The sequence below is a fragment of the Vicinamibacterales bacterium genome (assembly GCA_041659285.1).
Lineage (GTDB): Bacteria > Acidobacteriota > Vicinamibacteria > Vicinamibacterales > UBA2999 > 12-FULL-67-14b.
The window spans coordinates 1-57,671 of record JBAZYO010000010.1 but is presented as its reverse complement, the minus strand read 5'-3'; the positions used below and the strand labels follow the sequence as shown (position 1 = coordinate 57,671).

At 66.4% G+C, this 57,671-nt stretch carries 45 protein-coding genes (1 of these 45 running past the window's edge); 21 read left to right on the top strand and 24 right to left on the bottom strand.

Translation table 11 applies throughout. The features are described from left to right. From WC815_16470 to WC815_16460, 3 genes are all read right to left on the bottom strand, one after another. Positions 1-395, bottom strand: partial view of a DEAD/DEAH box helicase family protein gene (locus WC815_16470; GenBank protein ID MFA5910378.1) — the 5' portion only. 103 nt of this gene lie to the left of the window's left edge; only the first 395 of its 498 coding nucleotides appear in the window; the start codon lies at positions 393-395; its stop codon lies beyond the left edge, outside the window. Positions 396-434: 39 nt separating this feature from the next. Then, positions 435-2,417: a DUF2075 domain-containing protein gene (locus tag WC815_16465; GenBank protein ID MFA5910377.1), complete on the bottom strand. Its 1,983-nt coding sequence runs from the start codon at positions 2,415-2,417 to the stop codon at positions 435-437. A gap of 356 nt (positions 2,418-2,773) precedes the next feature. Further along, a complete protein-coding gene (locus tag WC815_16460) occupies positions 2,774-3,088 on the bottom strand; it encodes a DUF2730 family protein (protein MFA5910376.1) in 315 nt (104 codons plus the stop codon). 176 nt (positions 3,089-3,264) lie between these two features. Between WC815_16460 and WC815_16455 the strand changes: the two genes are divergently transcribed. From WC815_16455 to WC815_16445, 3 genes are read left to right on the top strand one after another with little or no spacing between them, the layout of a single operon-like run. Next, entirely contained in the window at positions 3,265-5,499 is a 2,235-nt protein-coding gene (locus tag WC815_16455; protein ID MFA5910375.1) for an AAA family ATPase, read from the top strand. Beyond that, positions 5,460-5,780, top strand: a complete 321-nt coding sequence (locus WC815_16450; protein ID MFA5910374.1) for a hypothetical protein — start codon at positions 5,460-5,462, stop codon at positions 5,778-5,780. Before WC815_16455 ends, WC815_16450 begins: the two co-directional genes overlap by 40 nt. After that, positions 5,780-6,151 carry a hypothetical protein gene (locus WC815_16445; GenBank protein MFA5910373.1) on the top strand — a complete coding sequence of 124 codons (372 nt, stop codon included), beginning with the start codon at positions 5,780-5,782 and terminating at the stop codon, positions 6,149-6,151. Before WC815_16450 ends, WC815_16445 begins: the two co-directional genes overlap by 1 nt. Here WC815_16445 and WC815_16440 read toward each other — a convergent pair. From WC815_16440 to WC815_16430, 3 genes are all read right to left on the bottom strand, one after another. Continuing rightward, a complete protein-coding gene (locus WC815_16440) occupies positions 6,148-6,384 on the bottom strand; it encodes a hypothetical protein (protein ID MFA5910372.1) in 237 nt (78 codons plus the stop codon). The genes WC815_16445 and WC815_16440 overlap by 4 nt on opposite strands. Before the next feature lie 141 nt (positions 6,385-6,525). Next, positions 6,526-6,873: a type II toxin-antitoxin system VapC family toxin gene (locus WC815_16435; protein MFA5910371.1), complete on the bottom strand. Its 348-nt coding sequence runs from the start codon at positions 6,871-6,873 to the stop codon at positions 6,526-6,528. After that, on the bottom strand, positions 6,870-7,148 hold the full coding sequence (locus WC815_16430; protein ID MFA5910370.1) for a type II toxin-antitoxin system VapB family antitoxin: 279 nt from the start codon (positions 7,146-7,148) through the stop codon (positions 6,870-6,872). Before WC815_16430 ends, WC815_16435 begins: the two co-directional genes overlap by 4 nt. A 389-nt stretch (positions 7,149-7,537) precedes the next feature. Between WC815_16430 and WC815_16425 the strand changes: the two genes are divergently transcribed. Next, positions 7,538-7,855, top strand: a complete 318-nt coding sequence (locus WC815_16425; GenBank protein ID MFA5910369.1) for a hypothetical protein — start codon at positions 7,538-7,540, stop codon at positions 7,853-7,855. 159 nt (positions 7,856-8,014) lie between these two features. Here WC815_16425 and WC815_16420 read toward each other — a convergent pair whose 3' ends face one another. Continuing rightward, entirely contained in the window at positions 8,015-8,476 is a 462-nt protein-coding gene (locus WC815_16420) for a hypothetical protein (protein MFA5910368.1), read from the bottom strand. A 98-nt stretch (positions 8,477-8,574) separates the two neighbouring features. Here WC815_16420 and WC815_16415 point away from each other — a divergent pair, with 98 nt between their 5' ends. Continuing rightward, positions 8,575-9,171 (top strand): hypothetical protein, encoded by a 597-nt coding sequence (locus WC815_16415; protein MFA5910367.1) that lies wholly within the window; start codon positions 8,575-8,577, stop codon positions 9,169-9,171. Here WC815_16415 and WC815_16410 read toward each other — a convergent pair. Continuing rightward, a complete protein-coding gene (locus WC815_16410; GenBank protein ID MFA5910366.1) occupies positions 9,122-10,225 on the bottom strand; it encodes a transcriptional regulator in 1,104 nt (367 codons plus the stop codon). The genes WC815_16415 and WC815_16410 overlap by 50 nt on opposite strands. A 216-nt stretch (positions 10,226-10,441) precedes the next feature. On the opposite strand from WC815_16410, the gene WC815_16405 reads away from it, so the two are divergent. Beyond that, positions 10,442-13,888, top strand: a complete 3,447-nt coding sequence (locus WC815_16405) for a TM0106 family RecB-like putative nuclease (protein ID MFA5910365.1) — start codon at positions 10,442-10,444, stop codon at positions 13,886-13,888. A 107-nt stretch (positions 13,889-13,995) separates the two neighbouring features. Here the strand turns inward: WC815_16405 and WC815_16400 are convergent, their stop codons facing one another. After that, positions 13,996-15,150 (bottom strand): hypothetical protein, encoded by a 1,155-nt coding sequence (locus WC815_16400; GenBank protein MFA5910364.1) that lies wholly within the window; start codon positions 15,148-15,150, stop codon positions 13,996-13,998. Positions 15,151-15,255: 105 nt separating this feature from the next. Between WC815_16400 and WC815_16395 the strand changes: the two genes are divergently transcribed. From WC815_16395 to WC815_16375, 5 genes are all read left to right on the top strand, one after another. Then, the gene (locus tag WC815_16395; GenBank protein MFA5910363.1) at positions 15,256-16,104 is read left to right on the top strand and encodes a hypothetical protein; all 849 of its coding nucleotides are present in this window, start codon (positions 15,256-15,258) and stop codon (positions 16,102-16,104) included. 66 nt (positions 16,105-16,170) lie between these two features. After that, positions 16,171-18,576 carry an ABC transporter permease gene (locus tag WC815_16390; GenBank protein MFA5910362.1) on the top strand — a complete coding sequence of 802 codons (2,406 nt, stop codon included), beginning with the start codon at positions 16,171-16,173 and terminating at the stop codon, positions 18,574-18,576. Positions 18,577-18,607: 31 nt separating this feature from the next. Further along, positions 18,608-18,991 carry a DoxX family protein gene (locus tag WC815_16385; GenBank protein MFA5910361.1) on the top strand — a complete coding sequence of 128 codons (384 nt, stop codon included), beginning with the start codon at positions 18,608-18,610 and terminating at the stop codon, positions 18,989-18,991. 104 nt (positions 18,992-19,095) lie between these two features. Further along, positions 19,096-22,335 carry a TonB-dependent receptor gene (locus WC815_16380; protein MFA5910360.1) on the top strand — a complete coding sequence of 1,080 codons (3,240 nt, stop codon included), beginning with the start codon at positions 19,096-19,098 and terminating at the stop codon, positions 22,333-22,335. Between the two features lie 57 nt (positions 22,336-22,392). Further along, the gene (locus WC815_16375) at positions 22,393-24,987 is read left to right on the top strand and encodes a PIG-L family deacetylase (GenBank protein MFA5910359.1); all 2,595 of its coding nucleotides are present in this window, start codon (positions 22,393-22,395) and stop codon (positions 24,985-24,987) included. Here the strand turns inward: WC815_16375 and WC815_16370 are convergent. The 9 genes from WC815_16370 to WC815_16330 all read right to left on the bottom strand — a co-directional run bounded on the left by WC815_16370 (position 24,964) and on the right by WC815_16330 (position 34,645). Next, positions 24,964-26,325, bottom strand: a complete 1,362-nt coding sequence (locus tag WC815_16370) for an amino acid permease (protein ID MFA5910358.1) — start codon at positions 26,323-26,325, stop codon at positions 24,964-24,966. The two genes, WC815_16375 and WC815_16370, sit on opposite strands and share 24 nt — an antisense overlap. 23 nt (positions 26,326-26,348) lie before the next feature. Continuing rightward, the gene (locus tag WC815_16365) at positions 26,349-27,665 is read right to left on the bottom strand and encodes a hypothetical protein (protein ID MFA5910357.1); all 1,317 of its coding nucleotides are present in this window, start codon (positions 27,663-27,665) and stop codon (positions 26,349-26,351) included. Beyond that, positions 27,662-28,540, bottom strand: coding sequence for a carbohydrate kinase family protein (locus WC815_16360; GenBank protein ID MFA5910356.1), 879 nt, complete (start codon positions 28,538-28,540; stop codon positions 27,662-27,664). Before WC815_16360 ends, WC815_16365 begins: the two co-directional genes overlap by 4 nt. Positions 28,541-28,560: 20 nt before the next feature. Then, positions 28,561-29,175, bottom strand: a complete 615-nt coding sequence (locus WC815_16355; GenBank protein MFA5910355.1) for a DUF2182 domain-containing protein — start codon at positions 29,173-29,175, stop codon at positions 28,561-28,563. A 45-nt stretch (positions 29,176-29,220) separates the two neighbouring features. Further along, positions 29,221-29,826 (bottom strand): DUF1326 domain-containing protein, encoded by a 606-nt coding sequence (locus WC815_16350; GenBank protein ID MFA5910354.1) that lies wholly within the window; start codon positions 29,824-29,826, stop codon positions 29,221-29,223. Positions 29,827-29,982: 156 nt separating this feature from the next. Next, entirely contained in the window at positions 29,983-30,495 is a 513-nt protein-coding gene (locus tag WC815_16345; GenBank protein MFA5910353.1) for a DinB family protein, read from the bottom strand. 83 nt (positions 30,496-30,578) lie between these two features. After that, a complete protein-coding gene (locus WC815_16340; GenBank protein ID MFA5910352.1) occupies positions 30,579-31,376 on the bottom strand; it encodes a hypothetical protein in 798 nt (265 codons plus the stop codon). Further along, positions 31,373-31,804 (bottom strand): ABA4-like family protein, encoded by a 432-nt coding sequence (locus tag WC815_16335; protein MFA5910351.1) that lies wholly within the window; start codon positions 31,802-31,804, stop codon positions 31,373-31,375. The genes WC815_16340 and WC815_16335 overlap by 4 nt, the downstream gene beginning before the upstream one ends. 51 nt (positions 31,805-31,855) lie before the next feature. After that, on the bottom strand, positions 31,856-34,645 hold the full coding sequence (locus WC815_16330) for a M14 metallopeptidase family protein (protein ID MFA5910350.1): 2,790 nt from the start codon (positions 34,643-34,645) through the stop codon (positions 31,856-31,858). 60 nt (positions 34,646-34,705) lie between these two features. Here WC815_16330 and WC815_16325 point away from each other — a divergent pair, with 60 nt between their 5' ends. From WC815_16325 to WC815_16290, 8 genes are all read left to right on the top strand, one after another. Further along, the gene (locus WC815_16325; GenBank protein ID MFA5910349.1) at positions 34,706-36,607 is read left to right on the top strand and encodes a prolyl oligopeptidase family serine peptidase; all 1,902 of its coding nucleotides are present in this window, start codon (positions 34,706-34,708) and stop codon (positions 36,605-36,607) included. A 71-nt stretch (positions 36,608-36,678) separates the two neighbouring features. Continuing rightward, positions 36,679-37,410: a sulfite exporter TauE/SafE family protein gene (locus WC815_16320; GenBank protein ID MFA5910348.1), complete on the top strand. Its 732-nt coding sequence runs from the start codon at positions 36,679-36,681 to the stop codon at positions 37,408-37,410. 19 nt (positions 37,411-37,429) lie between these two features. Then, positions 37,430-38,878 (top strand): MBL fold metallo-hydrolase, encoded by a 1,449-nt coding sequence (locus WC815_16315; protein MFA5910347.1) that lies wholly within the window; start codon positions 37,430-37,432, stop codon positions 38,876-38,878. Continuing rightward, a complete protein-coding gene (locus tag WC815_16310; GenBank protein ID MFA5910346.1) occupies positions 38,853-39,188 on the top strand; it encodes a metalloregulator ArsR/SmtB family transcription factor in 336 nt (111 codons plus the stop codon). Before WC815_16315 ends, WC815_16310 begins: the two co-directional genes overlap by 26 nt. A gap of 12 nt (positions 39,189-39,200) precedes the next feature. Next, entirely contained in the window at positions 39,201-39,866 is a 666-nt protein-coding gene (locus WC815_16305; GenBank protein MFA5910345.1) for a hypothetical protein, read from the top strand. An 88-nt stretch (positions 39,867-39,954) separates the two neighbouring features. Next, a complete protein-coding gene (locus WC815_16300) occupies positions 39,955-43,212 on the top strand; it encodes a TonB-dependent receptor (protein MFA5910344.1) in 3,258 nt (1,085 codons plus the stop codon). A 223-nt stretch (positions 43,213-43,435) separates the two neighbouring features. Beyond that, positions 43,436-44,314, top strand: coding sequence for a hypothetical protein (locus WC815_16295; GenBank protein ID MFA5910343.1), 879 nt, complete (start codon positions 43,436-43,438; stop codon positions 44,312-44,314). Positions 44,315-44,465: 151 nt separating this feature from the next. Beyond that, the gene (locus tag WC815_16290) at positions 44,466-44,918 is read left to right on the top strand and encodes an MOSC domain-containing protein (GenBank protein MFA5910342.1); all 453 of its coding nucleotides are present in this window, start codon (positions 44,466-44,468) and stop codon (positions 44,916-44,918) included. 26 nt (positions 44,919-44,944) lie between these two features. Here WC815_16290 and WC815_16285 read toward each other — a convergent pair whose 3' ends face one another. From WC815_16285 to WC815_16265, 5 genes are all read right to left on the bottom strand, one after another. Next, positions 44,945-46,000 carry a DUF4097 family beta strand repeat-containing protein gene (locus tag WC815_16285; GenBank protein MFA5910341.1) on the bottom strand — a complete coding sequence of 352 codons (1,056 nt, stop codon included), beginning with the start codon at positions 45,998-46,000 and terminating at the stop codon, positions 44,945-44,947. 117 nt (positions 46,001-46,117) lie between these two features. After that, entirely contained in the window at positions 46,118-46,966 is an 849-nt protein-coding gene (locus tag WC815_16280; GenBank protein MFA5910340.1) for a sulfurtransferase, read from the bottom strand. 9 nt (positions 46,967-46,975) lie between these two features. Next, positions 46,976-48,184 carry a TIGR00300 family protein gene (locus WC815_16275; protein MFA5910339.1) on the bottom strand — a complete coding sequence of 403 codons (1,209 nt, stop codon included), beginning with the start codon at positions 48,182-48,184 and terminating at the stop codon, positions 46,976-46,978. Positions 48,185-48,345: 161 nt separating this feature from the next. Further along, positions 48,346-49,227, bottom strand: coding sequence for a protease HtpX (gene htpX / locus WC815_16270; GenBank protein MFA5910338.1), 882 nt, complete (start codon positions 49,225-49,227; stop codon positions 48,346-48,348). A gap of 103 nt (positions 49,228-49,330) precedes the next feature. Then, positions 49,331-50,095 carry a PEGA domain-containing protein gene (locus WC815_16265; protein MFA5910337.1) on the bottom strand — a complete coding sequence of 255 codons (765 nt, stop codon included), beginning with the start codon at positions 50,093-50,095 and terminating at the stop codon, positions 49,331-49,333. Between the two features lie 276 nt (positions 50,096-50,371). Between WC815_16265 and WC815_16260 the strand changes: the two genes are divergently transcribed. After that, positions 50,372-51,613, top strand: coding sequence for a PQQ-binding-like beta-propeller repeat protein (locus tag WC815_16260; protein ID MFA5910336.1), 1,242 nt, complete (start codon positions 50,372-50,374; stop codon positions 51,611-51,613). Between the two features lie 67 nt (positions 51,614-51,680). After that, entirely contained in the window at positions 51,681-54,839 is a 3,159-nt protein-coding gene (locus WC815_16255; protein MFA5910335.1) for a protein kinase, read from the top strand. Here WC815_16255 and WC815_16250 read toward each other — a convergent pair. Next, on the bottom strand, positions 54,836-57,671 hold a 2,836-nt coding region (locus tag WC815_16250), incomplete at its 5' end, for an MBG domain-containing protein (GenBank protein MFA5910334.1). The genes WC815_16255 and WC815_16250 overlap by 4 nt on opposite strands.

The following is a 57,671-nucleotide window of genomic DNA, read 5'->3' as shown; positions in this document are numbered from 1 at the left end:
CTCTGCTTCAGGATCTCCTGCCGGTGCGCCACAAACAGCAGGCGTGGGTCGCCCATCTGCGCGCGCAGGCGCTTGAAGTCCAGGGCGGCGACGATGGTCTTGCCGGTGCCGGTGGCGGCGACCACGAGGTTCTTGAAGCGGTGGTGACGTTCGCGTTCGGCGGCGAGCTTCTCGGGAATTTCCGTCTGATGCGGCCACGGCGTGACGTCGAGAAAGCTGAGGAACCCATCATCCCGGAGGGCCGGGGCTTCAGCCCCGGCCAATGCGTGGTCCAGTCGCTTGGCGTGCTTGGCCGGCTCGTAGTCCTCGTATTCCGCGCTCTGCCAGTAGCTGTCAAACGTTTGCGTCGGACTTCTCGAGAATGTCCGACGAGGTGACCTCCGACAGGCGGACATTCCATTCTAGGCAGCAAGGTCTGCCTGCAGCGGATGTTCTCAGACTGCCGGGATGCCAAGGTCCTTGAAGTATTCGTATGTTCGCTGGTAATACTCCGGAGGCCGCGTCGCATCGCCCGCTTCGCCCGGCGGCACGAAGATCACCATCCCTTGCCGAGCGCGGGTAAGCAACACGCGATAGGCGTTCACGAGATATTTCTGTCGATCCAGATTCCTCACCGTGGTCCATCGGTTGCCCACGAATGAGTGATGGCTCCAGCCATGGTCGGTTAACCGCAGGTCCGCATCCCAAGTGACACAGGCCCAGTCGACTTCAAGGCCCTGAACTTGGAATTCCGTGGCAGCATCCTCGAGAAAATTGCTACCTCTCAGGTCGTCAGGCTCGCTCAAGAACCAGTGCACTGGGTCGACGTTCACGCGAATGTCGATCGCGTGGGGTTTGAGACGCTGAGCCCCAGACGATGCGACCAATCCCACACGTTCAGTGCCCCTCGCATGTTCACGAATCCAGCTCTTGGCTTTGAACAAGTCGCGAGTCACAGCCATGGGGAATCGACCTGCCATCTGCCGCAGGGTGGCCTGCGCATCCAGGGTGTCGAGGTCGAGCACGGCCTTCACGAATGACGACACGTTCTCAGCGCGAAAGGATCGCATCGACACTGCCAGATGCAAAGCCGGATCCTCCTTTATCTTCTCGCGGCGCCGAAGGTCCTCGATTGCACGAACTGTATCGGGTTCGCTCTCAGAGAGATGAGGAGAGGCGTACGCGGTCCAGCCTTGGAAAGACGTTTCCATCGCATCTAGCCATCCGGCGATGCCAGCCTCGCCCCGGTTGATCTCCTGCCCGCCGCCAACGAGGCAAATCACGACAGCCCAATCCTTGTGGCGATCGAGATACGAAACCAAGACCTGCGGCTCCGATTGATCAAAGTCAGCACGTTTCTTTCGCCGCAGCATGAAATTCGCAGTTTGCCTAAGGTCCCAGGCTCGCTGAGCTTCATCGAAGATCACCACATGGTCTACCGGAGCAGTCACGTCTCTCAGGCCAGCATCCCGAAAGTGGTGGACGTTCTGGATGAAGGCTTTGACTTTCTGACCGACCTCTCCCTTGCGAACTTGCTCACCCGCATGCCGCCTGCGTTGCAGTTCATCGCGCACAAGAGCTTCGCGCAGCACCGCCACCAGCGGGCCGTTACCTGAGAGGAACACAGCATGCACTGGTGTGTCTGCGCGATTCTGCGTGGCCACATTCAGGCCTACCAACGTCTTACCCGCACCGGGCACTCCTGTGACAAAGATTATGATCTTCTGCCCTTCCTTTCGCGCTGTGTCGATAAGGGCTTCGATGCGCTGCGAGGTAACGCTTAGGTTCTGTGCGCCAGCATCATGCCGGGCGATCGCATCCACGGAGTGGCGAGAATACAGCGCCCGAGCTGCCTCGATAATTGTTGGAGTGGGTCGATAGGGAGCATTCGCCCAGGCGCTCGCTTCAATGATTGGCCCATTGGCCTTCTTGAGACCCTCTGCAATGAGCTGCTTCAGTCCGTCGCCATTGCAGAATGCCGGCGGGAACACGCCGTCTGGTGAAGGCTCTGCAAAGATCCCTTCGGAGTGATCGGCCTCCGTTGGTAAGAGAATCGGAAAAATGGGAGCGCCATGGCTAGCCTGGTGAAAGTTCTTAAGGTCTAGAGCGTAGTCCCAGACTTGATTGAAGTGGTCACGCGTGCGGTGGCGCTCGCCAACTTTGAATTCAATTACAAACACAGCCGGCCCAGACAGCAGCACAGCGTCTATGCGGCTACCGATTCGGGGAACATCGAACTCAAGAATTAAGGTCCCGTCGGTGCCAGTAAGCGCGTCCTTGAGTATTTCGATTTCGCCGACCCACGCGTCGCGCTGCGTTTGGTCTACGTTGAAGTTGCTGCGAAGGGCGAGAACGCCTAGGATCTGCTCCGGCGAAGCCGCGATAAACGTCGCGACATCTGCGGCATAGTAGGCGCCAGGAATCAAGAGTTCAGGCATCGCTTGGTCGGACCAGGATAGTTCAATGCAAGGACCCGTCCTTTAAGATTTGGAATCAGCGCGTCGCACCCCCGCCGACCAGGGGATGGCGAGGCTATGGGATAGGCAGTTCCCTGCGGTAGAAGGACGCACCGCCGATCAGCATGATGCGTGGGTGGTGGCCGAGTGGATGCGCGCCGGCGATCTCGACGGTCGCTTGGCGATGGCGTTGACGCCGCACTAGATCCGCGGGATCGACGCATCGCCGAGAAGGTTGGGTTCCGGGGGCCGAGTGACGATGTTGAGGGCCGCCGTACAACACTGAGGCCGACCTCGCGGTCGGCCTCGCACCCTCTTCCCGAAGAAAGAGGGGGGAACTAGGGGCGTTGTGGCGGCTCGACAGCGATCAGGCGACTGTTGTGGTTTGCCAGGACCTTGTCATGGTCCGACAGCCTGACCTCCACGTTCGTGTTCAGCTCGCCGAGCTTCCGCTCGATGCGGTCTAGCGTCGCCTTGTAGCCTTCCGCCGCATTCCTCGCGGCGTCCTTCGCCTCACCGACAAGGATGGACACCTTGTTGGTCATTGTCTCAAAGTCATCCTTCGTCGGGAGCTGGTCGATCTTCTTCTCCAGACCGTCGAACTTCGTTTCCAGACTCTGGATTCTTTCGCGCATATCGTCGTCGGTCGTCATAGTAGCATCGTCCTTTCGCAGCGAGGCTTGTCCACCGTAGCCTTTGGCGAAGGTGGGACCTGCGAACGACAGGCCACGTGAAATAGGGCGGGATCCCGAACGATCTTGCGGCTCAGGTTTCGGTGTGTCGCAGATCTTGAGTACACATCGGGCGATTCGTGCGGCAGATTGTGATCATGAACCCTGACCTGCGCCAACTGATTCACGACGCTCTGAAGTCCGGGGACTCTCTCACCAAGCCCTGGAGCAGCCTCGTCCTCGCCGCCTGCGACGGCCGCGATGCCCTCGACAGCGTCCTCCAGAACACCAAGACAACGACGAAGGCCGACGAGAAGGCAACGGCAACCACCCACGCCGGCGCATATCTCACCTCCCTCACCGTCGAAGGCTTCCGCGGCATCGGCCCCAGGCAAACACTCACCCTCACTCCCGGCCCCGGCCTCACCATCGTCGTTGGGCGTAACGGGTCGGGGAAGTCCAGCTTCGCTGAGGCGCTGGAAGTGCTACTCACCGGCGATAGCAAGCGCTGGTCGGACCGCTCGAAAATCTGGAAGGAAGGCTGGCGCAACCTGCATCAGGCGCATCCGGCCGCCATTGAGGCGGAGCTCCTCCTGGAGGGCGGCGGGCACGCCAAGGTCGGCTGCTCGTGGGACGCGGGTGGCGAGCTTGATGCGCAGAAGACAACCGCGCAGCTCAAGGGCAAGCCGAAGACGACGCTGCAGGCGCTGGGGTGGACGGATGCGCTTGAGTCGTATCGCCCATTTCTCTCCTACAACGAGCTGGGCTCCATGCTGGACGAGGGCCCGTCGAAACTCTACGACGCGCTGTCGCTGGTGCTGGGTCTCGAGGATCTCGTCAACGCGCAGAACGCGCTCGCCGAGGCACGTCTTGCCAGGCAGAAGCCCTTCGACGCGGCAGACGAAGTGCGCGGGCATCTGGTTGAGCAACTGAAGACGCTGATCGCCGAGGAGCCAGACGATCGCGCGTCCCAGTGCCTGGACGCGCTCACGGCGAAGAACTGGGGATTGGATGCGGCCGAGAAGATAGTGAGCGTCGGAGGGGCGCCGCCCGCGACCCAGGACACCGTCGTGTTGACGCGTGCAGCAGCGCTTGATGCCGGCGATCCTTCGCTGGTCGCCGCCGCGGTGACCGCGCTCCGATCCGCCGATCAGAAACTGAAGGCCGTTGCCGGCAGCGATGCCGACGGCGCTCGGCAAGTCGCCTCGCTGCTCGAAGCGGCCCTCGCCTTCCACGCCGATCACGGCGATGCCGATTGCCCGGTGTGCGGCGGCAAGAAGGGGCTCACGTCGGCATGGGCCAAGAAAAGCCGCGCGGAGATCGATCGCCTCAAGATTGCCGCGGCGGCGAGCGACGATGCGCATCGGGGAGCGGAAGCGGCGCGGCGGAAGGCGATAGAGATGATGGCGGCGCCGCCGAAACTGCTGGCGCAATTGTTCGAGATTGGCCTCGAAGGGCTCGACACCGCGCGCACGCAGTGGGACACGTGGCATGCCGGCTCCACCATCAAAGACCTGGCGGAACTCGCCATCCACCTGGAGAGCCGTCACGGCGCGTTCTTCGACGCCATCGACGTGTTGAAGACGGCCGCGGCCGCGGAACTGAAGCGGCGCGAAGACCGCTGGCGGCCCATCGCGCAGTCCATCGCCGGCTGGCTCGACCTCGCCCGCAAGGCGCGTGCGGCCGCGGAAGACATCCCGCGCATCAAAGAGGCCGAGAAGTGGCTGAAGGACGCCTCGTCTGACATCCGCAACCAGCGCTTCGCCCCCATCGCAGACAAGGCCATGGCCACCTGGGAACACCTGCGCCAGCAGAGCAACGTCACGCTCGGCAAGATCGAGCTGGTGGGCGCAGGCACCAAGCGCAAGGTATCGCTCGACGTCACCGTGGACGGCGTCGCCGGCGCCGCCCTGGGCGTGATGAGCCAGGGCGAACTGCACTCGCTGGCCCTCAGCCTATTCCTGCCACGCGCCACCCTGCCCGAAAGCCCGTTCCGGTTCGTGGTCATCGACGACCCGGTGCAATCCATGGACCCCTCCCGCGTCGACGGCCTGGCCCGCGCGCTCGAAGAGACCGCGCTCACGCGGCAGGTGATCGTGTTCACCCACGACGAGCGACTGCCCGAAGCCGTCCGCCGCCTCGGCATCGAGAGCCGGAACATCATGGTCACGCGGCGTCCGAATTCTGTGGTGGAGGTCAGGAAGTCGCTCGATCCCGTCCGGCCCCCTTCGCCAAGGCTTCGGCGGGCCAGGCGCAGTCGTCCAGCATGTGCTGGCGCTGGTGCACACCACCGACCTGCCCGAATCCATTGTTGCGACGCAGTGTTCAGCATTCTGCCTGGCCCGCCGAAGCCTTGGCGGAGGCGGCCCGCGCCGCGCTCGAAGCCGCGCTGATCGGCGTGATCCGCCGGCGTCAACTGCTGGCCGGCAAGTCGCACGGCGAAGTGGAGGAGGCGCTCGCCAAAGGCGGCAAGCTGACGACGTTGGCCGCGCTGGCCTTCTGGGACGACCGCGAGCGGGGGAGCGAAGTGATGGCCCGCCTGAACAGGTACGGCGGCTGGGCCGGCGACGCGTTCAAGCAGTGCAACGAAGGCGCGCACAAAGAGTTCGCAGGGGATCTGCAGCAGCTGATCAACGACACCGAGAAACTGGCCGAACGGCTTCAGGCGCTGTGATGCTGGAGCATGCTGAAGTCGTGTCCGCCGCGCGCAACCTGATGGAGCGCACCGACCCGGCCACGGCAGGGTTGTGGCCGCGCGCCACCGCCTTGCTCGCGAGGCAGGCGCTCGAGTCCGCACTGGATGATTTCTGGCGCGTCCGCGCGCTTGGGATGGAGCAGTGTTCGATGAAGGCGCAGCTGCTGTGCCTTCCACACTACCTGGGGGATGAGGACCTGGCCGAGCGGGTGTCCTACGCGTGGGCGGGGCTCAGCCGGGCGTGCCATCAGCATCCATATGAGCTGTCGCCGACATCGGCGGAGTTGCTGGGGTGGCTGGGGATCGTCGAGGAGCTGGTTGCCCGCTTGGCAGCGCTCAAACCCGCCTAGCGACCGCTTTGGCGGGGCCGCCGTCGTTCCAAGACCCGGATTCGCTTCTCGTGGTTCCTGATCGCGAGATCATGCGGAGACCATTTGGTATCCCAATGCCGGCCCATGTCCTTGATGTCTTTTGAGAGCTGCCTCTTCAAGTCTTCGTAGCCCTCGCCAAGCTTCTTAATGTCTTCGCGAATCTGTTCAAACATCAACTTGGTAGTCATGTCGTTCTCGTTGTTGTTGGCCATCGTAGCATCGTCCTCCGCCGGTGAGACCTGCGAACGGGAGGCCAACGATAAACGCAAGGAATTCCCAGTGATCTCGAATTTCGGACCTCAGCGCGTTGCAGTTCCTGCGAGCCTTTGCGGCGATTCAGGTGGCAAGAACTGCTACTCGATCAGCGGCGCACCAAGCTTTGCCGCGACCGCGGCGCTGAGGCACCTGCCGAATGCCGGCGCGGGTGACTGGCCGGCCTTGACGCCCCTTTGGTACGCCTCGACCGCCGCTCTCCAGTGGTCCCTGGTGAACGGCACCACCGTGATACCCAATTGGCCAATCATGACGTCCAAGGTCAGCTCCGACATCCAGTCGCCTCTTGTCGACAGGATGATCGCCGCTTCGGCCACTGCGGTCGCGCATACCCGGGGGTTCTCGTCCTCCACCACCTGGGCGACCAGGCCCTCGAAGCCAGGCTCCTTGCGCGCGATCGCGACCAGTGTTCGCGCATCGACAGTCATACGCCCTCCGGTCCGTAGCCGAGGATGGCATCCTCTTCCTTGCGTGTCAGGGGCTGATTTGGTGTCTGGCGCACTGACCGGCAGGACGTCTCCAGGAAATTCATCACCTGCTGCACCCGCTCCGCTTTGGAGATCGGTTTCGTTAACCGCGCCAATCGCTCTCGCAAGGAGACGATTACCGCCTCTTCCTCAGACTCGCCAGTGACCCGAACCAAATCGAGAATGAGCATGTGCTTCTCGACACCATCGCTGGAGTATCTGCGCTCGCGATCCATGACGACGACGCTACCATTGTCGGCGGCGACTGCGTTCGACCGAAGATCGCTGAGCCGAAACTAGGTCAATCGACGGTGCAGTTACTGCGTACGTTTGGGCGAAACGTCGTGGCAGATCCTTCGTCTTGCCGCTCCCTTCTCGACGATGGCATCGTCGTCGCTTGATGATCCTGCCCCAAGCCCGTTGTGAATCATACGCAAGTAACGTATACTGTCCATGACCGCCGTCTTTGTCGAGCTACCGGCGTTTGCTCGGCACCGGTCTGGCGGAGGGCCGGTTCGCAGTTCTGGCTTTTCACCATTTACGGCAAGGACGAGGTCGATGACCTGACGCCGGTGCAGCGACGCGTCTTGAAGGGTCTGCTGAAGGCTGAGTTGGGGTCAATAGCATGAGCAAGAAGCGGAACCTATTTGCGGAACTAACCGAGGGCGTGACAGCGCTGGCCGAAGCCCGGGGCGGCAAACGAACGCTGCGGACTCACGCGGTTGAGTTCAAGCCGGTGCCCGCCGTGACACCGCGGGAACTCTTGCGCTTGCGAGAGACCCTGAACCTGTCGCGAGCCGTGTTTGCCGGCTACCTCCGGACCAACGTGCGTACGCTGGAGAACTGGGAACAGGGCCGGGCCAAACCGAACGCCCAGGCCGCGTTACTGATCAAGCTCGTCAAGCGGTTTCCCGATACGGTGGAGCGATTGGCGGCCATCTGAACGCAAGAACTCACAGAAGATCAGGAGTGTAGAAGATCAGGAGGGTCTGGGGTCTGGCTTCTGATCTCGTGTCCTCCTGACCTCCTGTAAAGGGCAACACACGGAAGCAATTGCTGCGTACCCCACAAGCAAAATGCTCGCAGATACTCTCCGTGCCGGTCACTTCCTCACGCTCCCCAACCGCGCGCTGACCAACGCGATCCCGGGGATGTTGGTATACCCGGCGTTGAAGTTGAAGAACCCATCCATCACGCTGCCCGACGCCCGCGTATCCCAGTAAGTGATCGTGGCGGTGGCGGTGCCGCTCTGCGTGAGGTCAAGCGTGATCGGGAGCGACGTCCCCGGCGGATACAGTCCGCGATTCGTGCCGCACAGCAGGTCCTGCACCGACCCCGTGCCATCGCAGCGATCGATGACGTAGTTTCCGGACCAGCGTCCGCTATATGGAGTGGCGGGAGGCGCCGGTGTTGCAAGAGGTGTCACCGTAGTCGTCACGACCGGTGGTGGCGTGGTGACGATGGGCGTGGAGCTGGTGGGCGTGCTGGAGCCGCCACCGCCGCACGCGAGTGTCGGGATCGACACGACCAGGATCCAGAGCGCCAGGCGCATGAGCTTTGTCATGCGCCCATCCTGTGTGGCCGCCGCGACAGCGCGGGTCACACGTGGTTGCCGCGCCAACTACGACCCGGCCTGTCACGCTCGACCGGCAGACTGGGCCCATGCACATCCAGACCGATCGCGCGCTGGTTCCCGCGAACGCTCCCTCCCTCCGCTACCTTCAGGTCCTGATCGGCGCGCTGGCAGTGGCGGCGCGCGACGTGGTGTTCGAGGTCGCCTGCGACCCCGGCATCGAGGCCATGGTCGTGAACGGCTTGCCGACTTCGCAGGCCGAAGGCCGCTTGCAGGTGCAGGTTGGCGACCTGGCCGCGGAGCAGGAGATCACGCTCATCATCGCCGTGGCCTTCAAGGGCTCACACCAGGAAGGCTCGGGCCTTGGCGTCCAGTGCCGCGTGGTCGATCGCGAACGCGTGCTCCATCCCGAACCCATCGCGGTGACATGGCGCGCGGTGACCGCCGTGGAGAACAACGCCCAGCCCGTGAACCACGCGGTGCGCCTGGCCCTGGCCACCCTGCTCGCCGACCGCGCCCGGGTGATGGCACGCGACGCGAGCCGGCGGGACGACTTTGACGAAGCCAGGCGCATCCTGCGGGTCGTGGTGGATGACCTGCGCGCGCTGGCGCCGGGCGACAAGGACGTGCTCGCGGTCATCGACCGGCTGCATCACGACGAACTGGAGCTCGGCGAGGGGCGCTAGCAAGACGAAGCGGGAGGGAGGCCGCGACCGAAGCGGGAGCGGCCGGAGTGAACGCCGGCTCGAGGTTCAACCGCGGCACATAGAAATCCCTGGCATCGTCCAGCATGTCGAGGATCTCGTGGGCGAGCGTCGACGGCGCCGTCACGCGCACGTGGGGGCCCCAGCTCAGGACCCATCCGTGCAGCGCCCAGTCGCGGGAGACTTTCAGCCCGAGCCGCAAGCCGCCGTCCGGTAGCTCGTCGATCTGCTGCGACTTGTGCCACACGCGCTCGCGCACATAGGGTGCGACGCGCGAGGAGAACTCGAGCACCACGCGCTCGGGCTTGCCGTTGCCGAGGCCGAGCGACGGCTCGAAATCCTCGCCGCTCACCGCCTTCACCGGCGTGAACGACTCGTCCGTGATCCGGATCTTCTTGAGCCGCTCCGCGGCGAACAGGCGCACCTCGTCGTATTCAGGCACGTAGGCGCGCAGGTAGAGGCCGCCGTCGGAATACTCGACGACGTAGGGGTGGACGATGTAGTCCTTCTGACGGTTGCTGCTGACGGAGAAGTAGCGCATCTCCGTCACCTTGCGGCGGGTGGAGGCCTCGATCAACTTGGCCACCATCTCGTTGTAGCCGGCCGACACCTTCTTACGCGGCTCGGGCCTGACGCGGACGACGTTCGGGAGCTCGTTGAGGAATTCGCGGGTCTTCGGCGAGAGGGCGCGCTGAACCTTCTTGAGGAGCGAGTTGAGCCCGGCCTCGAACGGCGAACCGGTGAGCGTCAACAGCAGCGCGCGGCTCATGTAGAGCGAGCAGACCTCGGTGACCGAGAGGCCCGCGTCGGTCAGCGACTTGAGCGGCAACTGCATGACGCGCCACACCGTCTTGCGTTCGCGCTTGCCGTCCACGAGCGGGAAGCCGGCCTCCTGGAGGGCGGCGAGGTCGCGCCAGACCGTGCGTTTGTTGACGGCCAGCTCGGTGGCGAGCTCGTCCACGGAGCGCCCGTGGGAGAGGCCGTCCAGGTGGAGCAGGAGCTTCCACTGGCGGATGACTTCGGCGTTACGGGCCATATCCAAGACTTATCGGATTCAACGGTTCCCGGGTGCAGAGGGATGATTGGGGTCAGGCCGCGAAAATCGCCCTTTTGGTGTGTGGGTGCCAGACCTCCTGCTTCTGTGACCTCTCCTGTCGCACTTGGATGGTGAGCCTCGGGGAGGCCGACGAACATCCTGCGGTTGCTGCGTGACCTCGGCTGACACGGTTGGCAAGTACACTGACCGCATCAGATGCGAATCCTTGACGGCACGCTCGTCCTCTCTCCCTCAGATCTCGCCAACTTTCTCTCCTGCCGCCACCGCGCCGGTCTCGATCTGGCCGCCGCACGCAAGGTGCTCGACAAGCCGCGATACGAGGACCCGTATGCCGCCATGCTCCGACAGCACGGCGATGAGCACGAGCGCGCGTATGTGGAAACCCTCCGCACCCAGGGCCTCTCCATCGTCAACGCCAAGCCGGAGAAAGACACGACCGCTGAGCACTCGACACGGCTGACGATCGAAGCGATGCGCGCGGGAGCGCAGGTCATCGTCCAGGCGAGGCTCGACTTGTCCACCGTAGCCTCGGCGAAGGTGGATCTGATCGCGGGCTATGCCGACGTCTTGCTGCGAGTCGAGCGGAAGAGCGACCTCGGCGACTGGTCCTACGAAGTGCAGGACACCAAGCTCGCCAGGGAGACGAAGGGCGGGACCATCCTTCAGCTCTCGGCCTACTCGGACATGGTGGGCAGGATCCAGGGCAAGACGCCGGAGTGGTTCCAGGTCGTGACGCCGATCGCGTCGGAGCGGTATCGGGTCGAAGACTACGCCGCCTACTACCGCATGGTGCTCGCCACTCTGCGCGCGGAAGTGGCGAAGGGGCACGAGGCGCTGCTCGAGGTCTACTACCCCGATCCGGTGGAGGCGTGCGCGGTGTGCGTGTGGGAGGGGCGATGCGAAGCGCGGCGTCGCCAGGACGACCACCTCTCTTACATCGCCGGCGCGGGGCGCTCACATCGGGTGGAGCTCACCGCGCAGGGGTACGGCACGCTCACCGCGGTGGCCCAAATGCTGGTGCCGGTGACGTTCAAGCCCGCCCGCGGATCGCGTGAGACTTACAACCGGCTGGGCGATCAGGCGCGCGTGCAGCATCAGCAGCGCACCGAGAAGAAGGCCGTCTACGAGCGGCTGGAGGTCAAAGAGAACGAAGGGCTACGCAGGCTGCCGCCGCCATCTCCCGGCGATCTGTTTCTGGATTTGGAGGGAGCCCGCTTTGCCAGGGAGGGCGGCCGCGAGTACCTGTTCGGCGTTCATTTCGGCACCCCTAAAGGGGTGCCCTACCTGGCTCGATGGGCGGTCGATGACGCGCAAGAGAAGGCCGCGTTCGAGGCCGTGATCGATCTCATCATGCAAGCCTGGGACGCCGACTCCGGCATGCACGTCTACCACTTCAACCACTACGAGCCCACCGCGTTCAAGAAGCTGATGGGGCGGTACGTCACGCGCGGGGAGCAGCTCGACCAGCTCCTGCGCGCGGAGCGGTTCGTGGACCTCTATCCCATCGCCCGGCAAGCGGTGCGTGCGGGTGTGGAGAGCTACTCGATCAAGAAGCTGGAGCAGTACTCCGGCTACACGCGGCGGGTGGAGCTGAAGAACGTGCACGAGCCGCTGCTGGCCGTGGAGCTGGCGTTGGATGCCAACGCGCCCGCTGCCATCACCACCGAGATCCGCGACGCCGTGCAGGGCTACAACGAAGATGATTGCCGCTCGACGGAGGCGTTGCGGGATTGGCTCGAGTCGCTGCGCGCGGAGTGGGAAGCCGCGGGCGTGATGGTGCCGCGGCCTGCCGAGAAGTCTACCGAGGCCGAAAAGCCAGTCTTCGAGGTCCAGCAGCAGGCGGTGGCCATCCGCAAGCGGATACTCGCGACCATCCCGGCCGAAGCCGCGGACCCTGCCGACGCGGATCACCCGAAGTGGCTGCTCGCCTACCTGATCGACTGGCATCGCCGCGAGGTGAACGCTGAATGGTGGGAGTACTTCCGCCTGAAAGGGCTCCCCGAGGAGGACCTCTTCGACGAGCGTGACGCGGTGGCTGGCCTCGCGTTCGTCGAACGTGTGCACGTCGTCTTGCGGGCCAACAGCCAGAAACCCACCGGCTCCGTCGTCGACCGCTATTCCTATCCACCGCAGGAAATCGAGATCGGCCGCAAGGGCAAGCTGAAGCTCCAGGACGACAGCGCGTTCGGCGAGATCGTGGCGCACGATCGTGTGGTGCGATTGCTCGACGTCAAGAAGGGGCCGAAGGCGGCAGAGATGCATCCATCCGCGGCCTTCTCGTGCGACGTGATCACCACCGACGGCCTGCAGAAGTCGGTGATGCGGCTCGCGGACCGCGTGATGGCTGGCGCAGACGACTGTGGCGCGCAGCTCCTGTTCGGACGTCCACCCCGGTTGCGGGAGGGCGCCTTCGAGAAGGGCACGACCGAATCGGAGCAGGACTTCGCGGTCCGGATGGCGACCGCCATCGACCGGACCACGCTCGCCATCCAGGGACCGCCGGGCGCCGGCAAGACCTACATCGGCGCGCGGATGATTCTCGCGCTGGTGGCCGCGGGCAAGAAGGTCGGCGTGATGGCTACCAGCCACAAGGTGATCCGCAACCTGCTGGACGAGGTGATCGCGCAGGCGGCCAACGCCAGGCGGCCGGTGAAGGTGGGCGCGAAGCCGGGCGAGATGAGCGACACGCCCGGGCCGATCGTGGAGTTCGACGACAACCCGCCCGCGCTCGCGGCCATCACCAGCGGCGAAGTGAGCGTGTTCGGAGGCACGTCGTTCATGTGGGCACGCGAGGAGTTCGCGGCGGCGGTCGACGTGCTGTTCGTGGACGAAGCCGGGCAGGTGTCTCTGGCCAACGTGCTTGCCGTGTCCCAGGCGGCCAACAGCCTGGTGCTGCTGGGCGATCCGCAGCAGCTCGATCAGCCGGAAAAGGCCAGCCACCCCGACGGCGTGGGCGTGTCGGCGTTGCAGCATGTGCTCGGCGACCACGGGACCATGCCGCCCGATCGCGGCATCTTCCTGCCGATCACCTGGCGCATGTCGCCGACGCTGACGGAATTCACGTCGGAGTTGTTCTATGAAGGCAAGCTCACGGCCAAGGCCGGTCTCGAGCGGCAAGCCCTGAGCGGCGTGGATGCGGTCGCGGGGTCGAAATTGTGGATGGTGCCGGTCGATCACGACGGCTGCCAGAGCGCATCGGATGAGGAAGTCGGGGTCGTGGCCGCGCTGGTGGAGCACCTGCTCGCGCCGGGATCGATGTGGATTGACGAGAAGGGCGCGGCGCGGCAGCTGACGGCCGGTGACATCCGCGTGGTGGCGCCGTTCAACGCGCAGGTGAATCGGATTGCGGAACGGTTGGGCCCCGCGGTTCCAGTTGGAACAGTGGACAAGTTCCAGGGGCAGACCTGCGCGGTGGTCATCTACTCGATGGCGACGTCGCGGCCGGAAGATGCGCCGCGAGGGATGGAGTTTCTCTACAGCCTCAACCGGCTGAACGTGGCCACGTCACGGGCGCGATGCGCGGTGTTCCTGGTGGCGTCGCCGCGGCTGTTCGAGCCGGAGTGCCGGACGCCGCGGCAGATGCAGCTGGCGAACGCGCTGTGCCGCTACCGGGAGATGGCGGCTGCCCTCCAAAAGGGATGATTGGGGTCGAGGGATGATTGGGGTCAGGTCAAGAAAATCACAGTTGGGGATGATTGGGGTCAGACCCCCAATCATCCCCAACTGTGATTTTCTTGACCTGACCCCAATCATCCCTGGCAGCGCGCCGCGGCGATCTCCGCGCGCTTTCGCTTGAACACCCGCACCCAGTCGTCCACCGTCACCTTCCGCTTGCTCCCGTCGGCAGCCGTGATCGTCTCTCCACGTTGCTCCACGTTCGAGACCGTGAACAGGTCGCGAATCTGCCGATCGCGCAGCTGCGACAGCCGGCGCGACAGGAAGCGGCGGCCCGCCTCGCTGATCTTCGGGTCCTCCAGGCTGCCGGTCAGCGACCTCGGCAGGTCGCCGATGCACTGCCGGGCGTCTTTCCAGATGCCGACGCTGTCCCAGTCTTCCAGCTTCATCTTGCTGGTGTTGAACCGAGTGGCCTTGCCAAACGAGCCGCCCAGGTCCTTGATCACCAGCCACGCCGACCCACACGTCTCGTTGCCGCCCGCGCCCCTGCGGCGTTGCCCTTCGGCGCAGATAATTTCCTGCTGATCCGGCTTCGAATCCGAGTGCTGGATGAAGACGGCGAGCAGCTTGAACGCGTCGATCTGCGCGCGCGAGGCGCCGCCACGCTCGCGAATCTGATCGAGTTCGGGCCACGCCCAGCCTTCGTATCCCGGCACCTCGACGGGTGACCCCGCGAGGCGCCGTTCGATCGCCGTCGGCTCGAAGACGCGCGTCGCCCCTTCGGCCGAGCTGCCGCGCCGCCAGTCGGCGGCACTCACGGCAAACGGATCTGGCGGACAACCGTGGCAGGTCACGCGGGCAGGCGACATCACATCCGCCCTGAAGCCCAACGCCCACAGCAGGCGGCTGGCCGCCACCTCGGCGTAGACCTCGCCGTTCTTCTCCCCATACTTGACCTTCACCACATCGTCTTTTTTGAGCTCGCACAGGAACTTCGGCGTCATGCCGCCGAGCGGCTTGTCGGGAAAGACAAACGTGCACGTGGTCTGCGGCGTAATGCGCAGGGCGGGCGGCAGCGCCGGGCCCGCGATCAGGTTCAGCGACCCGGTATCGATGGATTGCCACACATGAGCACGCTGGAGCACCTGTTGGCGCTCCGCCACGCTCAACTTCTTCAGCGTGTGGGGACCGTCCGGAGCCTTGGTGTCGGGCGGCGGGCCAAACCGGCCGCTCGCGCAGCCGGCGAGTGACACGACGAGAACGATTACCGCGTATTTGTGCCCGATCACGTTGTTACCCCAATTCATCGGGCGATGTGACGCCCGAGCCCGGGATCTATAGATGCAATTCCCGATCCCGACGAGGGCGGACTGGCATAACCTGAACAGGTAGCCATGAGCATGCCCGCGGCCGCTGAACCGATCGCCCTCGAGGGGCTGCGCGTCGAGAGCGACCGCCGGCTCGTCCGGTTGCTGCTGCTGACCATCCTGTTTCCGGTCGCCTTCTTTGCCGGCCTCGACCTGCTCGGCATCCTGCCGGGGGAGACCAGCATCGAAAGCCGGGTGCTGACCCGCGTGCTGACCGTGGCCGTGCCCGTGATGGGACTGTGGTTAACGGGCGGCGCGGACACTCGCCGGGCGTTGTCGCGCGGCATATTCATAACGGCCCTCGCCTCGGTTGCCGTCCTGGTCGCGCTGCAACTGCAGCGGCCGCGAGGCACGAACCTGCTGCTGGCGCCGATGCTGATGATCCTCGCCATCATGTACGTCTCCGTACCGAACACCGTGACCAGGCAGGTGCTCCCGCCGCTGCTGTTGTCGGCGTTCCTCATCGCCGCCCGCGTGGTGTGGCTGAACGGGCCGTCCGACGCCGGCATGGCGGCCGACATCGTCGTGCTGCTGTTCGTGAACTTCGCCGGCGTGCTCGCGGTACGCCGCCGGGTCGCGTTGCAGGACCTGGTGTCGCAATCGTGGCGCCAGGAAGCCGAGGCCCGCGTCGGCGAGCGCGAGGCCGAACAGCGCGCCACCCGCGCGGCGCAGGACCTGCGCGCCTTGCGCGGCATCATCCCGATTTGCGCCAGCTGCAAGCACGTGCGCACGGACGTGGGCGAGTGGCAGCAGATCGAACGCTACGTCCAGGAGCACAGCGAAGCGCAGTTCTCGCACGGCGTCTGCCCGGATTGCGCCGAGAAGCTCTACGGTGACTTTGTGACGGAGTACCCGGAGACACCGTCGATCAAATGACGCCCCACCTTCGCGCCAGGCGCTTCGGTGGACAGGTAAGTGACTGACTCCACTACAATGCGCCCCATGGCCGACTGGACCGCCGCCTTCACCTACGCCTTCCGCACTCTCCGCCGCCAGCCCACCTTCGTGCTGGTGTCGGTGCTCACGCTCGCTCTCGGCATTGGCGCCAACACCGCCATTTTCAGCGTGATCAAGACGGTGGTCCTCAACCCGCTGCCCTACGAGGACCCTGAGAAGATCGCGGTGCTGTGGGAGGTGAACCCCGACGGCAACCAGGGGCCGGTGTCGATCCCGACGTTCGAAGACTGGAAGCGCGACAGCACGAGCCTCGAGTCGCTCGCTGCGTATCGCCATGTGGACTTCTCCTACAAGGGCAACGGCGATCCGCAAAACCTGCCCGGCCTGCGCGCGACGCCGGACCTGTTCAACGTGCTCAAGAGCAACGCCGCGTTGGGGCGGACGTTCACCGCCGACGAAGCCGTGCCCGGCGCCGATCGCGTGGTCGTGTTGAGCCACGGCTTCTGGACGCGCGTGCTCGCCGCCGATCGCGGCATCATCGGCAAGACCATCCAGATGGACGCGGTGCCGTTCACCGTGGTCGGCGTGATGCCGCCGTCGTTCGAGTTCCCGACGGCGACCAAGGTGGAAGCGTGGACGCCGCTCGCGTTCGATCCCAAGGACATGCACGGGCGCTCGCGCCGGGCGCGCTCGCTCACGGTGATCGGCCGCATCGCGCAGGGCGCCACCCCGCAACAGGCCCAGCAGGAAGTGAGCTTGCTGGCCGGCCGCATCGCCAGCGAGTTCAAAGACAGCAACGACGGCTGGGGCGCCCGCGTGGTGGCGGCGCACGAACAACTGGTCGGCGCATCGCGGCCGGCGCTGATGGTGCTGATGGGCGCCGTCGGCTTCCTCCTGCTGATCGTCTGCGCCAACATGGCCAACCTCCTCCTCGCGCGGCTCTCGAGCCGTCGCCGCGAGATGGCGGTGCGCGGTGCGCTCGGTGCGAGCCGATGGGAGGTCGCCAAGCCGATCGTCGCGGAGAGCCTGCTGCTGTCGTTGGCGGGCGGCGCGTTCGGCCTGCTCGCCGCCTTCGGCGGACTGCGGCTGCTCGCGACGCTGCCCGAGGGCCAGATGCCGCGGATGGATCAAATCCACCTCGATGGCGGCGTCCTGCTGTTCACCACCGTGATCTCGATCGGCGTGGCGCTTGCCTTCGGCCTGTTGCCGGCGCTGCACGCCTCGCGCCAGGACCTGCGCGACAACCTGCAGGAATCCACGGGATCGACGGGCAGCCCGTACGCGCGCCGGCTGCTCAGCGGACTCGTGGTGATCGAAGTGGCCCTCGCGCTCGTGCTGCTGGTGGGCGCCGGACTGATGACGCGCAGCTTCTCCAAGCTGATGCAGGTCAGCCCCGGCTTCGACTCCACCAACCTGATTGCCGCGCGCGTGTTGCTGCCCACCACGAAGTATCAGCGGGCGACGCAGGTGCGGTTCTACGAAGACGTGATCGAGCGGATGCGCCGCGCCCCCGGCGTGACCGCGGCCTCGGCGGTGTCGGCCATGCCGCTGCACGACGTCGGCGCCGCCAGCGCGCTGCCGTTCAACGTGGAAGGGCAGCAGCCGCCCCCCACCGAAGATCCCCTCGCCGACGTCCGCATTGTCGCGCCCGGTTACTTCGAGACCATGCGGATCAAGCTGCTCGAGGGCCGCTTCCTCGACGAGCGCGATGCCGAGGTGGGCCCGCGCACCAGCGTGATCAACGAGACGATGGCGCGGCGGTACTTCCCGGATCGCAGCCCGCTGGGGCAGATCATCCAGAACCCGCACGGCAAGAGCGAGGTGGTGGGCGTGGTCGGCGACGTGCACAACCAGGGGTTGGACACCGATCCGAAGAAGCAGGTCTACCTGCCGATGAAGCAGAGCCCGACGGCCGGCATGGCGGTGGTGGCGCGGACCAACCAGGACCCGATGACGGTGGCCAACACCATCCAGCGCGTGATCTGGGATGTCGATCCGGGGCAGCCGATCTACGAGCTGAGCACGATGGACCAGATTCTCGCGCGCGCCGTGTTCCTGCCGCGCCTCAGCACGACGCTGCTGGCGCTGTTCGCGCTGGCCGCGCTGCTGCTCGCCGCGCTCGGCATCTACGGCGTGCTGTCGTACTCGGTGTCGCAGCGGACGAAAGAGATCGGGTTGCGCATGGCGCTCGGCGCGTCGGGCGGCAATACGGTGACGCTGGTGGTGAAGAGCAGCGTGATCCTGGTCGCCATTGGCGGCGTCGTCGGCCTGGTGGCCGCCACGCTGCTGGCGCGGTCGATGCAGGGCATCCTCTACGGCGTGGGCCCGTTCGACGTGCCGTCGTTTGCCCTGGCCGCAACCACGCTGATGATCGCCGGCGTCGCCGCCAGCGTGCTGCCGGCGCTGCGGACGACACGGGTTGATCCGATGATCGCGTTGCGCGAGCAGTAAGCACAAGCCGGGCGGGCAGCGTATGCCCTGCATGGACAAGCTGCTCGCCCCCTTCCGCCCCCATATCTACGCCCTGCTGCGCATCGCGGCCGGCTTTCTCTTCTTCCAGCACGGTCTCCCCAAGCTGTTTGGCGGGTTCGGGCGAACCGCGCCGGTGGAGCTGATGTCACAGATGGGCTTGGCCGGGCTGATCGAAGTCCTGGGCGGCGCGATGATTGCCCTTGGCCTGTTCACCGGACCGGTCGCCTTCATTGCCAGCGGCGAGATGGCCGTCGCCTACTTCCAGGCCCACGCCCCGAGCGGCTTCTGGCCCATCGTCAACAACGGTGAACTGGCGGCGCTCTACAGCTTCCTGTTCCTGTACGTCGCGGCGGTCGGGTCCGGCAAGTGGAGCATCGACGCCATTCGCAAGTAACCCCGCACCGGCGACTGCACTCCGCGCGGGGGGGAGATTGACATCGGCAGAGGCGGGCCGGATACTGCCCGGGCCAGTCTTTAATTGGCCCTGGAGTCATCCCGATGACGCACCGTGCTCGCCTTGCCCTGGCTGTACTCTTCCTCCTGGTTTTCACGGCGTCCGCATTCGCCCAGATTGACACCGGCGTCATCGTCGGCCGGGTGGTTGACGACAGCGGCGCGGTGCTGCCGGGTGTGAGCGTGGTCGCGATTCAGGACGGCACCGGCGTGTCGGCCACGTCGGTGACCAACGCGCGCGGCGAGTTCATATTTTCCGGGCTTCGCGTCGGCACCTACAGCGTGACCGCCGAACTCCAGGGTTTCCGGCGCGCGGCGCGCCCCGGCGTGCGCGTGAGCGTGCAATCACGGACGCAGGTGGACCTGCAGCTGAGCGTGGGGGCGCTGACCGAGGAAGTGGTGGTGACGGGCCGCGCCGAGCTGCTGCAGACCCAGTCCGCCGACATCGGCAACGTCGTCGATGCGCGCCAGGTGCGCGACCTGCCGCTGCTGGGCCGCCGGTATTCCGAGCTGGCCTTCCTGTCGCCGGGCGTCGTCGCGGCGCCGGCCGGCATCACCAGCCGCGGCGAAGACACCTTCTTCAACGCCAACGGCAACTACGCCACCTGGAACAACTACACGCTCGACGGCGCCGACAACAATTCGTTTTCCACCAACCTACAGGAACGCAGCCCGCAGGTGGTGCAGCCGCCGGTTGACGCGCTGTCGGAATTCAAGGTGCAGACCCGCACCTACTCGGCGGAGTTCGGCAAGGCAGCGGGCGCGGTCATCAACGCCTCGGTCAAGCAGGGCACCAACAAGTACAGCGGTTCGCTGTTCGCCTTTCTCCGGGACGAGTCGCTGAACGCCAACACCTGGGACAACAACCGCGCCGGCCGCGCCAAGGGGCCCTTCAACCAGTTGATCGCCGGCGGCACCTTCGGCGGCCCACTGGTGCGCGGCAAGACGTTTTTCTTCGGGGATTACCAGTCGTCGCGGACCGAGCGGGCCCTGTCGCAAACCGCGACCGTGCCCACCGCGCGCATGCGGGCCGGCGACCTGGGCGAGCTGACCGGCAACATGGTGGCGAGCAACCCGTTCGTGCCGGCGGGATGCGTGGATGCGGTGAACAAGATCATCAACCGTTCCTGCATCGACCCGGTGGCGGCGAAGCTGATTGGCCTGTACCCGGCGCCCAACGTGCCCGGCACCGGCTTCTTCAACAACAACTTCATTTCCAACGGCATCCTGAACAACGACGTCGATCAGTTCGACATCCGCGTCGACCACAGCCTGTCGGCGGGCCGCGATCACGTGTTCGCCCGTTACAGCTTCCAGAACACCAACCGCATCGAGCCGCCGCTGCTGGACGACCCGGTCGCCTCCGGCGATTTCGCCAGCGACATCCTGAACCGCGGGCAGAGCGCGGTGGCGGGCTGGTCGCGCGTGTTCGGCTCCAGCCTGTTCAACGAAGTGCGGGCGTCGTACAACAAGGTGCGTTCCGATGTCGTGCATCCGGCGTTTGGCATTGATGCCAACGCGGAATACGGGATCAAGGGCGTGCCCAAGGATCCCCGTTTCTACGGCGGCCTTCCGCACATGCCAGTCGCGCGCTTCGCGCGGCTGGGCGGCCCGTTCTTCCGCCCGCAGTTCCAGGACTCGCAGGTGTTCCAGGTGTCGGAGAACCTGACCTGGCAGAAGGGCAGCCACGCCCTGAAGGCCGGCGCCGAGTTCCGCCGCGACCTGCTCAACTACATTGACCTGCGCTCGCTCAATGGCGAGCTGGGCTTCAACGACGGCCGCTACACCGGCTTCGGCCTTGGCGACTTCCTGCTCGGCCTGTCGAGCACGCAGCGGCTGACCCTCTTCCACGAGCCTGATCTCTACGCCAACGGCTGGCAGTTCTACGTGCAAGACAGCTGGCGCGTGCGATCGGACCTCACCGTCACGGCGGGCGTGCGCTACGAGATGTTCACGCCGCTGCTCGACAAGCAGAACCTGCTGACCAACATCGAACCCGCGACCGGGCGCGTGTTCACCGCCAAGGACGGCAGCCTGTTCGATCGCGCCCTGGTTCACCCGGACCGCAACGACATCGCTCCGCGCGTGGGCGTGTCGTGGAGCGTGTCGCCGCGCCTCGTGGTTCGCGGCGGCTTCGGCATCTTCTACCAGCAGACCGACCGCTACGGCAGCGAGAGCCAGCTCGGATTGAACCTGCCGCAACTGGTGGATGCGTCGATCACCGCGAACTCGGCGAACGACGCGCCGGCCTTCACGTTTGCGCAGGGCTTTACCCCGCTCACGCCGGCGACCGTGAACCCGGCCATCGTGCAGTGGCGCATCCAGGATCCCAACCAGGACACGCCCATCGTGCGGCAGTTCAGCTTCGGTCCCGAGTTCCAGTTCGCCGGCAGCATGGTGGGAGCCATCGAGTACGTGGGCAACCGCACGCGCAACGGCCGGCGGCTGCGCAACCTCAACGAGGGCATCATCTCGGGCGGCACGGTGACCTTTCCGTACGCGCAGTACGGCTACGGCAGCGCCTATCTCGAGCAGATCGTGACCAACGGCCGCGCCGATTACGACGCGCTGCAGGCGCGGATGCAGCGGCGCATGAGCGGCGGGCTGTCGTACACCGTGGCCTACACGTGGAGCAAGGCGCAGGGCGACTTTCTCGATCACCTCAGCGCTGGCGGCGGCGCCGTCGGCAACGCTCCGGGCTCGACGTATGCCATGGAGAAGGACTACGGCCTGCTGGCCTTTGACATCCCTCACCGGCTGGTCACCAGCTTCATCTACGAACTGCCCTTCGGGCCGGGACGCCGGTTCGCCACGGCCGGCGTCGCCGGCGCCATTGTCGGCGGCTGGTCGGTCAACGGCATCCTGACGCTGAGCGACGGACGCCCCTTCACGGTGACCACCACCGATCAGGCGGGCACCGGGCCCGGCCGCATCGCGCGCGCCAACTGCGTGGGTGATGCGGTGCCCGACAGCTTCAACCAGACGCTGGCCTCATGGATGGATCCGGCGGCGTTTGCCGCCACCACGACGCGCACCTACGGCAACTGCGCCAACAACACCGTGCGCGGGCCCGGCTCGAAGTCGATGAACCTCTCGATCTTCCGATCGATCGCGTTCGGCGGTGAGAAGCGCGCCGAGCTCCGCGTGGAAACGTTCAACCTATTCAACTGGGTGAACTACGGCTTCCCGGCCGCCAACATCTCGAACCTCGGCACGTTCGGGCGCATTACCAGCTCGATTGGCGACCAGCGGGAGATCCAGCTGGCGCTGAAGTTCTACTTCTGACGTGGATGCGTCGTTGGCGGCGGATCGTTGCGTAAGGCGGGTGTGCGTATGCGGCGTGTGACGTGGTTGGCACCGGTGCTCGTGGTGGGCGCCATCGGCGGGTTTGGCGCGCAGAGCGTGCCCCGGCAAGACGGGGCGTCCGAGGTCTGGCAGCACCTGCTCAAGCTGCGGACCACCGCGAGCGTGATGCACGTGACCGCCCACCCGGACGACGAACACGGCGGCGTGCTGGCGAAGTTGAGCCGGGGCGACGGCGCCCGCCTGGCCCTGCTCACCCTCAATCGCGGCGAGTCTGGCGACAACGCCATTGGCCCGCAACTGTTCGACGCGCTCGGGTTGATCAGGACGGAGGAACTGCTCCAGGCCGGCCGCCACTACGGCGTGGACGAGCAGTACTTCACGTCCCTGGTTGACTACGGCTACTCGAAGACGCTGGAAGAGTCGATGGACAAGTGGGGCCGCGACACAGCGCTTCGCGACGTGGTCCGCATCATCCGCATGAGCCGGCCCACGATCATCCTGTCGCGATTCCAGGGCAACGAGCGCGATGGCCACGGTAACCACCAGACCGCCGGGCTGATGGCGGTTGAAGGCTTCCGCGCCGCCGGCGATCCCAGCCGCTACCCCGAGCAGATCGCCGAGGGGCTGCGCCCATGGCAGGCGAAGAAGGTCTACATCGGCGGCGTGCGCGACGGCGAAGACTGGACCGTGCGCATTGACAGCGGCGAATACAGCCCGCGGCTCGGCGACACCTTCGACAACATCGCGCGATACGGCCTGAGCTTTCAGCGCTCGCAGAACAGCGGCCGCTTCGTCGCTGGGGCGGGCCCCAACTTCGGTTACTACAAGCTGGTGTCGAGTCCCCCCGGCACCAGGGAAGCCAGCGTGTTCGATGGCGTGGCCGGCACGATCGAAGCCGCGGTGGGCCCCTCGGGCAAGGTCATCGACGAAGCGGTGGCGCGCGCCATGGCCGACTTCCGCATGAACGATCCTTCCGCCATCGTCCCGGCCCTGGCGCAAGGGTTGGCGCGGACGCGCGAGGCGATGGCCGCCACGTCCGCGGCCGATGCCGCCTTCCTGCTCCGCGTCAAGGAAGCGCAGTTCCAGAGCGCGATCAACGCCGCCCTCGGTCTTGAACTGACCGCGGTGGCTCAACCGGCGGGCCAACCCGAGCCCACTGGACCGGGTGCCGCGTTTGCGCCGCCCGCGCTGATGGCGGCTCCGGTGCCTGGGCAAAGCTTCGAGGTGCGCACGCGATTGGCCAATCGGGGCGGCATCGCCATCAGCGATGCCACGGTGCGCCTGGTCGCCGCGCGCGGTTGGACCGTGAACAGTTCGGCCACCAGCGCCCCGAGTCTCGACCGCAACCAGCTGTCCACGTCCCGCTTCACCGTGACCCTGACCGGCGATGTGGCGATGAGCACGAAGCCGTACTTTGCCCGCAAGGGCCTGCAAGACAGTGTGTATGCGCTAAGCGATCCGTCGCAGTTCGGGCGGCCGGTGGCAGATCCGCCGCTGGTGGCGACGGCGCGCTATACGGTGGCCGGCGTGCCGGTTGAGGTGCGCGAAGCGGTGAAGCGCCGAGAGGCCAAGCTGCCGTACGGAGATGCGCTGCGCGCGGTGAGGAGCGTGCCCCGCCTGGCGGTAATGCTCACTCCTGCCCACGCCATTGTTCCCACCACGGCCGCCGTCAAGCGGGTCGACGTGGAAGTGTCGCTGTTGCACAACGCCGAGGCGGCGACGAGCGGAGCGGTTGCGCTCCGGCTGCCCGCGGGATGGACGTCGTCGCCGGCGTCGCATCCGTTCGCCTTTGCCCGCGCCGGCGAGCGGTCCTCGTATCGATTCACGGTGAATCCGGGCGCGATCGGCAGCGATACCTACACGATCGAGGCGGTGGCGACGGCGGCGGGTAAGGAGTATCGGGAAGGTTACGAGATCATCGATCACCGCGATCTCGAGGTCCGCTATCTCTATCGTGCGTCCTCCGCGGACGTGCGTGGCGTGAACGTGACCACCGTGGCCGGGCTCAAGGTGGGTTACGTGATGGGCGTCGGCGACCAGGTGCCGCTTGGGCTGCAGCAGCTTGGCGCGCAGGTCACGCTGCTCGGCGAGCGCGAGCTGGCCAGCGCCGACCTGTCTGCCTATGACGCCATCATGACCGGCACGCGCGCGTATGCGGTGCGCGAGGATCTCAAGACCTATAACAACCGCCTGCTCGACTACGTGAAGGCGGGCGGCAACATGATCGTGCTCTACAACACGCAGGAGCTGGTGCCGAACACGTTCGCGCCGTTCCCCGGCGAGCTGCCGCGCAGCGCCGAAGAGGTGTCAGAGGAGGATTCGCCGGTCACCATCCTCGCGCCCACGCAACAGTCGTTCACGTGGCCGAACCGCATCACGGCGGCCGACTTCGATGGCTGGGTCGAGCAGCGCGGCTCGAAGTTCTTCACGAAGTGGGATGCGGCCTACACGCCGATGATTTCGACGTTCGACAAGGGCCAGGCGCCTCAGAGCGGCGGGTGGCTGACGGCGAAAGTGGGGAAGGGCAACTGGACTTACTTCGCCTACGCCCTGCACCGGCAGTTGCCTTACGGTGTCGCCGGCGCCTACCGGATCACTGCCAACCTGCTAGCGTTGAGCAAGACGCCCTGACCTGAAGATGAAGTAAGCCAGCACGCCGGCGCCGAGGAATGCGAACGAAAAGACGATGCCTTCCACGGGCCCCGTGAAGAAGATGAACAGCCACAGGGCGCCCGACAGGAGTGCCGGCCAGGGGTACAACCACATCGTGAACGGCTGCGGGATGTCGGGGCGGTAGCGGCGCAGCAGGATCACCGCCGCGCACTGCCAGATGAAGCGCAGCAGCACCTGCACCTGGATCAACCAGCTCACCAGCTGTCCCAGCGAGAAGAAGCAGAACGGGATCGAGACGATCGCGATCGTGACGAGCGACAGGTCCGGAAACCGCTTGGTCGGATGCACGTGCGCGAAGGCCTTGAAGAAATCGCCGTCGCGCGCCGCGGCATAGGGCACGCGCGAGTAGCCGAGGATGGTCGCGTAGAGCGACGCCGCGGCCACGAACAGGATCAGGCCCGTCATCACGATGCCGGCAATGCGGCCGGCCCCCGGGTCCGAGAACGTGCGCGCGATGAACACCGAGGCGACGGTCCGCGACTCCTTCACTTCCTGCCACGGGATCATGCCGAGAATGACGATGGTCATCAGCATGTAGAGCGCGGCGACCAGGAAGGTGCTGAGCACGATGGAGCGGGGGATGGTGCGGGTCGGGTCCTTGATCTCGTCGCCGATGTTGCAGACCTGGTTGTAGCCGCCGTAGCTGTACATCGCCAGCACCGAGGCGGCGCCCACGCTCATCAGCAGGGTGCGGTCCAGCGTGAAGGCCGCCGGCGGGAACGCGAACGCCTGCGCCGGCGAGAAGGTGAACAGCCCGGCGACGATCACCCATCCCACCGTCACCAGCACGACGACCAGCATGACCACGGCGAGGCGGCCGATGTCTTCGATGTTGCGCCACAGCAGCGCGGTGGAGACCACGCACACCGCGGCCGCGATCAGGTTGTGCTCGAGCGGCGACATGCCGGTCCAGACGAACTGCAGGTAGTCGGCGAAGCCCACCGCGCCGCCGGCCACCGACAGCGGCGCGATCAGGATGGTCTGGAAGATGAACAGGAAGGCCATCAGCTTGCCGAGGCCGAACGGCTGGAAGGCCTCGCGCAGGTAGAGATAGCCGCCGCCGCTGCCGGGGAGCGCGGCGCCGAGCTGCGCGTAGACCAAGCCGTCGGCGAGCGCGAGGACGAGGCCGGCCATCCACGCGTAGATGACATGCGGGCCGTTCATGGCGGCCACCATGAAGGGGATGGTGAGGAACGGGCCGACGCCCACCATGGAGATGACGTTGGTGGCGGTGGCCTGGAGCAGGCCCATGCCCCGCTTCAGGGCGGGATCGGTCCGGCTAAAGCCGGACGCCACATCAGGGCCGGACGCTACATCATTCACAGCAATGTCTCGACGAGGCGCGCGGATTGATCGCGTGAGCTCACCAGCGGGTTGAGCGCGAGGGCGTCGATCAGCTCGTCGCGGTTGCCCGTCAGCGCCGCCTTCACCGTGGCGCGCTCGTAGACCTTCACGCGCTCGATCAACTCGCGCGGGTGATCCGGCATGGGCGCCACCGCCTGCGGCACCGGACCGTTCGCGTCCACGCGGCACGGCACTTCCACGATATCGTCATCTTCAAGGAACGGCAGCGTGCCGCGGTTGGCGACGTCGAGCGGGATGATGGCGCCCTGGTTGTGGACGATGGCGCGCATGGTCATCAAGGCGATGCGATCGTAGCCGGAAAGCTCCGCCCAGTCGGGCTTGATGCGGGGCGTGGTGACGCCGGTCTCGATCTGCATGTAGCTGCCGTCGCGATCAGCGAGATAGCGCTGGTAGCGGAGCAAGGGGTCTGACCCCGAGGAAGGATCTTGCCGAGGGGTCCGACCCCTCCGCAGGTCGGCGAAGAGTTCGCGCGTAAGCGCCTCCACCGCCTGGCCGCGGCTCGAGCCGGCGCTCTTCATGTGTGCCAGCGCCACCTCGGGACGGTAGTAGTAATAGAGATACTCCGTCGGCAGCAGCTTCAACTGCCGCAGCCGTTCCGTCTCGAACAGCGGCGATCGATACGCCGCCTTCAGGCGCTCGTCGTCTTCCCAAATGCGATGGAGCTGGCCCTCGCCCTCGAACAGCACGTCGCGAAGCCAGCCGAGATGGTTGAGGCCGAAGTAGTCGTAGGAGCACACCGACGCCGGCAGGCCCAGCGCGTGGGCGGCGTCTTCGAACATCTCCATCGGCGTGTCGCAAATGCCGATCAGGCGCGCGTCGGTTTCCTGGTGCACGGCTTGCGTGATCAGGCTGACCGGGTTGGAGAAGTTGATCAGCCACGCGCGGGGAGCCAGGCGGGCCACCAGGCGGCCGTACTCGACCATCCTCGGGATGGTGCGCACGGCCATGGCGAAGCCGGCGGGCCCGACGGTTTCCTGGCCGATGGCATCCAGGGCGATGCACGCGGCCTCGTCTTTCGCCCGCTGCGCCGCGCCGCCGACGCGGATGCTCGTGATCACGAAGTCCGCGCCCTCGATGGCCGCGTCTGCAGTCGCCGTGGTGGTCACGCGCACGCCGCCGGCCATGCGCGCGGCGAGGTCGCCGATGATGCGGAGGCGGTCCTGGTCGATGTCATAGAGCGCGATCTCCGAGATTCGAAGATCGGAGCGGGCGAGCCCGCCGGCCAGGAGCGGCACGCGGACTCCGGCGCCGCCGATGATCGCGACCTTCATATGCCACCCGCCTGCAGCGTCGAGGTCGCGCCAACCCGGTTACCCGCGGCCAGGCACTGCGCCGGCGTCTGGCCGCGCATCCAGGCGACCAGGAAGCCGGCGTTGAACGCATCGCCGGCGCCGGTCGTGTCCACCACCTTCACGCGTGGAGCGGGGAAGTGGATGTCGCGATCCGGCGTCAGCCACGCCGCGCCGTTGTCGCCCATCTTGACGATGGTGATGGCCTGGCGTTGGCGCCAGTGGGGCAGGGCGGCTTCGAGCGTGGGCTCGCCGGTGTAGAGCCGCGCTTCCAGCTCGTTGACGAACACGAAGTCGAGCGCGTCGATGAGTTCGGTGAGGCCGCGGTCGGCGGTGAGCGGCTCGTTCCAGCCGAAGTCCCACGACGTGGTGACGCCGCGCTTGCGGAGCTTGTTGACGATGCGCGTCCACTGCGCGCAGTCGTGGGGGTAGAAGCAGAGGTGGACGTGTTGGGGCCCCTGGCTCCGCCTTCGCCCTTCGGGCTTCGGCGGGACCGGCTCGCTCAGAACCCGCGCGAGCCGGGACTCGAGTTTGGCGTTGACGCCGTTGAAGGTGACGAACGCGCGGTCCTCGGCCGTGGACAGGGCCGCGGTGATCGCGTGCGGCTCTTTCGGCTTCCGCAGGTTGGTCACGCTGACGCGTTCGCGCTTGAGGCGCGCGACCGCCGCATCGCCGAGCGCGCTGAGGAGCCCGACGCGCATGCCCAGGCGGGCGGCGTGCACGGCGGTGATGACGGCGCCGCCGCCGATGGTAGCGGTGAAGTGGTCGGTCTTGATCTCCTCGCCGAGTTCCGGCAAGCGATCCAGAGCAAAGAATACGAGGTCTTCAAACGCCTCGCCCGCACACAGGAGCTTCATGCCGGCCAATTATCTTCGGTTCAGAGTCCGAGGCGAAGGATGGCTCCGGCCAGAAGGGCGATCCCTGCAGGGACACGCAAGCGCTCGCCCCAGGGGGCGACCTGCTCGGCGAACGCGACCGCGGCGAGCGCGGCCATCCACCACAGGCTCATCACCCCGACCGCCAGCGACGTGGCCATCAACGCCCAGCAGCAGCCGACGCAGAAGAGGCCGTGGCCGAAGCCCATGCGGAAGCCGCCGGCGGCGCCGTCGCGCCAGCGGCTAAGGAAGTAACTGAGCGGGTTGCGGCAGTGCATCAGGCACGCCTGCTTGAGGGGGGCGAACTGGAACAGGCCGGCGGCCGCGAGCACGACCGCGCCCGCGACCGGCGCGATTCCGGTGACCGCACCGAAGGCGCCCGCCCGCACCAGCTGCAGCTGCAGCGCCGTCGCCGCCAGCGCGTAGATCAGCCAGGCGGTGAGGTATCCGCCGGCGAAGACCGCCGAGGCGGCGAACCGGCTCGCGCGACCGGCATGCGGATTGCCGAGCCGGTCGAAGGCGCGGATCCACGGCCACACCGTGGGGCCCATCATCAGCGCCATCATGCCGAACCACATTCCGGCAAGCGATCCGAACGACACGTGCAGATGGCTCATGGTCGAGGTCTTAGATCTGTGTCATCTGCGTCATCTGCGGCCCAGTCATCTGCGGCTCCAATCAAAGTCGGAAAACAGGCCGTGCGATTCAGCGTTGCGGATCACGATTCGCCCGTCGCCGTACTCGGTGTCGCCGAGCGCGACCACCTGGGTGGGGGCGTGGATCTGGTTGAAGATGTTCTCGAACAGCACCGGTTTCGACTTGTCGCGCCCGCGGATCTGCGTGACGAAGGCCTTGAGGCGGTCGGCGATCGTCACGCGCTTGGTCGCGCCCTCGTCGGCCATGTCGATGTGGCGAAATTCGATGGGGAGTTGGGTGGCGACGAACCCCGCGAGCTTCGCCCACGGGCCGCCGGCCTGGCCGGTGAGGATGGTGGCGAGCGCTTCACGCTGGGCCGAGGTCGCCGCCTCGTCGATGATCAGCGCCTGCACCCAGTTGCCGTCGATCATCCGCTGCGGCGTGTCGAAGGCGATCACCGCCCGCAGGCCGGCGAGAGTCACCTCGCCGAAGGCGCCGTCATCGAAGCGGAGCGCCCAGTAGCCCTTGCACCGCTCGTGCGTGCAGAGCTGGCTGAAGTGCATGTGCCCGGGGCACACCAGCGTGCACGCGCAGTTCTCGAAAATCAGGCCCTTGGCCCACCATTGAGGCATGGCTAGTTATACAAGGGAATGGCTGGTCCGTGATCCTCATGGCTGCGCCATAGGGGTTGCCTTGGAGAAAGCCGTTGAGATGAGCTCATGAAGCGCACCGTAAGCGGTGCCGTTTTCTCAAAGACAACCCTATGTCGCAGCCAATCGGACCGCAGGCTACCGGTGCATGGCCTGACGGGCGCGGGTCAGGTGGGGGACGATGCCGACCATGCGCTCGATCAGGAATAGCTGCGCACGGTGGTGCATCTCGTGCTCCTTGACGCCGAGCAGCATCTCGAAGCGCGTCTTGTTGCCGTTGGGCAGCGCCACCGCCTCGCCGAGCTTCTCGTCGGTCATGGATTCGAGTCCCGCCGCGAACGCATCGCCGTCGGCCTTCAGCGCGGCCACGATCTCGGCCTTCGTCTTCAGCGACGACGAGGCCTTGCCGACTTCGCCCATCCACCGCCCGAAGTCATCCATGGTCACGGCGACTTTCTGATCGATGAAGTGGCACTGGTTGGCCCAGTGCGGCGTGGCGGCGAGGTGGGCGAGGATCTCGCCGACGCTCATGGTGTCGGGCGCGGCGCGGAACGAGTACTTCTCTTCGGGAATGTCTTCAGCGACCTGGATGGTGTTCTTGCGAACGGTGCGCCAGCTTTCGGCCATGTCTTTCGGTCCGTAGTAATTCATGTAAAAGCCTCACGGGAAGTTACGACACACCGTCGGGAGACCAATAGCGCTCCGTCGGGAGAGTCAGTCTTGTCGGGACACAACTATAACGCCATCACCGGGCGACCGAGCAGCGCGATGGACAGCAGCGCACCGGTGACGACGAGCCATAGGATGCCGGAGGCAATCACGACGTTTCGCGCGGTGGGGATGAAGTCGCTGGGCTGGTCGTCACCCAGCGTGCGATCGAGCACGAAGCCGAGCAGCGGCAGCGCCTGCATGGCGTGCATGCCGAAGAAATGCGCGGTCCGCAGGTCGCCCATCTCGACCGACCAGTTGACGAACGGCAGGCCGGGCCCGCCGTCGGGGCCCGGGATGGCGTGGCCGCTGTTGGCGACCATCGTGAAGCCCAGCCAGCTCGCCACCACGAAGAGGCCGACGCCGAGGCGGACGCCCCAGATGTAGCCGGCGCGGGCCGACGGCGAGTCGCGGCGGAGGATCCACAGGAACAGCATCATCGCGATGGTGCTCACCGTGATCATGATCCCCATGATGTTGAACACCGCCAGATCGAACTGGGTGCTCTCGTTGAAGTGGGAGGTGGTGCCGCGCGCGGCCTGCATGATGATCAGCGCGATCTCGATGAGCATGGCCGAGGTGATGGTCCACCGCACCAGGGCGCGGCGGACCAGGTCCGGCTCCGTCTCTGGCATGAACCACGCCGTGGTCCACAGGAAGATGGTGATCGAGGCCAGGAACTTCATGGGCTTGATCCACGGGTTGATGCCGAGGATCAGCCGGTTGTCGCTGATCGAGAGCAGGGTGACGACGACGAACAGGAGGATCATCAGCGCGCCCGCCCAGAACAGGAGCGGGTCGCGCGCGCGCAGCTCCGCAATCACGCCGCCTCCAGGTCCAGCGCCTTGGTCTTGGCGGTTCGAATCGCGAAGTAGAACAGCAGGCCGATGGGCCCGAGCATGAAGGTCATCACATAGCAGGGAATCATCACCAGGCGCGGGATCTGCAGCCGCTGTGAATCGCGGCTCTCCCAGGCGCCGATGAACAGGTCGAACGCCAGGTAGTGGACCCAGCCGGCCAGCAGCAGCTCGTCGCGCGAGAACAGCATCCGCACCTCGGCCAGCGAGCTGAAGCCGCCGGGCGCGTCGGCGAAGTGCAGGAAGATGAACACGAGATAGATGGCCGACAGCGTTGACGGGATGATGACGCCGGTCAGCAACTTCACGCGGGCATCGCCGGGGAGGACCACCAGGAGGATCCACCCGAACATGGCGATAAAGGAAGCGAAGGAGAAGACGGTGTCGAGCGGCATCGGGAAAGTATATGCGGAGGGGCCAGACCCCTCCGCATTCTTGTCGCGCGCCTATTGCACGGATGTGCCGTAGTAGATGCTGTTGAACAGGAACTTGAACGTGCCGTGCGGCTGGGCGCGGAAAGTGATCTCCGGCCCGAACAGGAACACCTTGCCCTTGCCGACTTGCGCCTCGACCGCGGCGGTGCCGCCTTCGAGGTAGTGCTGGCCCCACGCCCATCCGGAGCGCAGCGCGGTCTTGGTGTCGAACCACGCCACCGGCTTCACGCCGTTGAGCGTGGCGTTGGGCGCCAGCTCCAGCACCGGGCTGTTGTCGAAGAACACGTCCACCGTCTTGTCGAAGCCGAACGCCACCGGGTTGGTGTTGTCCACCGCCACGCTGACGATCGAACCGGGGATGTAGAACTTGGTGCCGGGCAGCGGCTTCTCGCTGCCGTCCTGCGCGACCTCGACCAGGTGATCGCTGACCGGCAGGCCCAGGTGATGGCCGAGCACGGCCGAGCCGCCGAAGGCCACGATCACGCCGCCGGCTTCCGCGAACGCCTTCAACTGCGGCACCGTCTTCGCGATCGAGACGCGGCCGAGCTGATCGCGATACTCCTCGGGGATTTCCGCCGCGGTCGGCGGACGTCCGCCGAAGCCGCCGCCACCGCCGTCGGCCTCCGGAATGCCGCCGTCGGGGAACAGGATCACGTCGAACTTCGCCTTGAGGTTGCCGGCGTCGAGCGTGCCCGGGTACACCCGTTCGAAGTCGAACTCGAACTGCTCGAGCAGCCACCGGAGGTGGCCCGACGGCATCGAGCCGCCGTACTGATCCCACAGTCCGATGCGCGGCTTGGTCAGCTTGTACATCGCGCCGGCCGGACGCTGCGTCACGGCGGTGAAGCTCAGGCCGAGGTCGGCGGCCGCCTTCGCGAGCACCGCGCCGGTCGAGGGCCTGGCGGTGATGAAGATCACGCCGGTGCCGTCGGCGCTCTGGTAGCGGCGGTCGGCGACGAAGAACGCTTCTTCATTCGCCTTCATCAGCCGGTTGATGGCGATGAACGCGTCGTTGTTCTTGTGGTTGACGACGTAGCCCACCGCGCCGGCGGCGTCGGTGACCTTGCCGGGCGCCGGCTTGATCACATCGGCGATCTTCTCGAACGGGCCGTCGAACGCCTCGAGCACGCGATCGAACTTCAGGCCCATCTGGTAGGCGAGCGTCCACCCGGCGTTGTCGTAGGGCGGAATCGGCGGGCCGCCGGGATACTGGAAGTCGTTGGGGTGATCCTGCGGCTCGAACATGTCGAGCAGGTGCGGACGGAACGCCTGCGCCGACTTGAACACGTAGGACCCGGCCGGGTACTGCTTGCCCGCCACCGTGAACGGCGCGGTGGCGCGGTGCGCGGTGAGGCCGCTCTTGATCATGATGTTCACGAACTTGGTGGCGGTGAGGAAGTCGCCTTGGTTCGCCGGCAGGATGTAGCCGCGCGCGTCGCGATACTCCGGCTTGCGGACGATCGCGTAGTACTTCTCTGGCACGGTCGCGATGCGGCCTCCCGACACCATGCGGGAGTCGCTGCCGCCATCCACCTTGAGGTCCTTGGCGATCTGGTCCTTGACCTCCTGGATGCGGCGCGGGAAGACGGTCCAGGTGTCGGTGTTGCCGCGGTTGATGCTGTTGCGGCCGGCCAGGTAGATGTTGTAGAGCAGGCTCTCGCGATAGCGCTGCGCGAAGTCGAGCACCGCGTAGTTGGCGGTGATGGAGTAGTCGATCGACTGGCGGAAGTGCCACACCTGCGGGGTGATCGGGAAGGGCAGGTCGCCGCGCGCGAGCACGCGATCGGGCACGAAGCCGATCGTCTCCGGCGTCGGGTTGCCGATGCTTTCCGTCAGCAGGCCGACCTGGTTGTGGAAGTAGGCCATGGTCCGCAGGCCGCCGTTCCACCACGTCGAGTAGTTCGAGCCCGACCTGGTTGTCACGCCCGGCTTGCCTTCGGCGTCGAAGCGCGTGTGCATGGCGGCGCCGACCTGGTCGAGGGTATTGACGACGATCGGGTCGTAGACGTAGTTGAAGGGATCGCGGAAGGGCGGCGAGAACATCACCGTGCCGGTGGGGCCGGTCTGGTGATGGTTGTACATGATCTGCGGGAACCACTCGCGATACAGGATCCGGTTCATGTTCGCGGATTCCGGCTGGTTCATCATGTAGAAGTCGCGGTTGTTGTCGTGGCCGACGTACTTCTGGTAGAGGCGCGGCAGCTGGCCGGTGCTGCGTTCCTTCTCGTTGGGCTTGCGCATGTACCAGTTGGAGACCAGCTCCATGCCGTCGGGATTGGCGTGCGTCGCGAGGATGATCACATCCTTCAGGATGCGCAGCGTCTCCTCGTCGTTCTTGCTGACGAACTGGAAGATGGTTTCGGTCAACTGCTGCGCGCCGAGCACTTCGGTGGCGTGCAGGCCGCCGTCGATCCAGATCACGGCCTTGCCTTCCCTGGCCAGCGCCCGCGCCGTCTCGTCGGTCAGGCCCTCGGCCTGCGACAGCCGTCGCGAGATCTCCTTGTAGCGATCGAGCTTCTTGAAGTTCTCGGGGGCGGTGATGATGGCCATCAACTGGTCGCGGCCTTCGGCGGTCTTGCCGATGGACTGTACCGTCATGCGGTCCGATTCCGCGTCGAGCTTGCGCACGTACTCCATGAACCGGGTGTAGTTCGGGAGCACGTAGTCGGCGCCGATCTTGTGGCCGAAGAATTGTTCCGGGGTGGTGACCTTGGGCGCGGCGGGCGATTGGGCCTGGGGCGCTGCCAGGGAGAGGAACAGGGCAAGGATGACGAACGAGAACGAACGAAGTTTCAACGGCATCTGGAAAGTATAGGGCCAGGCACCGAAAGTGCGAAAATGACGCAGGACTTACGTACACCGATGCCTACCGTCTCCCCCTACGGCGCCTGGCCGTCTCCCCTCAGCGCCGCTCGTGTCACCGCCGGGACTTTGCGCCTCGATCACATCCAGCTCGATGGAGACGATGTGTATTGGGTGGAGGGGCGGGCGTCTGAGGGCGGCCGCCATGTGATTGTGAAGCGGTCGCCGGCCGGCGACATCACGGACGTCACGCCGCCGCCATTCAACGTGCGCACGCGGGTCCACGAGTACGGTGGCGCCGCCTACACTGTGCATCGGGGCACGGTGTACTTCTCGAACTTTTCCGATCAGCGGATCTACAAGCAGGAGCCTGGACAGGTCCCGCAACCGGTCACCGGCGACGGTGGCTGTTTCTACGCCGACTTCCGGCTCGATCCGGTGCGTGACCGGCTGGTCGGCGTTCGCGAGGACCATTCGAAGGCCGGCGCCGAAGCGGTGAACACTATCGTTGCTGTCGCACCATCAGCCGGCGGCGCTGAGGTGCCGCCCTCCTGGCACGACGTGACGCTCGTCTCCGGGGCGGATTTCTATTCGGATCCGATTGTCAGCCCCGACGGCACGACGCTCGCGTGGTTGCAGTGGAACCATCCCAACATGCCGTGGGACGGCACCGAGCTGTGGACGGCGGCGTTCAACGCCGACGGCTCCCTTGGCCCGCGTGAGAAAGTCGCGGGCGGAGCCAGCGAATCGATCTTCCAACCCGACTGGTCGCCGGACGGCACGTTGTATTTCGTGTCGGACCGCAGCGGCTGGTGGAACCTCTATCGCGTCACCGGCCAGTCCACCGAATGCATTCACGAGATGGCGGCCGAGTTCGGCAAGCCGCAGTGGACCTTCAGCATGGTCACTTACGCGTTCATCGCCGCCAGTCGCCTGGCGGCCACCTATGCGCAGGATGGCGAGTGGCGGCTCGCGCTGATCGACACGGACTCGCTGGCGTTCGCGCCCGTCGATCTGCCGGTGCAGCCGCTGGAGTCCATTCGCGCCCATCACGATGCGATCTACTTCGTGGGCGGGTCGGCCACGCAGTCCGGCGCGATCATGCGCATGGCCACCGGCGACATGACGCCGGTGGTCCTGCGGTCGGCGTCGGCGGATCGGATCGAGCCGGCCTGGGTGTCGGTCCCTGAAGCGGTCACCTATCGCGTGTCGGATCGCGACGTGCACGCCTTCTACTATCCGCCGGCCAATCCCGAAGTGACGGCGCCTGGCGGCCAGCATCCGCCGCTGCTCGTGCTGACGCACGGTGGTCCGACCGGCGCCTCGTCTGACGTGCTCGATCCCAAGACGCAGTTCTGGACCAGCCGCGGCTTCGCCGTGCTCGACGTGAACTACAGCGGCAGCACGGGCTACGGGCGTCGGTATCGCGAACGCCTGAACGGGCAGTGGGGAATTGCGGATGTCGATGACGCGGTGGGCGGCGCCAGGGCGATGGTCGCCGCGGGCAGGGCCGATCCGGCGCGGCTGATCATCCGCGGCGGGAGCGCCGGCGGCTACACCACGCTGGCGGCGCTGACCTTCCACCAGACGTTCAAGGCCGGCGCCAGCTACTACGGCATCAGCGATCTCGAGGCACTGCAGCACGACACCCACAAGTTCGAGTCACGCTACAACGAGTCGCTGATCGGCCCGTATCCCGCCGTGCGTGACACCTACTACCAGCGCTCACCGATTCACTTCACCGACCGGCTGTCGTGCCCGATCATCCTGTTCCAGGGCTTGGACGACAAGGTGGTGCCACCGAACCAGTCCGAGATGATGGCCGAGGCGGTGCGCAAGAAGGGACTGAAGGTGAAGTACGTGACCTTCGAGGGCGAGCAGCACGGCTTCCGCAAGGCCGAGAACATCATCCGCGCGCTAAAAGAGGAGTTGGCGTTCTACCGCGACGTGTTCGGGATGTGAAGCGCTCGGGGTCAGACCCCCTTGACAATTAATATTGCTGAATAGTTATATAGCGATATGAAGTCTCGACCGTGAGCGCCGTCGCGTTTGTGCTGGCCGCTGTCATCGGCCTGGTGATGGGCATGCTCGGCGGCGGCGGCTCCATCATCGCCGTGCCGGCGTTGACCGGGTTGCTGCACTTCTCCCCGAAAGAAGCCGTCGTGATCAGCCTGGCGGTGGTCGGCATTGCCGCGGCCGCCGGCGCCGCTGGCAGTCTTGTTCGCGGCACCTTGCCGCTGGCCGCCGGTCTTGTGGTCGGCCTCGCCGCCACCGTGGGGGCCTACTCCGGCAGCTTCCTGGGCGCGCGCCTCGCCGACGCCACCCAATTGCGCGTGCTCGGCGTCGTGATGCTGGTGGCCGCCGCGATCATGTTCCGGCGCCCGGTGCTCCACGAGACCTCCGCGGGACGCCGCTCGCTTCCGGTGCTGATGCTCCTTGGCCTGCCCCTGGGCGTTCTCACCGGCCTGGTCGGGGTCGGCGGCGGTTTCCTGATCGTGCCGGCCCTGGTCATCGTGGCCCGGATCCCGATGCGGGAAGCCGCCGGCGCCTCGTTGGTCGTCATCACCATGGCGGCGGCGTCGGGCCTGGCCGGCTACATCGGCCGCACGCCGTTGGTCCTGTCGTTCATTCTTCCGTTCGCATTCGTCGCGGCCGTGGGCGCGCTTGCCGGGGGCATGATTGCCCATCGGCTGCCGCAACGACGCATGCAGCAAGCCTTCGCCGTCGCACTCGTCGCCCTGGCGTCGTACGTGCTCATCCAGTAGTGAGCCCGAGGAGTCAACCATGTTCGTGAAACGTTTCTTCGAGCCGTCCATCGCGCAGGCCAGTTACCTGATCGGCTGCAACAAGACCGGCGAATCCCTTGTCATCGACGCCAATCGTGATGTGGATCAGTACATCGAGGCCGCCGAGCAGGAAGGCCTGCGCATCACCCACATCACCGAGACGCACATCCACGCCGACTACGTGTCGGGCTCGCGCGAGCTGGCCCACAAGACGGGCGGCACCCTGTATCTCTCGGATGAAGGCGACGCGGACTGGAAGTACGCCTTCGCGAGCGAGGGCCGCCTGCTGCACGGTGGCGATCACCTCCAGATTGGCAACATCCGCGTCGACGTGCTCCACACGCCGGGCCACACGCCCGAGCACCTGACGTTCCTCGTCACCGACGGCGCCGCGGCCGACCAGCCGATCGCGGCGGTGACCGGCGACTTCGTGTTCGTGGGTGACGTCGGCCGTCCCGACCTGCTCGAGCGCGCCGCCAATATCAAGGGCACGATGGAAGTCGGCGCCCGAACGCTGTGGAAGAGCCTGCAGGAGTTTGCCGCGCGCGAAGACTGGCTGCAGATCTGGCCGGGCCACGGCGCCGGCTCCGCGTGCGGCAAGGGCATCAGCGCCATCCCTTCGTCCACCCTCGGCTACGAACGCCGGTTCAACTGGGCGTTCGCGATCAAGACCGAAGCCGACTTCGTCACGAGCGTGCTGGCCGGCCAGCCCGAGCCGCCGAAGTACTTCGCCAACATGAAGCGCGTGAACAAGGCCGGGCCGGCGCTGCTCGGCGGTTTCAGCGCGCCGCCCCGGCTGGATGATGGCCGGTTGCCCGCGACGCTGGGGACCAACGCGATTGTGATCGACACGCGCCCTGCCGCGGACTACGCCGCCGGCCACCTGGCGGGCACCATCAGCATCCCGCTCAACGCCTCGTTCGTGACGTGGGCGGGCTGGCTGGTGCCCGCGTCCGCCGACCTCTACCTGATCGTGGACGATGCGACGGCGACACGGCTCCAGGAAGTGGTCCGCAGCCTGGCACTGATCGGGATTGATTCGGTCAAGGGCTACTTCAGCCCGTCCGCAATTGTCATGGCGGAAACGGGTGGCGCGGCGCTCGAGACGATGGCCCAGATCTCCGCCGCCGACCTGTCGAAGCGGATCGCGGCGCGCGAGGTCGCGGTGATTGACGTGCGCGGCGCCAACGAGTGGGCGGAAGGCCACCTGCCCACGGCCACTCACATCCCGGTGGGCTACCTGGCCGATCGGCTGGAGCAGATCCCCCGCGACAAACCCGTCGTGCTGCAGTGCCAGGGGGGCGGCCGCTCGGCGATCGCGGCCTCCCTGCTCCAACGCCTGGGCGTGAAGAACGTGATCAACATGGAAGGCGGAATCACGGCGTGGGCCGCCGCCGGCCTGCCCGTGGAAGGAGGCCCTCGTGAGCCGCAAACCACTCGCGCCTGAGACCCTGCGGGCGGTGGCCGAACGTTTCAAGGTGCTGGCGGAGCCGGCGCGGTTGAGCGTGCTCAACGAGCTGAGCCGCGGCCCTCGCAACGTGAGCAAGCTGATCGAGGCGACCGGCCTGAACCAGGCCAACCTGTCGAAGCACCTGCAGATGCTTCACGCCCACGGCTTCGTGCGCCGCCGGCGCGAAGGGCTGTTCGTGATCTACGAGCTGGCGGACGAAAGCGTGTTCACCTTGTGTGACGTCATGTGCGGCCAGTTGATGCGCAGGGCCGCCGCACAGGTGACACAACTGCGCGCTGTCCGCTAGGATCAGCTCTCGATGAAAAAGATCCTCGGCGGCTGCCTGATCGTGTTGGTCATTGCCCTGGTGGGCTTCGGTGTGGCGGGGTTTTATGCCTATCGCGCCGCCAAGCCCATGTTCGACAGCGCCGCCGGCTATGTCGCCAAGGCGCGCGAGCTGACGCGGCTCGGCGAGACGGTGGCCAACAAGAAGCCGTTCGCCCCGCCCGTCTCGGGTGAGCTGACGGCCGGCCAGGTCGAACGCTTCGTGGCCGTGCAGGGGCGCGTCCGCACCGAACTGGGCGACAAGTGGTCGGATATCGAAACCAAGTCCGCGGAGATTCGCCGCAAGACCGAGGGCAACCGCGATCTGACGATGGCGGAGCTGACCAGCGTGTTCTCCGACCTGGCCAACCTCTACCTCGACGCGCGGCGCGTGCAGGTCAAGGCGCTCAACGTGCACAAGTTCTCGGATGGCGAGTACTCGTGGGTGCGCCTCCGCATGTATGAAGCGGCGGGGATGCACATAGCTGGTGGGATCGACCTGTCGGCGTTCGAGAACATGGCCCGCGACGGCGCGCAGCAGAGCGGCGTGACGGTGCCCGACGTGCCGATGCCGGACGTCCCCGAGGCCAACATCCGCCTCGTGAAACCCCACGCCGGCAAGCTGAAGGAGTGGCTGCCGATGGCGGTGCTGGGGCTTTAGGACCGGAAGTCGCTCCCGTCATCGGTCTGTCGCGCACGCGTCACACGCCCTTCAACTGCGATTGCTACCGTCTCGTCGAGGACAATCGATGAGACGAGCACTGCTTGTACTGACTGCACTTTTCACCCTGACCGCGCCCGCCTGGGCGCTTGGCGGGCAATTCGAAACCGCCACCGTCGTCGGCACCGTCAAGGACTCCACCGGCGCCGTGGTGCCGGCCGCCAAGGTCACGCTGACCAACACCCGGACCGGCGTGACCGCCGAGCGGGCGAGCGACGCCAACGGCAGCTTCGAGTTCTTCAACGTTCGCATCGGCACCTACATCGTCACGGCCGAGAAGGCCGGCTTCTCGATCGCCTTGACTGACAACGTCCAGGTGACGGTCGGCGCGCGGCAGCGCGTCGACCTGTCGATGGCGGTCGGCCAACTGTCGGAACGCGTCGAGGTCAGCGCCCGCGCGGTGCTGCTGCAGACCGACTCGAGCGACCGCAGCCAGATCATCACCGCCGACCAGACCCGCGCGCTGCCCCTCAACGGCCGCGAGTACTCCGCGCTGACGCTGTTGTCGCCCGGTGCGCGGCAGTCGGCGATCGGCACGTCGCGCGAGGGCTCGTTCAACATCAACGGACTCCGCTCGACGTTCAACAACTTCCTGATCGACGGCGTCGACAACAACGCCTACGGCACCAGCAACCAGGGCTACTCGAACCAGGTGATGCAGCCGGCGCCCGACGCGGTCGGCGAGATCAAGGTCGTCACCAACAACATGAGCGCGGAGTACGGCCGTTCGGCCGGCGCCACGGTGAACGTGGCCTACGCCAGCGGCACCAACACCATTCACGGATCGGCGTGGGAGTTCGCGCGCCGGACCGAGTTCAACGCCATCGGCGCGTTCCGGCCGGCCAACGGCATCAAGCCGGCGTTCGATCGCGACCAGTACGGCGGCGTGCTCGGCGGCCCGATCGTCAAGAACAAGGCGTTCTTCTTCTCGGATTTCGAGATGTTGAAGCAGACGCGCGGCGGCAACGTGTTCTCGACGCTGGCGACCGTGGCGCAGCGCCAGGGCGTGCTCGCGGTGGACGTCCGCAATCCCCGGAGCGGCGAGGTGTTCCCGGCCGGCACCGCCATCCCGATGAGCGCGTTTGCCCGCAAGGTGCTGAACGACCTGCCGGCACCGACCACATCCGGCACGGCCAACAACTTCATGCTGCTCGGCAACCAGACCAACGACACGCCGAAGGCCGGCGGCAAGGTGGACGTCCAGATCAGCCCGCGCCTGTCGGCGTTCGGCCGCGTCGGCTGGCGCGAAGTTGACATCTTCGACACCCCGAACATCTCCGGGCCATCCGGCGGCGGCGGCAATTCCTCGACCTACGTGCGCAACAGGCAGTTCTCCGGCGGCGTCACGTATCAGCCCGGCGGCGCCTCGCTGCTCGAGGTCCGCATGGGATGGTCCAACACCGAGGGCGGCAAGGACCCGAACGCGATCGTGAACCACGAGCCGGGCGCCCTCGAGGCCTACGGCATCAGCGGCCTGCCCACCGATCCGCGCGTCTCGGGCGGCTTGATGACGCAGCAGATCACCGGGTTGACCGAACTGGGCCGCCAGGCCACCAACCCGCAGTGGCAGTACCCGACCGTGCTCAACCCGAAGATCAACTACTCGTGGCTGAGCGGAAGGCACTCGCTCAAGACCGGTTACGAGTTCCAGAACATCAAGACGCAGGTGCAGGACGTGAACCCGCTGTATGGCCGCGATTCGTATGCGGGACAGTTCTCGCGTCCGGCCGGCGCGGCGTCCAGCAACCTGTATAACCTCGCCGATTTCTACTTCGGCCTGCGGTCCACCTACGCGCTCAGCAACATCCTGGTCGCCGATCTCGTGCAGAACATGCACTTCCTCTACCTGCAGGACGACTGGCGCATCAACGATCGCCTGACACTCAATGCCGGCCTGCGCTATGAGTACGCCACCCCTTGGGTGGAGGAGAACAACGTGCTCTCCAACTTCGACCCGGCGACCAGGACCATGGTGCTGGCGAAAGACGGGTCGCTGAAGGAGCGATCGACCATCACCCCGGACCGCAACAACTTCGGCCCTCGCGTCGGCGTCGCTTACACGCTGTCGCCGAAGACGGTCGTCCGCGGCGGCTGGGGCATCAGCTACGTGCACTTCCATCGCGCCGGCGGCGGCAACGTGCTGCCGATCAACGGCCCACAAGTGATCAACGCGGTCGTCGTGCAGACCGCCACGCAGGCGGACTTCCGGACGACGCAGCAGGGATATCCGGAGGGGTTGACCAACCCGTCGCAGTTCAACCCGCTGGCGGCAAACATCACCTACATGCCGGGCGACTATCGCTCGAGCCAGGTGCAGAGCTGGTTCGCGTCGGTGCAACGCGAACTCTGGCAGGGGGCGCTGCTCGACGTCGCGTATGTCGGCAATCGCGCGGATGACCTCCTGCTCTTCGCCAATTACAACCAGGCGGCGCCCAACAACGCCGCCGGCACGCTGACGCTGCAGCAGCGGCGTCCCATCCAGGAGTTCGCCGATATCACTTACGCCTTCAACGGCGGCAAGTCCCGCTATCGGTCGCTGCAGGCGAAGTTCAACTGGCGCCTGAATGCCGGCGTGTCGATCCTGAGCGCGCTGACCTTGTCGGAGTCGAAAGACAACGGCGCCGGCTCGCTCGAGAACTCGAACGGCAACTTCCCGGCGCCGCAGGACTTCCGCAATCTCGACGCCGACTACGGCCTGTCGGCCTACAACCAGCCGTACAACAGCACCACGAGCTTCGTGGTGGATCTGCCGTTCGGGCGGGACCGCAAGTTCATGTCGAACGCCGGTCCGGTGCTGAACGCGCTGCTGGGCGGCTGGCAGATTGCCGGCATCAACACGGTGATCCCCGGCGAGCCGGTGACGCTCACCTATACGCCTACCGCGGCGCAGCAGGTGTCGGGCATCCAGCAGGACTTCCGCGGCGCGAACAACTACCGGCCCAACGTGTCAGGCGAGGTGCTGGTGCCGGAGGGCGAGCGGACCATCAACAACTGGCTGAGCCGGACCAGCGTGACCATTCCGACCGACCCGAGCCAGCCGTTCGGCAACGCGCCGCGCAACAGCGTGCGCGGACCGCTGGTGTGGACCGTGGACCTGGTGGCCTCGAAGCGCTTCGCGATGCCGTGGCGGAACGGCTCGGTCGAGTTCCGCGGGGAGTTCTTCAACCTGCTGAACCGCGTGAACTACCGCGCCCCGAACGGCAACCGCAGCAGCGGCGGGTTCGGGACCATCACCTCGACCTACGACCCCCGGATCGTCCAGCTCGGATTGAAGGTGGGATTCTAGCGGCCGACAAAACGGTGGTGAAGTTCGCCGGAGGCGCCGAAGTTGTTGCCATGCGTCGCCGGCATGGATGGCTCGAGTAGCTGCAAGGCACTGCATCGATAGCGTGTTAGCCCGTTCCGGCGATTAGCGCCGGCGGGTTGGCACGCGCCGTGAAGTGGGTTCTCACAGGAGGCCCACTTTGACTCGAACTTTCTTTCCCCTTGTTGGTCGTTTCGCACGGTGCGTGTCGGTGCTGGTTCTGGCGTTGTTCACGTTCACTGGCCCGGCCGCCGCGCAGTCGGCGCCGGACGCGGCCACCGGCGGCGCCGCGCAGGAGCCGACCGATCCGAATCCCGGCGCAATCTCGGTCTCAGGCGGCATCGACTTCCAGAGCACCTACATGTTCCGGGGCATCAGGCAGCACTCCACGGGCATTGCCGCATGGCCGTGGGCCGATCTCGGATTTGCCGCGTTCTCCGGCGACGGCGCGCTCAAGAGCGTGGGACTCAACGTCGGCTCCTGGAACAGCCAGCACACGGGCGACACCGGCGCGGACGGGCCCAGCCGCAAACTCTGGTACGAGTCTGACTTCTACGCGACGCTTGGCCTTGGCCTTGGCGGCGGCGTCTCGCTCGCCACGACCTATACCGCCTACACGAGCCCCAACAACTCATTCACGTCGGTGAAGGAGATCGCGGTGAAGCTGTCGATCGACGACAGCGCGCCCCTCGGCAAGGCCGCGGTCAAGCCGTATGCGCTGGTGGCGCGGGAACTGGACACGGCTCCCGGCATGGGCCAGGCGGACGGCGGACTCGAGGCCGGCACCTACTTCGAGTTCGGCATCGCCCCCGGCTACGCTTTCTCGAAGGCCAGCCTCGCCGTGCCGGTGAAGGTGGGCCTCAGCCTGGGCAACTACTACGAGGTGGACGGCGTTGACGAGAAGTTCGGCTTCGTCAGCGTCAGCGGCATCGTCACGGTGCCACTCGGGTCAACGACGAAGTACGGGTCGTGGAACCTGCACGGCGGCGTGGAGTTCCAGCGCCTCGGCGACCACACCCTGCTGCTCAACGGCGACGAGCGCAGCCGGAAGATCGCGTCGCTGGGGATTGGCTTTTCTTACTGATGTGGGGCCCGGGACGACTGCCGGAAGGCGCCGTCCGGGCCACATCTCTGTCGGACCGTGGCGGGTCTCCGACAAAACCGTCTGATCATGGATATCGCGACGTCGATGAGGCAGATCCAGTTGCGCAAGGTCAGGCCCCTATAATGTCCCGATGGGTGAGCTGACGCAGATCTGGATTAAGCGGATGCATAGAGGCCCGATGGATCCGGCGGCGAAGGCGACGGTCGTGGCGGGGAAGGGCATTGTCGGCAACGCCAACCAGGGCGGCAAGCGCCAGGTCACGATTGTGTCGAACAAGAACTGGGAAGCCGTAACCGCACCGCTCGGCGCCACCCCGGACCCGCGGATGCGCCGCGCCAACCTCCTGGTGTCTGATGTTGACTTCACCGGCGCGCACGGCAAGATCCTTCGCGTCGGCAACGTCCGCATCCGCATCTACGGCGAAACACGGCCCTGCGAACAAATGGAGGCCGTGGTGCCGGGTCTTCAGCAGGCGATGAGCGTGCCCTGGGGCGGCGGTGCGTTCGGGGAGGTGCTCGACGACGGAGAGATCGCGGTCGGCGACTCTATCACCCTGGCACCGGCACCCGGCACCCCCCTCTAGGCACCCTACGCACCCCTGCCGCCTTCCTAGCGACGACCGATCTTCAAGCCGCCGTTGGTGGTGCGGACGCGGACCGTGGGCCCGCCCGAACCCAGCGTCGTTGAAATGCCGCGGCGCGACGACAGTTCGCCCTGGATGGTGAGGGGGATGTCGCTGCGGAATCCGCCGTTCACCGTCCGCGTTTCGAGCTGCGCGTTATACCCATCGGGAACGGCCACGGTGACGCCGCCGTTGCTGGTTTCGACGTCGAGGCCCTCGCCCTCCCAGCGGCTGCCGCTGAGATTCACGGTGAGGCCGCCATTGCGCGTGGAGCCGTTGACCCAGCCGGCGAGATCGGTGAGCCGCACGCCGCCGTTGGTGGTGTCGAAGCGCACGTTGCCGTTCACGCCGGTGATGGTGATGCCGCCGTTGTGGGCGTTGAGGTCGAGGTCGTTCTTGCGGGGCACGTTAATGCGGTAGCTCACCGACCACCCTTCGCGCCGGGCGCCATCGGGGCCGGTCGCCGACACGCGGCCGCCGCCGGACTGCACCTGCACGCCGTTGGCGATCTCACGCGCGCGTTCGTCGGAGCTCGCCCAGCCGCGGACCACCGCGCGCACGCGGATGTCGTTGCGATCCCAGGCGTCCACGGTAAGCGGGCCGGCGGGCATGGTGGATTCACGCACCTCGCAGTGCTGCCGGTTCTCATCATCCGAGTCCCTGGTGTTCGCGCAGGGATCCGCGTCGGTCCCGGTCTGGCGCTCGATGTAGTTGGAGGATCGGTCGTTCCACCGGAAGTTGTAGGCGCCGCCGGCGCGCACCTGGGCGCGCACCTGGCGGTCCACGCGCTGGCGGACCTGGCGCTCAATCTGCGAGGCGCGGCGGTCGGCGGAGCGGGTGGCTCGGTTGATGTGGCGCTCCCACTGCTGCTCGACGCGTTGCCACTGGCGATCCACCTGGCGGCGCGCCTGCTCGAGCGCACGCTCCACGCGGTTGCTGACGTCGGAACGGCCGTTGTTCGGTTCCCACCGGAAGGTCTGCGCGGCCGGCGCGGCGGCGAGGCCGGCCAGCATGGCCAGGGTGAACAGGATGCGAAGGGTCATAGGGTCCAATCTCCTCAAGTCGACTCGAAGGGATTGGACGGGAACTGACCGCGCGGGGTTGGCGGCTCGAGGGGATGATTGGGGGGATGATTGGATCCCAATCATCCCCAATCATCCCTAGTCGGTGTCGGTGGCTACCGGGCGGGAGGGGTCGGCGCTCCATTCGCTCCAGGATCCCGGGAAGATCTTCACGCCGCGGATGCCGGCGTGCTCCAGCGCGAGCAGGTTGTGGCAGGCCGTCACGCCCGAACCGCAATAGACCACCACGTCCTTGGGGTCTCGTCCCTCGAGGATGGGCGCCCACTGCGCCTTCAGCTCGTCCGGCGACTTGAAGGACTTGTCGGCGGCCAGGTTCTGCTGGAAGAAATAGTTCGCCGCGCCGGGAATGTGGCCGCCCACCTTGTCGAGGGTCTCGCCGATTCCGCGATAGCGCTCGGGCGTGCGCGCGTCGACGAGCAGGCGCGTCGGGTTCGTCAGGCCGCCGGCGACCTCATCCACCGTGAGGCGCCAGCCCGGACGCGCTGCGCCCCTGAACGGGACCGGCGTGGACGCTTCCACGCCGCCGCGGACCGGGTGTCCTTCGCCTCGCCACCGCGCCAGCCCGCCGTCGAGCACCGCCACCGCATCGTGGCCCATCCACCGCAGCATCCACCACAACCGCCCCGCAAACATGCTGCTGTCGGCGTCGTAGGCCACCACCTGGATGTGCGGCCCGATGCCGAACTCGCTGAAGGTGCGGATCATGACGTCCGAGTCGGGCAGCGGATGGCGGCCGTTGGTGCCGGTCTTCGGCCCCGACAGGTGGCGATCCAGGTGCGCGTAGCGCGCTCCGGGAATGTGTCCCTCCCGGTAGTTCGCCTCGCCCTTGGCCGGATCCGTGAGGTCGAACCGGCAGTCGATGATCACCCAGCTCGGATCGTTCACATGCTGGGCGAGAGTGGAGGGCGTGATCAGTGTCTTGTGCATGTCTCAGGTCTAGGCTTTCAGTTTCCCGGCCAGCGTATGCAGGAACAAGCCGACGTCGGTGACGACGCCGACCGTTTGCGTGGAGCCGCGGTCAGAGAGCTTGGTGACCACCGCGGGGTTGATGTCCACGCAGATTACCTTCACCCACGACGGCAGCATGTTGCCGACGCCGATGCTGTGCAGCATCGACGACAGCATCACGACCACGTCGACGTTGGCCAGCGCCTTCCCGTAGGCGTCCTGCGCCGCGGTCAGGTCCATCAGGGTCTCCGGCAACGGACCATCGTCGCGGATCGAGCCGGCGAGGATGTACTGGACGTGGTGCGTATGGCAGGCGTGCATGATGCCGGTGGTCAACACCCCCGACGCCACGGCGCGGCCAATGCCGCCGGCGCGGCGCACGGCGTTGATGGCGCGCATGTGATTGCGGTGGCCGTGCTCGACCGGATGTCCGCTGCTGAGGTCGATGCCGAGCGAGGTGCCCGACAGGGCGACCTCGATGTCGTGCACGGCGAGCGCGTTGCCGGAGAGCAGCACGTCCACGTAACCGAGGCGGATCAGCTCGCAGAAATACTGCGAGCCGCCGGTGTGGACCACGACCGGGCCGGCGACGAACGCAATGCGGCCGCCATCGGCCTTCACCTGCTGCATCATCTCGGCGACGCGCGCCACCGCGGTTTCGACGCGGCGCTCCGACGACACCTCGTTGCTCATGAAGCCGAAGCTCGGCTTGTCGCGCTGCTGCACGTCGGGCGAGACGCGAATGCCCTGCATGCCGCACACCACCTGCTCGCCCTTCCTGACGTCGCGCAGCTTGCGGCAGGCGACGCGGCCGTCCTTGACGATCAGCACGGCGTCCATGCGCTGATCGTCGGCGGCGACCCATTGGCCGCCGAGGAAGACCGAGGTGCGGTGATTGGTGGTGGAGTAGAAGTCTTCGGGGACGGCGCCGTCCATGTCGGCGGCGCGCAGCAGCACCTCCGGCGATCCCTCAACGAAGCAGCCGAACACCGACAGCTTGGAGAGCAGGTCCTGCAGCCGTTCCGGGGTGTCGGTGGTCAGCCGCAGCGTGAGGTGGGAGCCCTCTTCGTTCTTGCGGCCGACGTCGAAGTGCAGGATCTCGTATTCGGAGCCGTGCTCGACGATGGTTGTGAGGATCGACTGGAAATTGCCTGAGTCGATCAGGTGGCCTTCAGCTTTGACAGTTTCGGAAACCATGTTTGGGAAGGGGTCTGACCCCCGCCCACTATTCTAGCGGGGGTCAGACCCTTTCGCCGGTCTTTGCGGCGGGGTCGGCCCCCCCCGGCGTTCTTCGCGACGGGGGCAGACCCCTCGGCACCACTGACTCGGGGTCAGACCCCTTGCCCGGGGTCAGGCCCCTAGCGCACTTGCGGCTGCTGCAACGCCGCGATGCGGGCTTCGAGCGGGGGATGCGTCGCGATCAGCGACATGAAGCCGCCCTTGGCGCCGGCGATCTTCATGGTGGCCAGCTGGGGCTGCGAGTTGTCCACCAGGGCCTTGGTCTGCAGCAACCGCTGCAGGGCGCCAATCATGTTGGCCCGGCCCGCCAGGCTGGCGCCGCCGGCGTCGGCCCGGTACTCGCGCGCGCGGGAGAACCACGCCACCACCATCGACCCGAGAATGCCGAACGCGATGTCGAAGATCAGCGTCGTCGCGAAGAACACCAGGTGCGAGATCTTCTCGTCCACCATCTGCCGGACGATGTTGGCGATGATGCGGGAGAAGAACATGACGAAGGCGTTGACGACGCCCTGGATCAGCGTCAGGGTGACCATGTCGCCGTTCTGGATATGCGCGACCTCGTGGGCCAGCACGCCTTCCACTTCTTCACGGCGCATCGAATGAAGCAGGCCGCTCGAGACCGCCACCAGGCTGCGGTTCTTGCTCGGCCCGGTCGCGAACGCGTTCACTTCCGGCGAGTCGTAGATGCCGACTTCCGGCATCGGCAGGCCGGCCTTGCGCGTCAGCTGGCCCACGGTCTGGTGGAGCCAGTCGAGGTCGGGCTGGCCGCTGCGGCCGTCCACCAACTGGATGCGCATCGCCATCTTGGCCATGAAGCGCGACAGCTGGAGGGAGATGAACGCGCCGCCCATGCCCCACACCAGGCAGAACACCATCAGGGCCGAGTAGTCGAGGCCGGTCGGGGTGAGGTAGCCGCCGACACCCAGCAGGCTGAGCACGATCGACAGCGTGATCATGATGGCCAGGTTGGTGGCCAGGAACAGGAGAATGCGTTTCATGGGGTCAAGGATAGCAAAGCGGTTTCGGAATGAAAAACACGTAAATTGGCGGAGATAGCGCGGAAAAATCGAACGATCCCGCCCGGGCCCGACCCCGGCGCGGCTAGCGGACCGGCGTGTAGCCCTCGGCCAGCTTCTTGCGGGCCGCCTCCACCTCGCGGTGGAACACGAACAGCGCGTCGGCGTTGTCGTTCTTGTCGGTGAAGTTCCAGGTCTTGCCGCCCTTCTGCTTCACGCGCAGGTTCTTCTGGAGGTAGTCCACCGCAAACTGATCGGCCTGGGCGTAGGTGATCGTGAACGCGTCGCCCTTGTTCGAGGTCTCGTACTTGAGGCCATCAATCGTCGCCGACAGGATGCCGTTGCAGGAGCCCATCGCGTGCTTGTGGACCACCGGGACCCTGGCGTTGAGGCTGACTTCCTTGATGCGCACGGTGATGGCGTTGGCGCCGGCGACCAGGTCCACCGTCTTCTGGACGCTGTCGAAGCCGGTGGCGGTCAGCTGCAGCCGCCTGGTGCCGGGCTCCAGTTTATCGAGCGTGAGCGGCGTGTTGCCGACGAACTGGCGATCGATGAACACCGAGGCGCCGGGCACGTCCGATTCGAGCGTGAGCGTGGCCAGCGTCGGCGCCGCCTCGGCCACCGGTGCCGCGGTGACCGGCGCAACCTTCCGGGGCGCGGCCTTGCGGGGGGCTTCGGGCTCCGCCGCGGGAACCGGTGCCGGCTCTGCCTTCCTGGCGACGGGCGCCGGTGCCGGCGCGGTGCGCGTCTCAGCAGGTGGTGCCGGCTCGGGACCCTTCCGCCCCATGAACACGATGCCGACCCCCACGAGGATGGCGACTCCTGCGCCGACGAATGCTGCTGGTTTCATCAACGCAGATCGTAGCAGATTCGTTTGGATGGTCTTGGCCGCAGATTACGCCGATACCGCAGATTCCAATGCCAGTACGGAGCGCAGGCGTCGGCCCGCCGGGCCAGGCCCGAAACGAGAGCCATCGGGTACGTTTGAAGGCTCTCATTCTCGGGCCTGGCCCGGCCGGCCATGGCCGGTCTTGCGACCGGCCGCCTGCGCATTGTCTGGCGTCTTAATACGCGAAACGAATCTGCGCAATCTGTGTAATCTGTGGCCCTGAATCTGGAGGCACCGATGACAGCTCGACTGTGGACGACCGTTGCGATGGTGATCGTGGCGGTCGTGGGCTCGGTGGCCACGCAGACTTCGGCGCCGGCGGACTGGTACCAGTGGCGCGGCCCCAATCGCGACGGCATCTCGGCCGAGACCGGGCTGCTGCAGGACTGGCCCAAGGCCGGCCCGCCGCAGGTATGGCGCGCGACGGGCGCGGGGAACGGCTACTCGTCGTTCTCGTCATCCGGCGGACGTCTCTACACGCTCGGCGCGCGCGCCAACAACGAGTACGTGATGGCGTTCGACCGCGCCACCGGCAAGAAGGTGTGGGAGTACCTCAACGGCCGGCGCTACGAGAACGACCGCGGCGACGGCCCGCGCAGCACGCCGACCATCGAAGGCGAACGGCTCTACGTGCTCGGCGGCAGCGGCGATCTCACCTGTCTCGACACCGCGACGGGCAAGCGCATCTGGTCGATCAATGTCATCCAGAAGTTCGACGGCCGCAATCCCTACTGGGGCTACAGCGAATCCCCGCTGATCGTCGGCGATCGCATCCTGGTGAACGCCGGCGGCTCGCGCGCGTCGATTGTCGCCATTGCCAAGGCCGACGGCGCCACGCTGTGGCAGAGCCACAACGACGAGGCCGGCTACTCGTCACCCATGCTGATGCGCACGGGGAGCCTCAACCAGGTGATCTTCTTCACCGGGCAGCGCACCCTCGCCGTGGACCCGCGCGACGGGCGGCTCCTGTGGTCGTACAACAAGGTGGCCAACGGCACCGCCAACATCGCCACGCCGATCGTGCGCGGCACGCGCGTGTTCCTGTCGTCCGACTACGGCACCGGCGCCGCCCTCCTCGACGTTCGCGCCGCCGGCAACCTGGCCTCGGCCAGCGAGGTGTATTTCACGCGCGACATGCGCAATCACCACGCCAGCTCGGTGCTGATCGACGACCACCTCTACGGGTTTTCCAGCAGCATCCTGACGGCGCTGAAGTTCGACACCGGGGCCATGGCCTGGCGCGATCGCAGCGTCGGGAAGGGCTCGTTGATCTTCGCCGACCGTCGCCTCTATCTTTTCAGCGAAGACGGCGTCGTCGGGCTCGCCGAAGCGTCGTCGGCCGGGTATCGGGAGCACGGGCGCTTCACGCTGGCGCAACAGAGCGGCTTGCCGACGTGGAGCCATCCGATGATCAGCGGCGGCCTGCTGATCATCCGCGACCAGGACAACGTCTACGCTTACGACGTCAAGGCGAAGTAAGCGCCGGGCCGCGGCCCAGGCGTAATAGTGTGCAAGGTGCGCGATAATGATGCGCCCCTGAATCGCAATGATTGACCGGTCTTCCACACCGACGTGCCTCAAATGCGGCCGGCTGGTCCCTCAGGGGGCTGGTTTCTGTCCCAGTTGCGGCACGCAAATCGGTGACCCCTCGTTCGCGCCCACCTCCGCGTCGATCGACGCTGCGGCGGGCAAGCCCTTCCCTTCCGGCGATCCCGTCACCGCTCTGCCCACCGCCGCCACCAACCTTGGTGGGGCCCCTCACACCGGCGCGCCCACCCTCTCGCCGACCGGCATGGTGACGTCGCTCGACAGCCCGTCGCCACGCCCACCGGTGCCTGCCGGTGACGGCCCCTTCCAGGCCGGCCAGCAAGTCGGTCCCCGCTACACCATCATCCGCCTGCTCGGCATCGGCGGCATGGGCGCGGTCTACCAGGCCTTCGATCACGAACTCGGCGTCGCCGTCGCCATCAAGGTGATCCGGCCCGCCGCGCAGTCTGACGCCACCGCGGCCAAGGAGCTCGAAACCCGCTTCAAGCGCGAGCTGGTGCTCGCCCGCCAGGTCACGCACAAATACGTCGTCCGCATTCACGATCTCGGGGAGATCGACGGCATCAAGTACCTGACCATGCCGTTCGTGGAAGGCGAGACGCTGGCGCAGCTGCTGCGGCGCAGCGGCACGCTGCCGCTGGCGCGCGCCATCCAGGTGGCGCAGCAGATCGCGCAGGGCCTGGCCGCGGCGCACGAGAAGGGCGTCGTTCATCGCGACCTCAAGCCCGAGAACATCATGATCGAGTCGCCGTCGCCATTAGCTTTGGCGGCCCAAGGGCTGCCGGAGTCGGCCGGGCGTGGCGACGGCGACGCCCTGATCATGGACTTCGGCATCGCGCGCTCGGTGGAGCAGGGCGCCACCCAGACCGCGGCCGGTTCGGTCATCGGCACCCTGGAGTACATGGCGCCGGAACAGGCACAGGGCATCAAGGTCGATCAGCGGGCCGACCAGTACGCCTTCGGCCTCATCGTCTACGACATGCTGGTCGGGCGCCAGCGGCTGGCCAAGCGCGACAACCCGATGACCGAGCTGCTCGGGCGATTGACGGCTTCGCCGCCGGCGCCGCGCACGATCAACCCGGACATTCCGGAGGCCGTCGATCACATCGTGGTGAAGTGCCTGCAGCCGTCGCCGGACAATCGTTACGCGTCCACGACCGAGCTGGTGAAGGCGCTGGAGCGGCTCACGCCCGATGGGCACATCCGCTCCGGCGTGCACGAGGTCATCGTCCGCGAGGCGCCGGCCCGGCCGAAGTGGCAGCTCGCCGCGGCCGGTCTCGTGATCGTGGCGCTCGGCGGAACGGTGGGCTGGCTGCTGCTCAAGCCGGACGCGCCTGGGGCGGCGACCAGTGGCGTGGCCCGCGAGCCGGTGTCGGTGCTGATCGCCGACTTCAACAACAAGACCGGTGACCCCGTGTTCGACGGCGTCGTCGAACAGGCGCTGGGCCTCGGCATCGAAGGCGCGTCATTCATCACGGCGTATCCGCGTCGTGATGCGCTGCGCGCGGCTGCGGCGGCCAAGCTTGGTGACAAGCTGGATGAAAAGACCGCCCGGCTCGTCGCCGTGCGCGAGGGCGTCGGCCTCGTGCTGGCCGGCGAGGTTGAGGCGCGGGGATCGGGGTTCCACATTACGGCGCGGGCGCTCGGGTCTGGCAGCGCCGATGGTCCACCGCTCCACACACTGGAGGCGGATGCCAGCGGCAAGGCGGCGATCCTCGAGACGGTGGGTGCGCTCGCCGGCAAGGTGCGCACGGCGCTCGGCGATACGGCGGTGCCCAAGGATGGACCCGCGGCCAACGAGACGTTTACCGCGGCCAGCCTCGAGGCCGCGCGCGCGTATACGAAGGGCCAGGAATTGCAAGTGGCCGGCCAGCGCGAGGAGGCTATCGAGCAGTTCAAGCAGACAATCACGCTCGATCCGGGCATGGGCCGCGCCTACTCGGGCGCGGCGGCCCAGCTCGCCAACCTTGGGCGCACCGACGAGGCAGAACACTTCTACAAGGAGGCCCTGTCACACCTCGACCGCATGACCGACCGCGAGAAGTACCGCACGCGCGGCGGCTACTACCTGTTCGCGCGCAAAGTGCCCGAGGCCATCAAGGAGTACACCGCCCTCCTGGACGCGTTTCCCAGCGACCGTGTCGGGCAGGAGAACCTGGCCCTGGCGCACTTCTACGAGCGCAACATGGCGCAGGCCCTCGAGCAGGGCCGCAAGGCGGCGGCGATGTCGCGCAGCGTGGGGGCGCGGTCGAACCTGGCGCTCTACGCGATGTACGCGGGCCAGTTCGAGACGGCCATTACGGAGAGCGACGAGGTGCTCAAGACGACACCAACGTTCGTCAAGGCGTTCGTGGCGCGCGGGCTGTCGGAACTCGGGCTCGGCCGGCCCGCCGAGGCCGTCGCGGCGTACGGCAAGCTCAAGGGCGTGTCGGCGGCGGGCGCATCGTTTGCGGTGGCCGGCCTTGCCGACGTGGCCCTCTACGAGGGCCGCACGGCCGACGCCATTGCGTTGCTGAACGAGGGCATCTCAGCCGACACCGCCGCGAAGAACGTGACCGCGGTCGCGAAGAAGCGTGTGGCCCTCGCCGAGGCGCATCTGGCGCGGGGCGACGCGGCGGCGGCGGCACGAGAGGCGGAGCGGGCGGTGTCGGAGAGCGACAGCGTGGCACTGCCGGCGGCCCTCGCGCTGGTCCGAGCCGGCAGGGCCTCGGCGGCGCTCAAGATCGCCGATGGCCTCGCTGCCAAGATCGACGCCGACCCGCGCGCGTATGCGGGCCTGGTTCGCGCCGAGGTACACCTGGCGCAGAATCAGGCCCGCCTGGCGCTCGACGCGCTGCGCGAGGCGCAGTCGCTCGCCGACACCTGGCTCGGTCATGTGTTGATGGCCCGCACGTACCTGGCGCTCGACCAGTTCGCAGAGGCCACCTCCGAGATTGATGCCGCCATCAAGCGGAAGGGTGAGGCCACCGCCATCGGGCTCGACGACTGGCCAACCTATCGCTACTTCCCGCCGGTGCTGTATTTCCAGGGCCTCGCGCAGGACGGGCTGAAGAGCCCGGCGGCGAGTGAGACCTTTCAGGCATTTCTGGCCATCAAGAACAACGGCGACGAAACCGTTGGTTTCGTCGCCGTTGCGAAGAAGCGCGTCGCGCGCTAATCAATGACAGGGATCTTGCAGACGTAGCCGATGTCGCCGAAGCCGTCCTGGGGCACGTCGTTCCAGCCCGCGGACGGGCTGCTGTTCGGAAAGAACTGCACTGCGCCTGGGTCCCCGCTTCCATTCGGCTCTGACGTCTGTCCCCGCCAATTGCTGAAATCCCACGGAGTGCCGTCCGACCACGTGTAAGAGCCCTGTGAGCCCGAGGTGAAGCCCCCCAGCGCGTAGGCGCCGATGTAGGCGGATGGTCCCGCCGGACCAATCAGGCCGCTCAGGAAATCATCCTCGGCCTGGCTGTGGATGCTGGCCAGATGCCCACCCGCGGCCACGCAGTTGTTCTCTGCTGTCTGCCACGGCGTGCCGTAGTTCGGCACGAACGCGTAGAAGTGGTCGTTACCGCCAACGCTGGCCGGCCACTGCCTGGCCTCGTGGTAGAGCAAGAACACGTCCGTCGCGGACAGTGCCGAGCGATAGATCCCCACATCGTCGATAGCACCCTGGAAGTTCTGTCGATAAGGACGGCCCAGCGTGTCGGAATACTGGCGACCGCCGATCCGGAATTCACCAGGCAAGTCGGCGATTGCGCCAAGCGACTCAGGTGTGAATGTGTGTCCCAGGACACCGTTGGCGTAGGTCTTGACCACTCCCGCGTCATAGGTCACGACGACGTGGGCCCATTGGCCCTCTGGCACCACGATGCCGGTGTTATACCAACACCAGCACTCAGGGCCGCGAAACGCCCACCGGATGGTGCCGTCCGAAAACCGGGCCACCTCGTAGGAGTCTTCCTTGCTGACGATGATGCCGCCTTCAGTGCCGGCATATCCGTTGTCGTAGCTTAGGCCGGGTCCAGTCGGCTTGAGCCACGCGGCAATCGTACCCGCGTTCGACAAGCGTAGCTCGGGCCGATCCGCGATCCGGACAAAGTCGTTGTCCGGGAACGCGTCGTTCGCGAAGCTGAAAGCCTGACCGGTGTGGCCCGTCGTGAACGTCGCCCCACCCTGGGGCGAGCCGCCATTGCCGCCGACGCTGTCGCCCGCATTGCCTTCCGCGCGCCAGAGGCTGACGAGCCCCTTGGCGGGCTGGGGCGTCACCGTGACACTCCAGCCGTCGCCGTTGTCACCGTAGTCGTTGTCGTTGACTGCAAACTCGACGACGCCCGGAGTCGCTGCGGTCAGCAGCGTCGGGCCCGAACCAACGAACTGCCAGGGACCGGATCCGATTCGAGCGATCAGGGAGATGCCGGGGACCGGACACTGTGCCAGGAAGTCACCCTGACAACCGAGCGCACCGCCCGGGGACGCGGCACCGGCATTGTACCAGCTGACCGTCCCGGTCGCCGTGATGCTGAGCGAATCGCCGACATACAGGAAGACACCGCTGTTCACCGGTGCCGTGCCTCCGGCGGAGACGGGGTTCACTGTAGCGGCGCCTCCAGCCGTGCCGGGCACGAAGAAGGTCCGTGACCCAGCGGCCGGCGGCGCCGGCGGCGTGATGGTCAGCGTCCCGCTCGCGCCGCCCGAATAGTTCGGGTTCGTGACGGCCGCCACGACCGGGTAACTGCCCGCCGCCGATGGCGGCGCCGGGCTGCCGTTGTAGGTCACGCTCACCGCCAGCCCCGCGGGAGTGGTCGTGACGGTGACGCTTTTTGGCGATCCGTCGAAGGCCTGAGTGAGGTTGCTCAGCGACACGCCCGCGGCGATCGTCCCGAACGTGACCGGCGCGGACACGGCCGGCAGCGCCTGGCCCGACGTGGCGACCACTGTGTACCCCACGCCGGCGGCGCTGGCCGAGAGCGCGGGGAAGGCGGCGATTCCGCTCGCGTCGGACGTGGCCGTATTGCCGGACAGTGAGGCACCGCCCGGGTTCGCGCCGAGGAACAACGTTACGGGCGCGTTCGGGAGCAACGCGCCGTACTGGTCGCGCACGGCTACGGTCACTGGTGGCGCAACGATCGCACCGAACGGCGTGGTGGACGGCTGTTGCACGAACACCAACGACAGCGGCGTGGGCTTGGGATCATCGGTGCTCCCCGACGGCACGGGCGGGCTGAGCGGCGTCACGACGGGCGGCTTCGGCGGCGGCGCGCCCGAGTTGACGGCACTGATGATGTCCTCGGTGTCCACGCTTTGCTGCTGGACGATCGGAGTGACCGAACCAAGCTCGGTGGTGGTCGTCGGCAGGAACACCGGATCGATGAATGAGCCTCCCGGCGTCGGGGTTGACGGGTCGGTGTCGTTCACGGGCACGTTGCCGGCCTTGGCGGGGTCGTAGACGCGCAGGGTGATCTGCGCTTTCTCGCCTGGCGCCAGCCAGAGGGTCGCATTCGTGGCCTCGTCGCTGTTCTGGTCGGGCAGGCCCTGTCCGGGCAGCACGAACTTCGGATTCGGGATGTTTGCCAGCAGGATGTTCTGCGACTGCAACTGCACCTCGCAATTGGTCGCCACCGGCGTGTTGTAGACCTTGCGCAGCACGAGTTGCGTGGTGATGCACCCGGTAGTGGGGTTCACGCCGGGCGGGCAGATCTTGTCGGTTTGTTGCGACAGGAACAGGTTCACGTTGAACGCCGCCGTTGTGTTCCCGTTGTTGGTCATCGTCCAGGTGACGTCCGACAGCGCGCCATTGGCGATGTCGGGGTTGGCGATGTCGGGGTTGGCGATGTCCGGATTGGCGATGTCCGGATTTGCAATGTCCGGGTTGGCGATGTCGGGGTTCGCGATATCGGGGTTGGCCACGCGCACGTTGGCGATATCCGGGTTGGCAATGTCCGGATTGGCGATATCGGGGTTGGCAATGTCGGGGTTGGCGATGTCCGGGTTGGCGATGTCCGGG

Coding starts and splice junctions, on each gene's coding strand:
- WC815_16465 (MFA5910377.1), bottom strand. CDS start 2,417: ATGCCTGAACTCTTGATTCCTGGCGCCTACTATGCCGCAGATGTCGCG.
- WC815_16395 (MFA5910363.1), top strand. CDS start 15,256: ATGAGCATGCCCGCGGCCGCTGAACCGATCGCCCTCGAGGGGCTGCGC.
- WC815_16435 (MFA5910371.1), bottom strand. CDS start 6,873: ATGACTGTCGATGCGCGAACACTGGTCGCGATCGCGCGCAAGGAGCCT.
- WC815_16335 (MFA5910351.1), bottom strand. CDS start 31,804: ATGCCGCTCGACACCGTCTTCTCCTTCGCTTCCTTTATCGCCATGTTC.
- WC815_16455 (MFA5910375.1), top strand. CDS start 3,265: ATGAACCCTGACCTGCGCCAACTGATTCACGACGCTCTGAAGTCCGGG.
- WC815_16390 (MFA5910362.1), top strand. CDS start 16,171: ATGGCCGACTGGACCGCCGCCTTCACCTACGCCTTCCGCACTCTCCGC.
- WC815_16425 (MFA5910369.1), top strand. CDS start 7,538: ATGAGCAAGAAGCGGAACCTATTTGCGGAACTAACCGAGGGCGTGACA.
- WC815_16385 (MFA5910361.1), top strand. CDS start 18,608: ATGGACAAGCTGCTCGCCCCCTTCCGCCCCCATATCTACGCCCTGCTG.
- WC815_16420 (MFA5910368.1), bottom strand. CDS start 8,476: ATGACAAAGCTCATGCGCCTGGCGCTCTGGATCCTGGTCGTGTCGATC.
- WC815_16355 (MFA5910355.1), bottom strand. CDS start 29,175: ATGAGCCATCTGCACGTGTCGTTCGGATCGCTTGCCGGAATGTGGTTC.
- WC815_16290 (MFA5910342.1), top strand. CDS start 44,466: ATGGGTGAGCTGACGCAGATCTGGATTAAGCGGATGCATAGAGGCCCG.
- WC815_16285 (MFA5910341.1), bottom strand. CDS start 46,000: ATGACCCTTCGCATCCTGTTCACCCTGGCCATGCTGGCCGGCCTCGCC.
- WC815_16300 (MFA5910344.1), top strand. CDS start 39,955: ATGAGACGAGCACTGCTTGTACTGACTGCACTTTTCACCCTGACCGCG.
- WC815_16380 (MFA5910360.1), top strand. CDS start 19,096: ATGACGCACCGTGCTCGCCTTGCCCTGGCTGTACTCTTCCTCCTGGTT.
- WC815_16350 (MFA5910354.1), bottom strand. CDS start 29,826: ATGCCTCAATGGTGGGCCAAGGGCCTGATTTTCGAGAACTGCGCGTGC.
- WC815_16305 (MFA5910345.1), top strand. CDS start 39,201: ATGAAAAAGATCCTCGGCGGCTGCCTGATCGTGTTGGTCATTGCCCTG.
- WC815_16360 (MFA5910356.1), bottom strand. CDS start 28,540: ATGAAGCTCCTGTGTGCGGGCGAGGCGTTTGAAGACCTCGTATTCTTT.
- WC815_16260 (MFA5910336.1), top strand. CDS start 50,372: ATGACAGCTCGACTGTGGACGACCGTTGCGATGGTGATCGTGGCGGTC.
- WC815_16365 (MFA5910357.1), bottom strand. CDS start 27,665: ATGAAGGTCGCGATCATCGGCGGCGCCGGAGTCCGCGTGCCGCTCCTG.
- WC815_16325 (MFA5910349.1), top strand. CDS start 34,706: ATGCCTACCGTCTCCCCCTACGGCGCCTGGCCGTCTCCCCTCAGCGCC.
- htpX (MFA5910338.1), bottom strand. CDS start 49,227: ATGAAACGCATTCTCCTGTTCCTGGCCACCAACCTGGCCATCATGATC.
- WC815_16410 (MFA5910366.1), bottom strand. CDS start 10,225: ATGGCCCGTAACGCCGAAGTCATCCGCCAGTGGAAGCTCCTGCTCCAC.
- WC815_16430 (MFA5910370.1), bottom strand. CDS start 7,148: ATGGATCGCGAGCGCAGATACTCCAGCGATGGTGTCGAGAAGCACATG.
- WC815_16255 (MFA5910335.1), top strand. CDS start 51,681: ATGATTGACCGGTCTTCCACACCGACGTGCCTCAAATGCGGCCGGCTG.
- WC815_16265 (MFA5910337.1), bottom strand. CDS start 50,095: ATGAAACCAGCAGCATTCGTCGGCGCAGGAGTCGCCATCCTCGTGGGG.
- WC815_16460 (MFA5910376.1), bottom strand. CDS start 3,088: ATGACGACCGACGACGATATGCGCGAAAGAATCCAGAGTCTGGAAACG.
- WC815_16315 (MFA5910347.1), top strand. CDS start 37,430: ATGTTCGTGAAACGTTTCTTCGAGCCGTCCATCGCGCAGGCCAGTTAC.
- WC815_16345 (MFA5910353.1), bottom strand. CDS start 30,495: ATGAATTACTACGGACCGAAAGACATGGCCGAAAGCTGGCGCACCGTT.
- WC815_16405 (MFA5910365.1), top strand. CDS start 10,442: ATGCGAATCCTTGACGGCACGCTCGTCCTCTCTCCCTCAGATCTCGCC.
- WC815_16275 (MFA5910339.1), bottom strand. CDS start 48,184: ATGGTTTCCGAAACTGTCAAAGCTGAAGGCCACCTGATCGACTCAGGC.
- WC815_16440 (MFA5910372.1), bottom strand. CDS start 6,384: ATGGCCAACAACAACGAGAACGACATGACTACCAAGTTGATGTTTGAA.
- WC815_16330 (MFA5910350.1), bottom strand. CDS start 34,645: ATGCCGTTGAAACTTCGTTCGTTCTCGTTCGTCATCCTTGCCCTGTTC.
- WC815_16415 (MFA5910367.1), top strand. CDS start 8,575: ATGCACATCCAGACCGATCGCGCGCTGGTTCCCGCGAACGCTCCCTCC.
- WC815_16445 (MFA5910373.1), top strand. CDS start 5,780: ATGCTGGAGCATGCTGAAGTCGTGTCCGCCGCGCGCAACCTGATGGAG.
- WC815_16280 (MFA5910340.1), bottom strand. CDS start 46,966: ATGCACAAGACACTGATCACGCCCTCCACTCTCGCCCAGCATGTGAAC.